Source organism: Kribbella sp. NPDC048915, from assembly GCF_040649595.1.
Taxonomy (GTDB): domain Bacteria; phylum Actinomycetota; class Actinomycetes; order Propionibacteriales; family Kribbellaceae; genus Kribbella.
This window is the reverse complement of record NZ_JBEZFT010000035.1, coordinates 1-56,904: the sequence shown is the minus strand read 5'-3', so window position 1 is coordinate 56,904 and position 56,904 is coordinate 1. Positions and strand designations below refer to the sequence as shown.

Below are 56,904 nucleotides of genomic sequence, written 5' to 3'. Positions count from 1 at the left end.
GAGCGGACTGCACACCCTGTTCGAGCAGCAGGTCGCGCGCACTCCGGACGCAATCGCTGTGATTCAAGGCGATCGCGAGCTCACCTACGCCGAACTCGACCGCCGGTCCAACGCTGTCGCCTGGCAGTTGGTCGACCTCGGTGTGAAGTCCGGGGAACTGGTCGCGGTACGTGTTGCCCGCGGCACCGAAATGGTCGTTGCGGTCCTCGCTGTTCTGAAGTCCGGTGCGGCGTACCTCCCGCTGGATCCCGGCGTACCCGAGTCCCGCTGGGCGTTCATGGTCCAGGATGCGCAGGCAGTCGCGCTGGTCGGCGACGACGCCGCGCTGGCCGACCGGCTCGGTCTGCGGTTGGTGCCGGTCGGCGGCGGCGACGGCGACATCCGGGCGCGGCAGGCGCCACCGGTACGGTCCGCGGCCGACGACATTGCCTACTGCATCTACACGTCCGGATCGACCGGCATCCCGAAGGGTGTCGTCGTACCGCACCGCGGCCCGGTGAACCTGGTCCGTCACTACCTGCGCACGCGGCGGCCGCTGCGGACACTGCAGTGGACCTCGTTCGGCTTCGACGTTCATGTGCAGGAGATGTTCACCACGCTGGCCTCCGGCGCCGCGCTCGTGCTGATCGGCGAGGACGACCGGTACGACCCCGACGCGGTGGTCGCGGCGCTGCGCGATCACGACGTACAGCGGTTGTTCATGGCGTTCAGCCCGCTGACCGCACTGCTCGCGACGATGCGCCGGCTGCCGGAGCTGCCCGCGTTGCGGGAGATCGTCGCGGGCGGCGAGGCGATGGTGCTGACGCACAAGGTGTGGGACTTCCTCGACGCGCATCCGGACTGCCGGCTGTTCAACGAGTACGGGCCGGTCGAGGCGTCGATCGTGACCACGATCCACGAGGTCGACCCGGCCGAGGACCGCCCCTCGATCGGGCGGCCGATCGACGGGGTCGCGGTACGACTCCTGGACGCCGCGCTGCGACCGCTGCCGGTGGGCGCGGTCGGCGAGATCCACCTCGGCGGCGCGGCGGTGGCGCGCGGCTACATCGGGCGCCCGGAGGAGACCGAGCGGGCGTTCGTCGCGGACCCGGGGCACCCCGGCGCGCGGCTGTACCGGAGCCGCGACCTGGGTCGGTGGCGCCCGGACGGCACGCTGGAGTACCTGGGGCGCGCCGACGATCAGGTGAAGATCCGCGGCCACCGGGTCGAGCCCGGCGAGACCGAGCATGTCCTGGCCGACCAGCCCGGCGTCGTCGACGCGGTCGTGGTCGCGTGCTCCGATCCGGGCGGCGACACCTGCCTGATCGGGTACGTCGTCCTCGAGGACAGCGACCCGGCCGTACTGGCGCGGCTGATGCTCGACCTGACCAAGGAACTGCCGATCTATCTCGTGCCGGCGGACCTCATCCCGATCGAGGAACTGCCGCTGGACGACAACGGCCGCCTGGACCGCGACCGCCTGCCGGCCCCGGAGTGGCTCAAGCCGTAGCGGATCTCCGGGCGCGATCAGCCGGAACCTGGACGAGTGCGGACCGATGAAGTTCTGCACCGTGGACGGGAGGTCTGTTCGGTAGTGACCCTCCCAGCGACCACCGCCCGCCGTTCACGGTGCAGAACCCGCGTTCGATCCCCATCCCTCCGCGGGATCGAACGTGTTGATCGGTCGGACGGTGCCGGCGGCCTCGTGGTTCCCGATCCGTGGTTCACACGGTCGCGGCGGGGAGTTGCCTCACCCGCCGCGCTCGTGTCCGGTTGATCCAAGGCCCCCCTCGATCTCCCGTTCGCCGGCCGGTCCGGGCCCCCCTGCTGACCGGCCGTGGATGACGGTGCCCCCACCCCATCCATCCGTTGCATCGCGTGGCGTAGGGCCGCCGTTACAGGGTTTGGCGAGTTTCGTAAAAATTGCGCAAAGGTGCGCAGACAAGGCCTTACCGCGCGACCCAGAATGTGCAGTTCAACCGGGCGGCGGTTCAGGCCAGTGCGGACCAGGCCTGGTGGGCGGCGCCGAGAAGGCCGGCGTTGTCGAGCTGTGCGGGTTCCACGGTGATGTCGGTGACGAACGGCAGTTGCGCCAGCCGCTTCACCCACGCCTGCACAGGGTCGAACAGCACCGAGCCTGCCTTCGCGACCCCGCCACCGATCACGACCGTGGTCAGGTCGACCGTGACAGCCGTCGCGACGATCCCGGCCGCCAGTGCCTGTGCCCCGTCGTCGAACGCGGCCAGTGCGAGCTCGTCCCCGGCCGCGGCATCGGCAGCGAGTACGGCGGCGTCCACGCGCTCGTCGCTCCGCCAGCCGCTGCGCTGCGCACGAGCGACCATTCGTGGACCGCTCGCGTACGCCTCCACGCAACCGAACGAACCGCACGCGCACGCCTCGCCGTCCTGATCGACGACCACGTGACCGATGTGCGCCGCGTTGCCGGACTGTCCGAGCAGCGGCTTGCCCTTGACGACCAGACCGCCGCCGACACCGGTCGACACAACGATCCCGAGCAATGTCTCGGCCTCCCGGCCGGCCCCGCTCCAGAACTCACCGAGCGCGAAGCAGTGCCCGTCGAGGCCGAGCGTCACGGGTACGCCGCCGGTCGCCGCGCGGACCCGATCGACGATCGGGAAGTTGCGCCAGCCGGGGATGTTCACGGGGGACACCAGCCCGAGTTGCTGGTCGATCGGGCCGGCGGATCCGATGCCGACGGCCAGGGGAGTGGAATCGCCGCGGACGCGGTCGATCAGTTCACCGAGCGCGGCGAACACCTGATCGGCGTCGCCGGGCGGAGTGGCGATCCGATCGCCGGTGAGAATCGTGCCGTCGGGGGACACCAAAGCGGCGGCCATCTTCGTGCCGCCGATGTCGATTCCCAGCACGGTTCCCCGCGCCATCGCTGCGTCGTCGCTCATCGTCCCCCCGGTCAGGGCGGTCAGGTCGGGAGACAACGTTATCTGTAGTTGGCCCGAACAGACAGAGGTGATCCGAGGTAATCACGGAAAACCCGCAGGAAGACGGCAACAAACTGCCATGACAACCCCTGACAACGATGCCCCTGAACGCGTCACCAGCCTCGAATTTCCTAGCTCTCCGTAACCCCTCCGCGACGCTCCACACCCAGCTCCAACCCCAGCCCACCACTCTCCGTCGCCACACCGGCCGACAGGCGGGGACGTCCCGCGGCGGCCTGCGGACGAGCTGAGATTCGCCGGACAACGGCAGGTGGGCCGCGGCTGCGGTGGGCCACACCGGAAGGACGAGGCCGGCTGCGGGGCCGACGAGTACTGCGGTGGACGAGCGGGGCGGCGGTAGGTCATCGGCGGAGAGTTGGTGGGTCGGGTGGCGGTGCGCGGGGATGGGAGGAGAGGGTTGGGGGATGAGTGATCAACTGGAGCGGGATGCTGCCGGGGCGTTGGTTGTGGGATTCAGTGGAACATCGGCGCCGGACGGGCTGCGGCGGGCGGTGGCGGACGGGCTCGGGGCAGTCATCCTGTTCACCCGGAACGTGGCCGACGCCGACCAGGTCGCCGCGCTGACGGCTGAGCTGCGGGCGGAGCGTTCGGACCTGATCGTGGCGATCGACCACGAGGGTGGCGAGTTCAGCCATCTGGCGCCGGCCAACCCGTGGCCGCTCGCTTCGCCGCGCCTGCTGGGCGACCTGGATGATCCCGACCTGACCCGGGCCGCGGCGCGCGACGCTGCCGCGACGCTCGCCGCACTGGGGATCGACCTGATGCTCGCGCCGTCCGTCGACGTGAACAGCAACCCGGCCAACCCGATCATCTCGACCCGCTCGTTCGGCCGGACGGCGGATATCGTCGCGCGGCACGGCGTCGCGTTCGTCGAAGGCGTCCACGAGGCGGGTATCGCCGCCTGCCCGAAACACTTCCCGGGCCACGGCGACGTCGCCGTCGACTCGCACACCGATCTCCCGCGCGTCGACCGGTCGATCGACGAGGTCAGCGCGGTCGAGCTCGAACCCTTCCGCGCCACGATCGCGGCCGGCGCCGACGTCGTGATGAGCGCGCACATCGTGTTCTCGGCGTACGACGACCAGCCGGCCACCCTGTCGCGCCGCATCCTCACCGGACTCCTGCGCGACGAACTCGGCTTCGAAGGCGTCATCACCACGGACGCGCTCGAGATGCAGGCGATCACCAAGAACCGTTCGATCGAGGACGCCGCCGTCGCGTCGATCACCGCAGGCGCCGACCTGGCGATGATCGCGGTCGGTACGGCCGACCCACAGGCGCTGACCGCCCGCGTCGTCGAAGCGGTCCGCGAAGGAACGCTCCCTGCCGAGCGGGTCGCCGACGCCGCGGCCCGAGTACGGGCGCTCGCCGCGTCACTCGTCCGGCGCACGCGTCTGCCGGGCCTCGACGGCGCACCGATCCGCGAGGTCGCGGCGCGGTTGGTGGCCGGCCAGACGTTCCCGGCGTTCGGCGCGGCGCCGTACGTGGTCGACCTGACGCAGGGCCTGCACCCGGCGTGGAACCCGTACTTCTCCGGGTTGCCCGAGATCTTCACCAGGGTGTCGCCGAGCGCCGAGGGTGTGGTGCTGCGCGGTGAACACCACCTCACCGACAATGGTGAACCCCAGGACGACGCGATCGCCAACGCAGCCAAGGCTGCCCAGGGCCGTCCGCTGGTGATCGCGGTCCAGGACGCGGGCCGGACACCGTGGATGCGCGCCGCCCTCGACTACCTGATCCAGGCGCACCCGGAGAACGTCTTCGTCCTCTGCACCGGCATCCCTGAGGACCAGCAGCTGGTACCGCAAGGCATCCCCTCGGCCACTACCTCCGGCCGCAACGTCATCGTCCTGGAAGCCATCGCCAAGCAGCTGACCCGCTAGATGATTGATGCGCGGCCCGAAGGTGTGCACGCTCGACAGCTAGTGTGGTGCGGGGCGGGTGTGTTCGGCGCCTGGTACACGCTCAGCTGTGACCCCTGGCACGGGACACGTCCTGTCGACCTGACACACGCCACTCACGCCCACATGCCCGAGCGTCCCCGGCTCCATCACCACGACCACCGAATCCAGACCAGGCCGTGCATCAATCATCTAGGCGTGTCACCTCGACAGGAGGTCTCCGACCACGACGGGGGCTCAGGCCCCGTCGTGAGCGGGCGGCAAGGGGCAACGCGACGACACGTCCTGTCGGGTTGACACACCGAGCGGCGAATCACCAAGCCCAACCGTCGCAGGAAGTTGGCCTGGCGGTGCGGTCTGGGATGTGGGGCAGTCTGAGATGTGGGGTGGTCTGTGGGTGGGGCGGTCTGGGGGGGGCGGCGGTCCTGGGGGGTGCGGCGGTCGTGGGGTGGGGCGGTCGTGGGGGTGGGGCGGTCTGCGATGTGGGGAGGATTGCGGGTGGGCCGGTCGGGGGTGGGTGGTCCGGTCTGGGGTGGTGGGCCGGTCTGGGGTGGGTGGTCCGGTCTGGTGGTCCGGTCTGGGACGCGGTGAGGCTGGCGTGGTGTCCTGATGGGTTTGGCCGGCGCCGGAAGTGGGGGCTGTGTCCGCGCGGCGGGGGGTGTGAACAGGAAATAACCGGTCCTAGCCCTCCAGTTCCTGTTCAAGGCCCCCACTTGTGTCCGCGCCGCGCCCCACCCCTGCGGCCCACAGCAGCCCACTCCGGCGTCCCACTCCGCGCGGCCCGCGCCGGCGACCCCACTCCGGCGTCCCGCTCTGTGCGGCCCCGCGCCGGCGTCCCGCTCTGTGCGGCCGCGCCGGCGACCCACAGCGGCGACCCACAGCGGCGACCCACAGCGGCGACCCACAGCGGCGACCCACAGCGGCGACCTGCGGCGGCGACCCCACTCCGGCGACCTGCGGCGGTGGTCCGCGGCGGTGGTCCGCGGCGGTGGTCCGCGCCGGTGGGTGGGTTAGGGCTGGCGGCAGGTTAGTTCTAGGTCCAAAGCGTGGTCTTCGACGTAGTTGAGGGCGTGGCGTACTGCGCCTACGGAGACGATGGCGTCGCCGAGGGAGGAGACGGCGACGCGTGGGGGTGTGCTGGTGTAGCGGGCCAGGCGGGACTCCAGGTCGGGGAGGAGGGCCGCTGCGGCTTCGGCGACGGCGCCGCCGAGGACGACCAGTTCGGGGTTGAACAGGGTGCCGAGCGTGGCGACCACGCGCGCGGTTCGGTCGGCGATCTCGTGCAGGATCTCTTCGGCGACCTTGTCGCCGTCCGCGGCCGCACGAAACACCTGCTCGGCGGTCACCTCGCTGTCGCCGACGAGCTCCCGCAGAGATGTCTCGACGCCCTCGTCCGCGATCGCCGCAGCGCCCTTCTCGCGGGCGAAGCGCGCGATCCCGTGCGTGTCGCCGACACCCTCGACCAGTTTGAGGAACACCATCTCGCCGGCGCCGCCGCGCGAACCGTGCAGCAACCGCCCCGAGTCCATCAGCCCGGACCCGAACCGCTCGCCGGCGAGCAGGACCACCAGATCGTCGACGTTGCGAGCGTCCCCGCGCCAGTGCTCGCCCAGGGTGGCGAGGTTGGCGTCGTTCTCCAGCAGGACCGGCCAACCGTGCAGCTCGGTCAGCCGCGTGGACAGCCCGGTGTCGAAGCGCCGCCAGAACTCGTCGTCCACCAGGATGTTGCCGTCCCGGTCGACCGGCGCCGCGACCCCTGCGCCGGCGGCGAGCACCTGCGCGTCCGACACTCCCGCGGACGCCAGCGCATCGACCGCCGCCTGGTGCACGATCTCGGTCCGCTCGGCCGGTGTCGTCACCCCGGCCGTCGACCGGACGGCCTTGGCCAGTGTCTCGCCGCGCAGGTCGGACACCAGCACGGTCGTCTTCGCCGCGCCGATGTCGATACCGAGCACGTACCCCGCGCGGCTGTTGAACTCGAACCGCCGCGACGGCCGCCCGACCGACGTCCGGCCGGGGTCGAGCTCGATCACCCAGCCCATCGAGATCAGGTCGTTGCAGACCGCGTGCACGGTGGCGCGGGTGAGTCCGGTGGCTTCGATCAGGCCGGTCCCCGTCATCACCCGGGCACGGGTGAGTACGCCGAGTACCTTGCCCGCGTTCACCCGCCGCAACATCGTCGGGGTGGCCGTCGGCGGGGTAGCCGGTGGTTTCGCCATGAAAGCCCCTTGACCTCGTCGTCGTACAGTCGCAGAATACATGCAGATTCTAAATTTAGAGCCTATATATAAACGCCGGGTGACCGACAGATTTCCCCTGTGAGGCAATCAGTGAGTACTCCGCAGTCCACCGACCCCGACTGGTGGCGGCAGGCCGTCGTCTACCAGATCTATCCGCGCAGCTTCGCCGACTCCAACGGCGACGGTGTCGGCGATCTGCCCGGCATCATCAGTCGAGTCCCGTACCTGGTGGCGCTGGGCATCGACGCGGTGTGGCTGAGCCCGTTCTATCCGTCCGCGCTGGCCGACGGCGGGTACGACGTCGACGACTACCGCAATGTGGACCCGCGACTGGGGACGCTGCAGGACTTCGACCAGCTCGTCGACGCGTTGCACGCGGAGAACATCAAGCTGATCGTCGACATCGTCCCGAACCACACCTCGAACCGGCACGAGTGGTTCGTCGAGGCGCTCGAGGCCGCGAAGGGCCACCCGGCCCGGGATCGGTACATCTTCCGCGACGGTCAGGGCGACCAGCCGCCGTCGGACTGGGACTCGGTGTTCGGCGGTTCCGCGTGGGCGCAGACCGAGGACGGCCAGTGGTACCTGCACCTGTTCGCGGCCGAGCAGCCCGACCTGAACTGGCAGCACCCCGAGGTCCGGGCGGACTTCCTGGAGACGCTGAAGTTCTGGTCCGACCGCGGTGTCGACGGCTTCCGGGTGGACGTCGCGCACGCGCTGGTGAAGGACCTGACCGAGCCGTTCCCGTCCAAGACCACGCTGCCGCGGCAGTCGGAGTCCAACGGCAAGCACCCGCTCTGGGACCAGGACGGCGTGCATGAGATCTACCGGGACTGGCGCAAGCTGCTGAACACCTACGACCCGCCGCGGTCCGCGGTCGCCGAGGCGTTCGTCCCGGCCCATCGGCGCGCGCAGTACGCGAGTGCCGACGGCCTCGGCCAGGCGTTCAACTTCGATCTGCTGCAGGCCGACTTCGAGTACCAGAAGTTCCGCGAGGTGATCGAGCAGAATCTGGCGCTCGCGGCCGAGAACGGCTCTTCCTCGACGTGGGTGTTCTCGAACCACGACGTCGTCCGGCACGCGACCCGGTACGGCCTGCCGAAGAACCCGAAGGGCGGCTGGCAGGACGGCAAGGACTGGCTGCTCAGCAACGGCACCGAGCCGACAGTGGACGTCGCGCTCGGCCTGCGCCGCGCCCGCGCCGCGACGCTGCTGATGCTGGCGCTGCCGGGATCGGCCTACCTGTACCAGGGTGAGGAGCTCGGTCTGCAGGAGGTCGGCGAGCTGCCGGCCGCGAACCTCCAGGACCCGGCGTACTTCCGCTCGAAGGGTGCTGAGAAGGGCCGCGACGGCTGCCGTGTCCCGCTGCCGTGGACGATCAACGGGCTGTCGTTCGGCTTCGGTCCGGGCGGATCGCATCTGCTGCAGCCGAAGTGGTTCGGCGCGTACTCCGTCGAGGCGCAGGAGCACGATCCGGAATCGACGCTGAGCATGTACCGCAAGGCTCTCGCCGTACGTCGTGGTCTGCGCACTGACAGCTCGCTGACCTGGATCGACAACCAGGACGAGGTGCTGCACTTCGTCCGCTCCGGCGGCTGGCAGTGCGTGACGAACTTCGGCGCGGCGCCGATCGAACTGCCCGACGCGGCGGTCGTCCTGTCCAGCGGTCCGCTCGAGGGCGACAAGCTCCCCAGCGCCACCACCGCCTGGCTGATCTGACCGACACACAAGCCAGCACTACACAGGCCAGCACTACCCAAAGCCCGTCCCGGCCAAGCCGTCCCTGTACGGCCCTCCCCCTGTGGCCGGGGCGTCCGGTCGTGGTGGGGGCACCGGGGCGGTTGCCCCCGCCACGATCCTTGTCCGCGCGACCGCACGCCGCTCACCATCAGCACGCCCCGCGCGCCGCTCACCATCAGCACGCCCCGCGCGCCGCTCACCATCAAGGCCCGCACGTCGCACACCATCAGCAGGGCCCTGCGCGCCGTACACCACCAGGAGGCCCCGCGCGCCGGGAGCTCGGAGGGTGTCAGGATAGGCGGCGTGACGACGCTTGCGGACGTGATCACGGTTCTCGACCGGCTCTACGACCCGGCCTGGGCGGAGTCCTGGGACGCGGTCGGTCTGGTGACCGGAGACCCGGAGCAGGAGGTACGGCGGATCCTGTTCGCCGTCGATCCGATGCGGGCCGTGGTCGACGAGGCGATCGAGGGCGGCTTCGATCTGCTCGTCACCCATCACCCGCTGCTGCTGCGCGGGGTGAACAGCGTGGCCGCGACGACCCCTAAGGGCAGCGTGATCCACGACCTGATCCGCGCCGGCGTCGCGCTGCACGTCTGCCACACGAACGCCGACAACGCGAACCCGGGCGTGAGCGACGCGCTCGCCGCAGCGATCGGTCTGCGCGACACCCGTCCTTTGAAGGCGATGCCCGACGAGCCGATGGACAAGGTGGTCGTGTTCGTCCCGGTCGACGAGACGCAGGCGATGATCGACGCGCTGGCCAAGGCCGGCGCCGGGCAGATCGGCGACTACGAGCGCGCGGCCTGGAGCGGTACCGGTGAGGGCACGTTCCGGCCGCTGCAAGGTGCGAACCCGACGATCGGGTCGGTCGGCGACATCGAGGTCGTCCCGGAGCGCCGGGTCGAGATGCTGCTGCCGCGCCGCAAGCGCCGCGCGGTCGTCGAGGCCCTGGTCGCGGCGCATTCGTACGAGGAACCGGCGTACGACATCTACGAGCTGGCCGCGCTGCCGAGTGATCGCGGCGGCGGCCGGATCGGCGTCCTCGAGGTGCCGCTACCGCTGTCGGCGTTCGCGCGGCTGGTCGCGGAAAGTCTGCCGCGCACCGAGCACGGCGTCCGGGTCTCCGGCGATCCGGACCGCACGATCGAGACCGTCGCGGTGGTCGGGGGAGCGGGCGACTCGGAGTTCGATCGGGTCCGCGCAGCCGGCGTGGATGCGTACCTGACCGCCGACCTGCGGCACCACCCCGCGACCGAGGCCCGGGCGTACGGCGATCCGGCGCTGGTCGACGTTGCGCACTGGGCCAGCGAGTGGCCGTGGCTCGCGGACGCCGAACGGCTCCTGGTCGAAGAGCTGGCGGCGCGAGGAAGTACCGTAGACACTCACATCTCGACGCTCTGCACGGATGCATGGACCCTGCGGATCTGAGCGCCCCGGACCTCACCTAAGGAGCCGATTCTGAACGCCGAGCCCGCCGTCCAACGCCGATTGCTGGACCTGCAGGACCTCGACCTGCAGCTGGATCAGGTCGCGCACAAGCGCGCGTCGTTGCCCGAACACCAGGCGCTCAAGGAGCTGACCGCCGAGAAGGCGGTCGTCGACCGCGACCTGGTCACCGCGGACACCGAGGTCAGCGACCTGCAACGGGAGCAGAAGAAGGCCGATTCCGACGTCGAGCAGGTCAAGCAGCGGCGGGCCCGCAACCAGCAGCGGATCGACTCCGGTCAGGTCACCTCGCCGCGCGACCTGGAGAACCTGCAGCACGAGATCGGTTCGCTGGAACGGCGGATCGCCGACCTGGAGGACGCCGAGCTCGAGGTGATGGAGAAGCTCGAGGCCGCCGAGGCGGTGCAGGCCGAGCTGCGGACCCGCGCCGAGGCGTTCGCCGGCCGTCAGGCCGAGCTGGAGACCAGCCGCGACGCGGCGATCAAGGAGCTGGACGAGCAGCGCGCGCAGCTCGGCGACCAGCGCGCCGTGGTCGCGGCCGAGCTGCCCGAGGACCTCCTCGCGCTGTACCACCGGCTGCGCGAACACAGCGGCGGGATCGGCGCCGCGCCGCTGGTCGGCAAGCGCTGCATGGGCTGCCGGATGGAGCTCGCTCCGTCGGACCTGAACGCGATCAAGGTGGCCGCGCCGGACGCCGTACTGCGCTGTGAGGAGTGCGGCCGCATCCTGGTGCGGACGTCGGAGAGCGCGGTATGAGCGACTACTCCCACGTCATCGTCGAGGCTGACGGTGGATCGCGCGGTAATCCCGGCCCGGCGGCGTACGGCGCCCTCGTGCGCGACCCGCAGACCGGGAAGGTGATCGCGCAGCAGGGCCGGACGCTCGGGATCGCGACCAACAACGTCGCGGAGTACTCCGGTCTGATCGCCGGACTCGAACTCGCCCGGGAGTACGCGCCGAACGCCTCGATCGAGGTGCGGATGGACTCCAAGCTGGTCATCGAGCAGATGGCCGGTCGCTGGAAGATCAAGCACCCGGATCTGCAGCCGCTGGCGATCAAGGCGCAGGGGCTGGCTCCGTTCGGCACCGAGTGGACGTGGGTGCCGCGCGCGCAGAACGCGGCCGCGGACGCGCTCGCGAACAACGCGCTCGACGGCGTCGACATCCCGTTGACACCGGCGCCGGCCGGTACGGCGGCCGCGCTCGAGAAGGAGCCGTCCGACCTGCAGAAGGCCTTGCAGGGCTGGGGTCCGCAGACTGCGCCGCCGACGCGGCTGATCTTCCTGCGGCACGGCGAGACCCCGCATACCGCGGAGAAGCGGTTCTCGGGATCCGGCGGTGACAACCCGGGGCTGAGCGAGACCGGTCGCGCGCAGGCCGCGGCCGCGGCGGAGTACCTGACGCGGGTCGGCGAGATCGACGCCTTGGTGGTGTCGCCGATGCGCCGGACGCGGGAGACCGCCGAGGCGGTCGCGGGCAAGCTCGGGCTGGAGCCGGTCGTGGACGAGGGCTGGCGGGAGGTTTCGTTCGGCGACTGGGACGGCCACACGTTCGCGGAGATCCAGCAGAAATGGCCGGATGCGATGAACGCCTGGCTGGACTCGACCGCGGTCGCACCACCCGGCGGCGAGTCGTTCGACACCTGTGCGCGGCGCGCCCGCTCGGCGCGGGACGGTCTGCTCGCGCGGTACCCGGGCCGGACGGTCGTCGTGGTCACCCACGTGACACCGATCAAGCTGATGGTCCGGTCGGTGCTGCAAGCCCCGATGTCCGCTCTGTTCCGGATGGAACTGCGCCCGGCAACCCTGACCGAGATCCACTGGTACGCCGACGGGCTGCCCTCGTTGCGGTCCTTCAACGTGGAGCCGACGCTACTCTGAGCCCATGCCGCTGCAGAGGGTCAGGTTCGTCGAAGGGGTTCCGGAGGTTTTCCGGGCGTCGTTGCAGGACATTCGCCGGGAGCTGGAGGTGCCGGCGGAGTTCCCGCCGGAGGTGACGGCCGCGGCGCTCGAGGCGGCGAAGCATCCGCGGCTGCCGGAGCTCGACCGGACCGCGATCGAGTTCGTGACGATCGACCCGCCGGACTCGATGGATCTCGATCAGGCGTTGCACATCGAGCGGGCGGGCGACGGCTACACGGTGCACTACGCGATCGCGGACGTGGCCGCGTTCGTCCAGGCCGGCGACCCGATCGACCAGGAGGCCCGGCGCCGCGGCGAGACGCTGTACGCGCCGGACAAGCGCACCCCGCTGCATCCGCCCGAGCTGTCCGAGGCGGCGGCGTCGCTGCTGCCCGACCAGGTGCGGCCGACGGTGCTGTGGACGATCACGGTCGACGCCGCCGGCGAGGGCACGGACGTGCGCTGCGAGCGCGCGCTGGTGAAGTCGCGGGCCAAGCTGAACTACGCGGCGGTCCAGAAGGACCTCGATGCCGGTACGGCGCCGGAGTCGCTGCAACTGCTCCGCGAGGTCGGCAAGCTCCGCGAACAGCGCGAACTCGACCGCGGCGGCGTCAACCTCCCGATCCCGGACCAGGAGGTCGTCACCTCCAACCACGGCTGGGGGCTGGAGTTCCGCGCGCCGCTGCCGGTCGAGGGCTGGAACGCGCAGATCTCGCTGCTCACCGGTATGGCGGCCGCGAGCCTGATGACGCAGGGTGGCATCGGCGTGCTGCGCACACTGCCCGAGTCGCACGACGACCTGCGGCGCAAGCTCGGCAGCACCGCGAAAGCGCTCGGCATCGACTGGCCCGAGGACGCGACGTACGCCGAGTTCATCCACGGTCTCGACCCGAAGGTGCCGGCCCACGCGGCGATGCTCGCGGCGTGCACGGTGCTGTTCCGCGGCGCCGGGTACACGGCCTTCGACGGCAGCGTCCCGGACCAGCCGGAGCATGCGGCGATGAAGTCGACGTACGCGCATGTCACCGCGCCGCTGCGGCGGCTGGTGGACCGCTGGGCGTCCGAGATCTGCGTCGCGTTGTCCGCGGGCGCCGAGGTGCCGGCATGGGTACGCGAGTCGATGGACGAGATCCCCAAGATCATGGACGAGGCGGGCCGGCGCGCGAACGCGTACGAGCGCTCGATCGTCAGCATGGTCGAGGCCGGCCTGGTCGCCGATCAGGTCGGCGCCGAGTTCGACGGCGTGATCACCGACGTCGACCAGAAGGACACCGGCCGCGGCATCGTCGTGCTGACCAAACACGCGATCGAGGGCCGCGTCACCGGCCAGTCGCTACCCCTCGGCCAGCAGGTCCGCGTCAAACTCGTCGAAGCCGACATCGCCAAGCGCACCGTCGCCTTCGAGCTGAGCTGACAGGGGATGGGATGGATTACGACGAGTTCTTCGCGCAGTACAAGAGCGCTCACGACCTCTGGGCCTTCGGCAGGCTGGACCTGGAGGCCGCGACCGCCGAAGTGAGGCGCCTGCGGGCGCTCGGGCCGTCGATCGAGCCGGCCGACGAGCGTCGCACCGCCGAGTACCTGCTGGACCAGTAGGTGAACGAAACCTCGCCCCAGGCCGAGGACCGGGTCGCTCGGGCAACTGCAGCCCTGAACCGCGCCACCGCCGACGTCACTGCCGGTGCCGGGACCACGGCGGAGCGGCGGGCCCGCGCCGAAGCAGGCATCGTGGAGATCTCCGGTATCGCCGACGAGACAGCTGACGTCGCGGAACGGTACGCGATCGTCGCCCTGAACGAGTCCCTCGCCAAGCTGATCGACACACTCGAACGCGGCGAATCGCAAGGACGACGGTGACGACTGGGGGGACGGCGACGGGCGGCGAGCCGCCTTCCGGCCGTCGGCGGGGTGTCCGGACCTTCGACGAGCTCATGGACCGACAGGCCGAGGCGGCCGTCGCCTTGTCCGGCGCCCATCATTCGTCGTGGCGGCGCGGCCGGCTGGGGCACACCCGCACGGTCGAGCGCGGCATCGTCCTCGGTACGGCGGACTGGGACGGCACCCTGCGCTACCACCACGGTGATTTCGTCGCGCCGCTGCAGGAGATGTTCGCCCGGCAGGGGCAGGGGATCGCCCCTCAGGACCTCGTGCGGTACCGAAGTGCGCTGCTCGTGGTATTGCACGAGAACGCGCACATGCTGGCGCCGCAGGGGCGGGACAACGGCGACGAGCGGGACACGCCGCTGAGCCCGGACCGCAAGGCCCTCGAGGAAGGCGCCACCGAGGCGTGGGCGATGCGCAACCTCGACCGTTACATCGACGAGCTCGGACTGGCCGAGATCTGCCCGGGCCTCAAGCGCGTCACGGAGATCTCGAGGTACCAGCAGTACATGCCGGCCGTCGACGTTCTCGCGGAGCGGGTCGGCGAGGGCGCCGGTCTCGGCCGGGCGGGTGCTCCGCCCGCGGCCGGCCGGGACGAGGTCGTGCGGCGGATGAACTGCGCGCTGTCCGACGGCAAGTGGCCGGTGCTCGTCGACCTCATGTACGAGAGCTCGGAGCTGCGCACGCTCGCGCCTGAGCACGAGCGCCAGGTGAAGCGCCGAATCGACCGGGCGATGCGGGCTCCGTTCCGCGCGCTGGCCGACCTGGAGACTTCCGCGGTAGTTACGACAGTGCCTTGAGGTATTCCTCGACCGCTGCGGTGGTTCGTTGCCGGTCGTCGGTGGCGAGGAGGTCGAGCAGGGCGCCGCGGAGGATGGCGAGAACCGCGGTACGGCGGGACTCGGACTGGCCGGGGTCGCTCGTGCGGAGCAGTTCGAGCCAGTCGTCGACCGTGGAGCGGGCGAAATCCGCCCACGGGCCGTCGGGGGCGATGAGGGAACGCCCGTACGCCTCGACCCAGAACGTCAGCAGCGGGCGGTGTTCGGCCGCGGACAGCCAGGTCCACAACTCGCGGGCGACCACGGTCAGGCCGGGCGGCTCGTCGTACTGCTCGCCGATCCGGCGCAGCAGCTCCAGCTGATCGGAGCGGGCGCGGGCGAGCAGGGCGCGGATCAGGCCGTCCTTGCTGCCGAACAGGAACAGCAGGACGCGCGGACTGGACCCGATCGCGGTCGCGAGCGGGCGCAGCGACAGGTCGGCCAGGCCGTGGGTCAGCGAATACGCGTACGCGCGCTCGAGCAGTTCCTGCTGCCGCGCGGACGGGGCTTCCTTCGTGGTCGGCACGCAGCTAGTATCGCCTACTGAAACAGTCGTGTCAGTAGGGGTAGGTATGACGAAGCTGATCAGGAAACTGGGGCAGCCGGGGGATCTCGGCTGGGTGGTGCAGGCGCACGCCGAGATCTACGCGGCGGAGTACGGCTGGGGACCGGCGTACGAGACACTGATCGCGCAGATCGTGACGGCGTACGCGACCGACCACGACGACGAGCGCGAGGCCGCGTGGATCGCCGAGGTGGACGGCGAACGCGCCGGCAGCATCTTCTGTGTGCAAGGACCCGACGAGACGACGGCGCAGCTGCGATTGCTGCTGGTGACGCCGGCCGCGCGCGGGCTGAAGCTGGGTGCGGCGTTGGTCGACACGTGTATGGCGTTCGCGCGGGCGGCCGGCTACAAGCGCATGGTGCTGTGGACGAACGATCCGCTGGTCGCGGCGCGGCACATCTACCTGGCGCGTGGCTTCCGTCTGACGAGTTCCGAAGTACACGAGCAGTGGGGCGACCGGCTGCTCGGTCAGACGTACGAGGTGGATCTCTAGGACTTGCAGGCCGGTGCGCCGGGTGCGGCGGTCTGGTAGATCGCGTGCGAGAGGAACGTGCTGACGTAACCGTTCGCGACCGTCAGTGCGTGCCGCGCGTCGGTGTCGCCGAGCGGGAGGTAGCGACGCAGCGGGTACGCGAGGTAGTAGACGCCGTAGTCGGTGAAGTTGAAGTGCCGCGCGCCCGGGATCGTCGCACACCACGCCGTTCCGGTGCTTGCCTTGAGCAACGAGAGGGCGCGGTCGCGGCCCTGGTCGGTGTGCGCGTCCGGGCCGCAGACGCTGGTGATGCAGGAGTCGTCGGCACCCAGCAGCAGGATCGGCGCCCGCACTCCCTTCTGGACCACCTCGCCGTACTGGATCCCGTCCAGGTCGACCGCGGCGGCGCACCGCGAGTCCAGGCGGCACGCCTCGAGCGACGCGGCGCCGCCGAACGAGTGCCCGACGTACGACGGACCGACGGCCGACTCGACCGAGTTCGGCAGCTCCTTCGCGACCATCCCGGCCGCGAACCGCGCGTCGGCCGCCCAAAGACCGACCAGGTGATCGCCGACCTGCTCCGCGCCCTCGGTGCTTTCGCCGAGGTTCGACGGGCTCGCCTCCGGCTTGCTCTCGATCGTCTGCCCGCCGAGGACGGTGAGGTTGGCGCTGTACGTCGGCGTGACGCCGGCGACCAGGTACCCGTGACTGGCGAGATCTTCCGCGAGGGCAGCGTACATCGGCGCGGACAGGCCCATCCCGGGCATCAGGACGACGACCGGGAACCGGCCGGGCGCGACCGCGACCCGGTCGAGCGCGCGGTCCTGCAGCGTGTCGAACGGTCCCTGGAACACCGAGACCGGGGGCTCGAGGTGCAGTCCGCTCCACTCGCCCGGCGCGTACTGGACGCGGCGGCCGGTGGTCTCCTTCGCCACCGGGTACCACAGCCAGACGGACAGGCGGCGCGGACCGTCGACGTACGGGTCGCGGCGTGGCGTGTCGGTCCACTCGAACGTCCGCCGTCCGACCTGGAAGTTCCCGCTCGGCTCCGGCAGCGCGACCGGCTCCGACCGCTGCACCAGCACCCACCCGACGTACCCGGCGCCGCCGAGCAGCACGAGCAGGAGCACGATCACGAATCCGGTCCGCAGCCGCCGCTTCATCCCCGTCGCCTCATCCCCGTCGCCTCATACCTCAAGCCTCTCATCGAGCCCCCGTCACCGGCGGCACTTCTCAACCGCTTTGTGACCTGGAAACGTGCTGAGGCCGGGGGACGGGCCGGCGGATGAGGTGGGAACGGGCCGGTCGTGTAAGCCGGATTCTGTCGGGGGCGATCATCCATCTAGGGTGACCGTTGCCGGCCACCTCCAGCGGCCTACCCGCGAGCTCGGGCGGGCAGCCCTCGAACGCTCGCGCGGACAGTGGTTGCCCACCGCCCTTCTTGGCCTTGCTCCGCGTGGGGTTTACCGAGCCTCCGCAGTCACCTGCGGAGCTGGTGGTCTCTTACACCACCGTTTCACCCTCACCCGCACTCCGGTGAACCACGGGGTTCATCGGAGCCGCTGGCGGTCTGTTCTCTGTGGCACTGTCCCGCGGGTTACCCCGGGTGGGCGTTACCCACCACGCTGCCCTGTGGAGTCCGGACTTTCCTCGGCGCCCTCGCCCGGCGGTGCCGGAGGAGGACGACGCGATCGCCTGACCGACCCGTTCCTGCCTTCAGGATACGGCCTCGAGGGCTACCTCCGGCCACAGCCCGTCCGCACCGCGGTGATAGCGACGGACGTCGGCCACGGCATCGAGGTTCAGCGGCCCATAGATGTGCGGGAAACTCAGGCCGGTCCCGTCCAGGTCCTCGTCGCACAGCGCGGACACCAGCTGGGTGGTGTCGATCACCAGCAGGCACAGTGGCTCGGTCACGTCGTCGTACGCGAAGTTCGCCACCATCGCGACCTGCTCGGGCCGCGACGCGTGGATGAATGTCGCCCCGTCGTCGAGGCTCTTCCCGCGCGTCGACCACCGGTAGCACCCGGCCCGCACCGCCGCCTCCCAGTGCTCCACGAACGCGATGTGCACAATCGTCGCCATACGTCCAAAGCTAGTGCTTCCAGCGGTGGATTAAGGTGCTCGACATGGCCAACGAGGAACGCGCCGAGAACAACGGGACCGAGTCCGCCGGTACGAGCAAGCCGGTCAAGCCGGTGGACGACCTGGTGACGACACAGCACACCCTCTCGCTGGACGGCGAGGAGCTGCGGTACACCGCGACCACCGGGCGGATCGTGCTGCGCGAAGAGGTGGTCAAGGACGGCACCTTCGACGGGTTGAAGCCGAAGGCCGAGGTGTTCCTCACGGCGTACACGCTGGACGACGCGGACGCCGCGGACCGCCCGGTGACGTTCGCGTTCAACGGTGGTCCGGGCTCGTCGAGCATCTGGTTGCACCTCGGTCTGCTCGGCCCGCGGCGCGTGGTGTCTGGTGATGTCGGTGAGCTGGCGCCCCCGCCGTACTCGATGGCCGACAATGCGGAGACGTTGCTGAAGTACAGCGACGTGGTGTTCATCGACCCGGTGTCGACCGGGTTCTCGCGCGCGGCGGAGGGGGAGAAGCCGGGGGACTACCACGGGTTCACGCGTGATCTGGAGTCGGTCGGTGAGGTGATCCGGCTGTGGACATCGCGCAACGGGCGGTGGATGTCGCCGAAGTTCCTGGCCGGCGAGTCGTACGGTACGACGCGCGCGGCGGGGCTCGCGGCGCATCTGCAGCAGCGGTACGGGATGTACCTCAACGGCGTGATGCTGATCTCGGCGGTGCTGGAGTTCGGCACGCTCGACTTCACACCGGGCAACGACCTGCCGTACACGCTGTTCCTGCCCTCGTACGCCGCGATCGCGCACTACCACGGGTTGGTCCCGGACCGGACGCTCGAAGAGGTGCTCGCCGACGCGGAACGGTTCGCGGCCGGGCGGTACCCGAATGCGCTTGCCCAGGGCAACCGGATCCCCGCGGACTACCGGGCCGAGGTGGTCGCGCGGCTGGCCGCGTTGACCGGGTTGAGCGAGGACTACATCGACCGGGTGAACCTGCGGATCGAGCACATGCGCTTCTTCGGCGAGCTGCTGCGCGCGCAACGCCGTACGGTCGGACGGCTGGACGGCCGGTTCACCGGATGGAACCCGGACTACGGCGCGGAGACGCCGGACAAGGATCCGTCGATGAACGCGATCACCGGTCCGTACTCGGCGGCGCTGAACCACTACCTCCGGGTCGAGCTCGAGTACCACAACGACCTGCCGTACGAGATCATCAATGTGGACGCGGCGAAGAACTGGTCGTTCAAGGAGTTCGAGGGCCAGCAGATCACGGTCGCCGACAAGCTCGCCGAGGCGATGCGCGTCAACCCGCACCTCAAGATCTACGTCGGCTCCGGCCACTACGACGGCGCGACGCCGTACTTCGCCACCGAACACACCCTCGCCCGCCTGCAGATCCCCGAAGAACTGACGGCGAACATCGAAACGAAGTACTACCCGGCCGGCCACATGATGTACGTCCACGACGAATCCCGCATCCGGCAAGCCGCCGACCTCGGCACCTTCATCACCAACGCCGCCAACCGATGACGGCGGACGCCGGCGCTTCCTCGGTTCGACGATGGCACCGGCGGACGGGCGAGCGTCACGGAAGGGTGAGGACCTCGGCGCCGGTGTCGGTGACGACGAGGGTGTGTTCGAACTGGGCGGTGCGGGACTTGTCCTTGGTGGTGGCGGTCCAGCCGTCGTCCCAGAGGTCGTAGTCGTGGGTGCCGAGCGTCAGCATCGGCTCGATGGTGAACGTCATGCCGGGCTCGATCAGGTCGTCGAAGCGCTCGTCGTCGTAGTGCGGGATGATCAGCCCGGAGTGGAACGCGGTCGAGATCCCGTGGCCGGTGAAGTCGCGGACCACGCCGTAACCGAACCGCTTCGCGTACGACTCGATCACGCGGCCGATGATACTCACCCGGCGGCCGGGCTTGACCGCCTTGATGCCGCGGTTCAGCGCCTCGCGGGTGCGCTCGACCAGCAGCCGGCTCTCCTCGTCGACGTCGCCGACCAGGAACGTCGCGTTGGTGTCACCGTGCACCCCGTCGAGGTACGCCGTGATGTCGACGTTCAGGATGTCGCCGTCCTCGAGCGGGCGGTCGTCGGGGATGCCGTGGCAGATCACCTCGTTGACCGACGTACACAACGACTTCGGATAACCGCGGTACCCGAGCGTCGACGGGTACGCGCCGCGTTCGACCAGATACTCGTGGCCGATCGCGTCCAGCTCGTCGGTGGTCACGCCGGGCTTGGCCGCCGCACCGACCGCCTGCAACGCCTGCGCGGCGAGTTTGCTCGCGACGCGCATCTTCTCGACCAGTTCGGGGGACGTCACATAAGAACCGTCGAACGGCGCCGGTGCCGGCTTGTCGACGTATTCCGGGCGCGGAATGGAAGCTGGTACGTCGCGGCGCGGCGAGATGACGCCAGGAGTGAGGACAGACATGGTGAGATCATTCTAGTGAGCGGCACCAACACCTCAGGAGGTGGCTATCGGCGATGAGTGACGATCACAGCAACGAGTGGTACTACAACACCAAGACCGGCAAGGTCGAGCCGTACCAGGGTGCGAAGTCCGCCGACCGGCTCGGTCCGTACAGCTCGCCGGAGGAGGCCGCCCGCGCGCTGGAGAAGGTCCAGGAACGCAACGAGGCCTGGGACAACGACCCGAAGTGGGACGACGAGGACTGATCCCACTGCCCACGCCGAGGGGCCTACCGGAAGCATCCGGTAGGCCCCTCGATCATCGGTGTGCTGACGCGGCACCGCGTGGGTGCCGGCGCAGAATCAGCGGGCGACCCGCTTGGCCGCGGTCTTGCGGGCCGGTGCCTTGCGGGCCGGCGCCTTTTTCGCGGCGGTCTTCACCGCGGACTTCTTCGCGGCTCGCGCCGGCGCCTTCTTCGCGGCGACGCGCTTGGCCGGGGCCTTCTTCGCAGCGGCCTTCCGGACCGGTGCCTTCTTGGCCGCGGTCTTCTTCGCCGGGGCCTTCTTGGCAACGGTCTTCTTCGCGGCCGTCGTCTTCTTCGCCACGGTCTTCTTCGCGGCGCCGGTCTTCTTGGCGACGGCCTTCTTCGCCGTCGTCTTCTTCGCAGCCGTGGTCTTCTTCGCGGCTGCGGTCGTGCGCTTGGCCGGCGCCTTCTTCGCGGCGGTCTTCCGCGCGGCCGTGACCTTCTTCGCCGGCGCCTTCTTGGCCGCGGTCTTCTTCGCCGTGACCTTCTTGGCAGCGGTCTTGGTGGCGGCGGTCTTCTTGGCTGTGGCCTTCTTGGCTGCGGTCTTCTTGGCCGGCGCCTTCTTCGCCACCGTCTTCCGGGCGGCGGTCTTCGTGGCCGCACTCACCTTCTTCGTCGCTGTCTTCTTTGCTGCGCCGACCTTGCGCGCGGTCGTCGTCTTCGCGGCGCTGGTCTTCTTCGCGACAGTCTTCTTGGCGGGAGAAGCCTTTTTGGCTGTCGCCTTCCCTGCGGCTGCCTTCTTGGCTGGCACTCTGCCTCCTTGGTGCGGCTGAGGAAAACCACGGTGGATTCCTCGACGTCATGATGATGACAACACTTGTGCGCTACGTAAAGCACCGGAAACGTCCGCAGGTTAAGGAGAACTGGCGGCGTCGAAGCGGTCAAATGCCGAGAATCCTTGTAGCGAAGGGATTTCGCCGCGCCCTGAGCATGCCGGACGGCACCGAGAATTTCTTGGCGACACGCGCACGAATCGGGCCGGAAACTGCCCGATCGGCAGGTGTTGTCGTCGGCAACCTCTTGTCGCGGTGCGGTACAACGGAGGTGTGCAGACCGCGTACGACGATCTCGGCAACGTTGTCGAACTGCCCGACGAAGTGCGTCGGGTGGTGAGCGTCGTGCCGTCGTTGACGGAGTCGATCGCGGCCACCGCGACGGACCTGATCGTTGGTGCGACCGACTGGTGTACGCATCCCGCGGACCTCGATGTCGTGCGCTGCGGCGGTACGAAGAATGTGAACCTCGAACGCATCAGCGAACTCGCACCGGATGTTGTCGTCGCGAACGCGGAAGAGAATCGTGCCGTCGATCTCGACGCCTTGCGTGCCGACGGAATCGCCGTCTGGGTCACCGCGCCGACGACCGTACCGCAAGCACTCGATGCACTCGGCCGAATGTTGTCCGTACTCATCGGCGACGAGCCGGCATGGCTGCACGAAGCACGCGACGTGTGGAGTGCGCCGTACGGCGGAATGCGCCGGTGTGCGGTGATACCGATCTGGCGGCGGCCGTGGATGGCGTTGGGACGGGACACGTTCGCGGGCGATCTGCTGGCGCGACTCGGTGTCGACAACGTGCTGCGCGAATCCGGCGAACGCTATCCACGGATCGATCTGGATGCCTTACCGGAGTACGACCTCGTGGTGTTGCCGGACGAGCCTTATGCGTTTTCTCCCGATGACGGACCGGAGGCGTTCGCGAAACCCGCGCGCTGTGTATCGGGGCGGCATCTCACCTGGTACGGGCCGTCACTCGTCGAGGCCCGTGCCGTCTTGACGCAGCAACTCGGCTGACGATCAGGACGCGCGGCGCAAGGTGATTTCGTCGGCGGCCTGACGGACCAGGGCGGGAATGGTGACGTGCGCGGCCTGACCGGTCGCCTCGAGGTCGTCGCCGTACCACCAGCCGTGCTTGCTGATGGTCTGGAGCTCGAGCTCCTCCTGGTTCGCGAAGGTCACGTCGAGGCGGTCCACGGCGACCGCGAAGAACGTCTGGTGCTGAACGATCCGGCACCCGCCCCACTCGAACTCGATCGTGTTCGTCGCCATCGGTGCGCCGAGCGCGTCCGCGGGCAGCACGATGCCGACCTCTTCGCGCAACTCGCGGCCGGCCGCGTCCGCGACCGTCTCACCGGCCTCGACGCCGCCGCCGATCGTGAACCAGTACGGCGTCTGCGGCTTCAGCGGATCCCACCCGTGCAGCAACAACACCTTCCCGTCCGGTCGCACCGGCAGCACGCGCGCCGTCGTACGATGCCGGACCGTCCCGGGCGGTGGCAGGCGAAAGTCACTCACACCACAAAACGCTACGTGACCCGGTCAACGCGCGCCCGTCAAGCGGCGCGTCCTGGTTTGGTTGCCGACGACACCATGCCGACCCTCCGAGGCGTGCCTACGATCGGAGACATGGCAAGCATCGGTCTCGGACTGGCGGCGCTCGGACGCCCCGGGTACATCAATCTCGGTCACGACGAGGACCTCCCACCGCGGCGTGCGGTCGAGGACCTGCGCGCGCGGACGCACGAGTTGCTCGAGCTCGCGTGGCAGGCGGGTGTTCGCTACTTCGACGCCGCGCGTTCGTACGGTCTCGCCGAGCAGTTCCTCGGTGAGTGGTTGAGACCGGAACGCCGAGCCGAGCTGACGATCGGCTCCAAGTGGGGGTACACGTACGTCGCCGACTGGCGATCCGACGCGGACGTGCACGAGGTGAAGGACCACAGTCTCGCGACATTCGAGCGGCAGTGGCCCGAGACGCTGCAGGCGCTGGGCGGGCCGCCGGACATCTACCTGGTGCACAGCCTGACGTCGGACAGCCCGGCCCTCGCGGACAAGCGATTGATGGACCGGCTACGTGAGGTCGCGGACTCGGGTGTGCGCGTCGGGTTGTCCACCAGCGGCCCGCGGCAGGGCGAGACGATCCGCCGGGCGTTGGCGTCCGGTACGCCGTTCAGCGTCGTCCAGGCGACGTGGAACGTACTGGAGACCTCAGCCGGCGACGCACTCGCCGAGGCGCACGACGCCGGATGGTTCGTCGTGATCAAGGAGGCAGTCGCCAACGGACGGCTGACCGAGCGCGCGGGGGATACGCCGTTCACCGTCTTCGCGCGGCAGCACGGCGTCGCACCGGATGCGCTGGCGGTCGGCGCCGCCGTTGCGCAGCCGTGGGCCGACGTGGTGCTCAGCGGCGCCACCACGGCGGCCCAGCTCGCGAGCAACCTCGCCTACCGCACGGACGGACCGCTCACCGAGTTCGTCCAGCGACCCGAGGAGTACTGGACCGAGCGCTCCGCCCTACCTTGGCACTAGATCTCTAGAACGTGTGCTCCTCGCCCGGGAAGGCGCCGTTGGCGACCTCGGCGGCGTAGGTGCTCGCGGCGTTCAGCAGGACGCCACGCAGGTCGGCGTACTGCTTGACGAACCGCGGCATCGTGCCGGACCGCAGCCCGGCCATGTCCTGCCAGACCAGCACCTGCGCGTCGGTGTCGCGGCCGGCGCCGATGCCGATGGTGGGGATCGGGATCCGCTTGGTGATCTCACCGGCCACGTCGCCCGGCACCATCTCCAGCACCAGTGAGAACGCACCGGCCTCGGCGAGCGCAACCGCGTCGTCGATCAGACCGGCCGCCTGATCACCGCGCCCCTGGACGCGGTACCCGCCGATGCTGTGCTCGCTCTGCGGCGTGAACCCGATGTGCGCCATCACCGGAATCCCCGACTGGGTGAGCTTCTCGACCATCGGTACGACGGTCCGCCCGCCCTCGAGCTTCACGGCGTGCACGCCGGCTTCCTTCATGAACCGTACGGCGGTGTGGAACGCCTGCTCCGGCGACGCCTGGTACGAACCGAACGGCAGGTCCGCGACCACCAGCGCCCGCTCGACCGCACCGGCGACCGCGCGCGCCAACGGGATCAACTCGTCGACCGTCACACGCAGCGTGGTCTCGTAGCCGAACACGTTGTTCGCAGCGGAGTCGCCGACCAGCAGCACCGGAATACCTGCCTGGTCGAAGATCTCGGCCGTGTACTGGTCGTACGCCGTGAGCATCGCCCACTTCTCGCCGCGGCTCTTGAAGTCGCGCAGGTGATGCACGCGGTACCGGCGCGGACGCTTCGGACCGTCGGCCGTCGGCGTCGCTGCTGCGGACTGCCCTGACTGTCCCGTCTGGCCGGACTGTGCATTCTCGCCGGACCGCTTGACCGACCCGCTGCCGTACGGCGCTACTTCCGTCTCGCCGCCGCTCGCGGCGGAACCCTGAACTGCCTCAGCCGAACCTACGAGCGCGGTCGTACCCGGATCCGCGGTTGCGCCCGGGTCTGCTGCCGGTGCTGCTGGGGTGGTGGTCGCAGGCGTCGAGGTCGGGCCGGTTGGCGCTTGGGTCGGGACCGGGTGTGCGCGGCGGGCGCGGTGTGAACTGACCTGGTCCGCCGGTACCTGACTTGGTGCGTCCTGCTGTACGTCGGCGCGCCGCCGTGCACCCACCGGACGGACCGGCGTGGGTGCAGGTGTAGGCGCCGTCTGTGGCTCGGCAACCGATGCGCCGGGTATTTCGTCACTCACCGGGGCGTTGCCTTCGTACTCGGCACTCGGGTCCGACAAGTACCCGTTGTCCCGCACCCGCGGAGGCACGCCGTGCGGCTGCCCACCACCTCGAAGCCGGATCTCCTGCGGACGGGTTTCCTCGGGCTCGTGCTGCACCGGCTCGACCCGCCGAACCTCGTCCCGCGACTCCACCGGATCGGCCGCGCGCACTCCTTCCCGCGCCGGCTCGTGCACCGGCTCATGCACGGGTTCATGCACTGGTTCATGCACTGGTTCCTGCACTGGTTCATGGATGGGTTCATGCACTGGTTCATGCGCCGACTCGCGGTGCGGCTCATGAACGGACTCATGGCTCCAGACCGGTTCGGGGCCGGGACCCGGCTCGTAGCGCCGCGCCGGCTGGCTCGACTCGTAGCTCAGTCCGTTGGCGGAACCGTTGCTGTACCCGTGGCCCGAGCCGTGACTCAGCCCGTTGCCGGCACCGTTGCTCGAACCATTGCTGCTTCCATGACCCGACGGCTGCCCACCCGACGATGGGCCACCCGGCGTCGCCCCGGTTCCGTTCGGTCCGAACGGGCTCGGCGCGGGGCTGCCCCAGTTCGTGCTCCCGTTCGACGCCGGGCGCGACGCCGTACCGTTCCCGCCCTGCCCCTGCCCCTGCGCCTGCCCCGGACCCTGTGCCCGACCTGGGCCCTGACCCGGAACCTGGCCCTGTGGCCGCGGCGCCGGCTGACCACCGCCGTTGCTGCCACCCGACCCCGGCCCGAACGGACTCGGCCGCCCCTGCGCCGGCGGCGGGGCAGGCGTTTGGGCAGGTGATTGGGCAGGTGATTGGGCAGGTGATTGGGAAGGCGATTGGGCAGGCGGCACCTGTGGAGGCCGCCCCGGGCGCGGACCCTGCTGCGGTGGCGGCGGTGCGCTCGGCAGGTACGGCGGTTTCGGCACGTACGGCTGCTGCGGGACGGGCCCGCGGTCGTACAGCCGCGGGGCGTTCGGCAGCGACGGCGCGGGGTCCAGGGTGGGCCGGTCGCGCCAGGGGTCGTTGTCGTAGTCCGAGCGGCGGTGCTCTTCGGTTGGCCGGTTCTTCGGTCCGGTCCCGTACGGCGAGGGCAACTCCTCGTCGTCGCCCTGGGTACCGGCCGACAGATAGTTGTCAACCATGGCCTCATCGTCCCACCGTCGCGGAGGGTGAGCGCTACCGCCTGTGGGTGAGCGATCGCTCACATCGTGTCGAGGCAGGCCGGAACGATCGTGGAGCTCGTCGGGGGAGGTCCACGGGGTGTCTGTGGATGGGCGGTACCGCCAGGAGTCGCTCAGTGCTCGGCTGCCTTTCGTGCGTCCTCACGCCATGCGTTCGTGATCGGCAACCGGCGGTCCCGACCGAAGGCCTTGTGGGTGAGCTTCGGGCCCGGAGGGAACTGCCGGCGCTTGTACTCGGCCTTGTCGACGAGCTGGATCACCTTGGTGACCAGTTCCGGGTCGAACCCGGCGGCGACGAGTTCGGCGCTGCCGCGGTCCTGCTCGACGTAGTCGTCCAGCATGTCGTCGAGCAGGTCGTACGGCGGCAGCGAGTCGGTGTCCTGCTGTCCCGGGCGCAGCTCGGCCGACGGCGGCTTGCTGATCGCGTTCGCCGGGATCGGCGGCTGCTGGCCCTTCGCCTTCGCGTCCTCGTTGCGCCACTTCGCGAGCCGCCAGACCGCGGTCTTCGGCAGGTCCTTCAGCGGCGCGTACCCGCCGACCGCGTCGCCGTAGATCGTCGAGTACCCGACGGACAGCTCGGACTTGTTGCCGCAGGCAAGTACCAGGTGGCCGTCGGCGTTCGACAGGCCCATCCAGATCACCGCGCGGACCCGGGCCTGCAGGTTCTCCTCGGCCAGCCCGGTCAGTCCGAGCGTGTCGAGGAAGGGCTGCACCATCGGCTGGATCGGGATCACCCGGTAGTTGAGGCCGGTGCGCGCCGCGAGCTCGGCGGCGTCGTCCTTGGAGTGCTCGGTCGAGTACACGCTCGGGTTCGAAATGCCGAACACGTTCTCCGCGCCGATCGCGTCGCAGGCGACCGCCGCGACCAGCGACGAGTCGATGCCGCCGGACAGGCCGAGCAGCACCGACTTGAAGCCGTTCTTCTGCACGTAGTCCCGCAGACCGGTCACGATCGCGCCGTACATCTCGGCTTCGTCGGACAGCCGCGGCGCGACGTTCGCGGCGATCGGCTCGTACGGCGGGAGCGCGTCGTCGTGGAGCACCGTGTGGACGATCTCGATGCCCTCGTGCGTACCCTGCGGAGTGCCTGATGCGGCCGGCAGTTCGAGGTCGACAACCATGCTGCCCTGCTCGAACTGCGGCGCGCGGGCGAAGATCTCGCCGTCCGGATCGGCGATCAGCGAGTCGCCGTCGAAGACCAGCTCGTCCTGCCCGCCGACGAGGTTCACGTAGGCGAGCGCGCAGCCGGCCTCGCGGGCGCGCCGGCGGACCAGGTCGCCGCGGACGTCGTCCTTGTTCGCTTCGTATGGCGAAGAGTTGACGACCAGCAGCAGCCCCGCACCGGCCGCGCGGGTGACCGCGACCGGACCGCCGTCCTGCCACAGGTCCTCACAAATCACCAGTGCGACGTCGACGCCGTGGATGCGGACGACCTGCAGGGTGTGGCCAGGAACGAAGTGCCGGAACTCGTCGAAGACGCCGTAGTTCGGCAGGTGGTGCTTGACCGCGCTGGTCACCACGCGGCCCCGGTGGATGACTGCGGCCGAGTTCGTCGGGGAGCCTTTCGGGCGGCCGAGGCGGTCGATGCCCATCGCCGTACCGCTCGCCCGGTCGAGGTACCCGCAGACCACCACGATGTCACCGAGCCCCTCGTCGGCGAGGCGCTGAGCGAGCTTGCTGATCCCTGCCTGGGAAGCATCCACGAACGACGCGCGCAGCGCCATGTCCTCCACCGGGTACCCGGTCAGCGCGAGCTCGGGGAACGCCACCACGTGCGCACCACGCTCGACCGCGTTGCGGGTCCACGTGACGATCTTGTCCGCGTTCCCGGCAATGTCACCCACGGTCACATTGAGCTGAGCAAGAGCAACCCGAAGCTGAGGCACGAGAGCACATTACTGGTTCCCCGGTCCCGCCCCCACGCCCGTCACCAACCTCTTACGAACCCCTCAGGTACGCCCGCACTCGGCCGAGGTTGTGCTGCACCGATTCGACGGCATCCACCACCAGCCGTTCACCCGTCAACCGGGGGTACTCACCCAGTGACCACGACGATCTGCTTCATCCTCCCGACGCTACCGAGGTCCGCGCGACCAGGAGGGGAGTGAGGGTGGTCCAGCCGAGGGTGGTGTAGAGGGGGTGGCCTTGGGGGGAGGCGGCCAGGTAGGCGGTGGGGGAACGCGGCGCGGCGGCCGTGGCGAGGGCCGTCATGACGGCCCGGGCCAGACCGCGGCGGCGGTGGGCCGGATCGGTCACGATCATGTCGGCGACGGCGCCGGTGGGCAGCATCGCCATTCGGCCGCTTGCCGCGAGTTCGCCGTACCCGTAGATCGTTGCCTCCGCGAGCGATGCACCGACGTGCCGCCGCGGCCGCGTGCTCCGCGGTCGCGATGTATTCGACCCGGCGTTCCGGTTCACCGACCCGGACCACGGTGACCTGGTCGACGGATTGCACGTCGGTCCAACCCCGGGAAACCGACCATCCGCGTTGCCATCGCGAGAGTGCTTCCTCGTGCATCGCGTCATCGAACAACGACAAAGGTTCACGGGAGAGGGACTTTGGATGGATGATGCTGGCCTGTGCCGGCGATTGACTGGGGTGTCATGAGCATTCGGAGCGGACCGACCGGACTGGCGGACCGGGCGTTGGGGCCGGATCTGGCGCGCGGGTTCATGCTGCTGTTCATCGCTTTGGCCAATTCCCACTACTTCCTGGTCGGCAGCGGCTACTTCAGCGGCTTCCCGATCGACGGGTCCGTGGTGGACCGGGCCGTCGGGTTCCTGATCGCGACGTTCGTTGACGGGCGGGCGTTCCCGTTGTTCGGTCTGCTCTTCGGGTACGGCGTCGCGCAGATCGTCCGCCGGCAACGCGAAGCGGGCTCCGGTTGGTGGTCGATCCGGTTCCTGTTGTGGCGCCGCAGTCTCGTTCTGATCGTGCTCGGTTTCGCGCACGCGATGCTGCTCTACATCGGTGACATCCTTGCGGCGTACGGCGTCCTGCTGTTCGTCGGCGTCTGGGCGCTGAGCTGGACGGACCGATGGCTGTTCATCGTGGCCGCGCTCGTGCTGGTGCTGATCGCGCAGCCCAGTGGCGACACCCTCGCCGGCTCCGACGACGCACCTGATGCCGCGATGTTGCCGCCGGCCTTCCTCGGTCAGTTCGAGGACCGGATCGCCGTCCAGCCGTACATCGCCGGCCTCGGCTGGATCGGCTTCCTGACGCCGTTCCTGATCGGACTGTGGGCCGGTCGTCGCCGGATCCTCGAGCGACCGGCCGAGCATCTCCCGCTGTTGCGCGCGACCGCCGTCCTCGGCATCGCGATCGCCGTCGTGGGTGCGCTCCCGATCTCACTCGCCGTCGGCGGGTTCATTCCGCGTCCGACTGCCGACGAGGTCATGGACCTCGGACCGCTGCACGACGCGGCCGGTGTCTTCGGCGGGTTCGGGTACGCTGCACTCTTCGCGCTGATCGCCCACCGCATCAGCGGCCGGCGCAGCATCAGCGGACAGGGCGGCATCGACGGACAGGGCGGCATCGACGGCCAGGGCGGCGATCGCCCGATGGTGCGGGCGATCGCCGCCGTCGGACAACGATCGTTGACGTGTTACCTCGCCCAGTCGGTCGTCTGGGCGGTCGTGTTCACGCCGTACCTGCTGGACCTGTCGGACACCCTCACCACGACCACGACCGCACTCCTCGCGCTGGCGACCTGGCTGGCGACCGTGTGGCTCGCCGAACGGATGCGCCGGGTCGACCATCGCGGTCCGTTCGAGGTCCTGATCCGGTGGTTCAGCTATCAGCCGAGCAGGACGGCCGCGACCCGATCGCGCAACTCCGGCAGCCGTGCGTAGAAGACGTCACCCGGGCACTGGGTTGCGTTGTAGTCCCGGTGCCCGACGATCGCGACGTACGGATCGAGGTTGTACTTCGTGCACAGCCACGCACAGGTCAGCACCGACATGTCGAACAGCGCGACCGGTACGTCCTCGCTGACGTAGATGCCTTCGTGCTCGATGCCGATCGTGTGGCTGTTGTGGTTGGCGGTCTGCGCACCGAGGACGTTCTGGCCGTTGGTGATTGCCGGCAGCGACTTGTCGCGACCTTCCATCAGGTGGCCGCCGCGGCTGATCGTGAGCTGGTTGCCCATGTCGATCCAGCCGTTGGTGTCCATGTGCAGGTCCTGGATCCAGTGCTGCACCCGGTACGCGGCGGCCAGCGAGTAGTCGGTCACGTTCGGGCTGGCGGTGTGGTGGATGACGATGTGGTCGGGCTTGCCGATCACCTGCGTCGCGGACTTCGGCGGCCGCGCCGACCAGTTGGCTCTGGTGTAGCAGTGCGGCGCCGGGGCGGCGTGGGCCGCGGTCGGCAGAGTCGCGGCGGTGATGCCACCGAGCAGTACACCGCCGGCGCTCGCGCCGAGGATCGTACGCCGGGACACCCGGGCTCGTTGAAATCTTTCTGGGGCGGTCATGTTGTAGAAAATTCCCTACCGGCCGGGTGGTGAAACCGGAATGATCTAATGACGAGGTGACACTGAGTCAGGAGCCGGAGGTCGTTCGGGCGGGGCGCCTCGGGAAAGCGGTACGGGTGCTCGTCGCGGTGGCCGGCATCGGTCTGCTGATCAACGGATCGGTCCGGGCCACGGACGACGCGTGGCCGTTCGGGCCGATGTCGCAGTACGCCATGTCGGTGCCCGACGACGCGAAGATCGACTACACCCGGATCAGCGCGGTCACCGACGCCGGCAGGACGGTCGACGTACCGCTGAACATCGAAGGCGCCGGCGTTGCGCGGGCCGAGATCGAGGCGCGTACCGGCGAGATCGTGAAGGACCCGTCACTGCTCCAGCAGGTCGCTGACGGGTGGGCGCGCAAGCACCCCGACCAGCCGAAGTACGTGAAACTCGAACTGATCCGGGACACCACGCAACTCGTCGACGGCCGGGTCGACGGTCCGCCGACCTCGCAGGTGCTGGCGACCTGGGAGGTACGCCGATGACGCGCGTCGCCAACTGGTTCACGCCGGCGATCGCGCTCGGGCGGATCGCCTGGCTGCGGACGATCCTGTACCTGTTCGTCATCCTGGACATGCACGCCTTCGTCCGCGACACCCGCGACAAGGGCGAACACCCGGGGCTGTACCAACCGTTGCTCTTGGCCCGGCTGCTCGACCTGCCGAAGCCCTCGGTCGCAAACACCACCGCGCTCTACATCGTGCTGATTGTCGCGTGTCTGATCGGTGCGACCAACTACTTCCCACGGATCGCGGGCTGGATCGTCGCGCCCGCGTTCACCTGGTGGGTGCTGATCGGGATGAGCGACGGCAAGGTCGACCACGACCACCTCGCGCTGGTGGTCGCGTTGTGGGTGTTGCCGACCGTCGGCCGCGCGCGGTACGGCGACCAGACCCGGTCCGAGGCGGCCGGCTGGGCGATCCGCTGCATCCAGATCAGCGTGATCGCGACGTACTTCCTGTCCGCGATCGCGAAACTGCGCAGTGCCGGATGGGCGCTCACATGGCCCGGGAGCGCGATCCTCACCTGGGCGATCGTGCGCCGGCCGCACCCGGTCGGGGAGTGGCTGCTGAACCATCCGTGGGTGCTGCACGTGATGCAGTGGGTCGGCATCGTCGCGGAGTTCCTGTCGCCGGTGATCCTGTGGCTGCGCGGACGGTGGCAGCTGTTCGGCGCGCTGTTCTTCATCGGGTTCCATGCCGCGAACACGGCGATCCTGCTGATCCACTTCCTGCCGACGGTGGTCTGCTGGCTCGCGTTCGCTCCGCTCGAACGCGTCGTACCGTGGTTCCGGGCGTGGCGTACCGCCTCGGCCGGGGGTGCGACGTCAGACCGCGACGCCGGACAGGCCGAAGACCAGGCCGAACAGGGCCGGCAGGCCGAGCAGCAGGCCGGCGCGTAACTTGAACCGGCGCCCGCCCGGGCCTGGGGTACGGACCACGCGGGAGAGCACGGCACCGGCGTACCCGAAGACCAGCGCGGCGAACAGGATCTCCCGGGTCGGGAGGTTCGTCGCGTCGTCATGGGTGAGACCGAGCGTGACCAGGCCCGGGCAGCAGAACGCGCACATCCCGAACCCCAGCTCCGGCACCGGCAGCCAGCGGCGGCCGAGGACGTCCCGCTCGGCGGGTCGCTGCTGCCGCAGCGACTGCACGAACCGGGCGGTGCTGACGATCAGGTCGCTGAGGCACAGGATCGCCGCCGCGACCAGGGCCACCTGGTACCCGGTCCCGAAGATCGTCTGCACAAAGGGACACGCTAGGCCCTGAACGTCGCACTGTGGGCCTTCCCGCGTAACGTCTGCTTAACAAGCGCGGGGCACACTGTGAGAGACCCGCGAGAGACCCCGAGAGCTGTCGCTGAGAGGTGGCCTGATGGACAAGCAGCAGGAGTTCGTGCTGCGCGCGCTGGAAGAGCGCGACGTACGCTTCGTGCGGCTCTGGTTCACCGACGTACTCGGGTTCCTCAAATCGGTCGCGGTGGCGCCGGCGGAGCTGGAGAGCGCGTTCGCCGAGGGACTCGGGTTCGACGGGTCGGCGATCGAGGGCTTCGCCCGGGTGACCGAGGCCGACATGCTGGCCAAGCCGGATCCGTCGACGTTCCAGATCCTGCCCTGGCGCGGCGAGACCATGGGCACCGCGCGGATGTTCTGCGACATCAACATGCCGGACGGCTCGGCGTCCTTCGCCGACCCGCGGCACGTGCTGAAGCGGACGCTGTCGAAGGCCGCCGACCTCGGGTTCACGTTCTACACGCACCCGGAGATCGAGTTCTACCTGTTCAAGTCGCTTGTCGGCGAGCCCGGGTCGACCCCGGAGCCGGTCGACTCCTCCGGGTACTTCGACCACACCCCGCAGGGCATCGGCAACGACTTCCGCCGCGAGGCGATCACGATGCTCGAGTCGATGGGCATCTCGGTCGAGTTCAGCCATCACGAGGGCGGTCCCGGCCAGCAGGAGATCGACCTGCGGTACGCCGACGCGCTGTCGACCGCCGACAACATCATGACGTTCCGCGTCGTGGTGAAGGAGGTGGCGCTGTCGCAAGGCATCTACGCGTCGTTCATGCCGAAGCCGCTGTCGGATCAGCCGGGGTCCGGGATGCACACCCATATGTCGCTGTTCGAGGGTGACCGCAACGCGTTCTTCGAGGGCGGGGCGCAGTACCAGCTCTCCAAGACGGGTCGGGCGTTCATCGCCGGGCTGCTGCGGCACGCGTCCGAGATCACCGCGGTGACGAACCAGTGGGTGAACTCGTACAAGCGGCTGGCCGTCGGTGACGAGGCGCCGTCGTTCATCTCGTGGGGTCACAACAACCGGTCCGCTCTGGTGCGGGTGCCGATGTACAAGCCGCACAAGGGCCAGTCGTCCCGCGTCGAGTTTCGCTCGCTGGACTCGGCCGCCAATCCCTATCTGGCGTTTGCCCTGATGCTGGCGGCCGGCCTCAAGGGGATCGAGGAGGGCTACGAGCTTCCCGCGGAGATCGAGGAAGACATCTGGTCCCTCACTCCGCGCGAACGCAAGGCCCTCGGCATCAAACCCCTCCCCAGCAGCCTGGCCGAAGCCATCAGCGCCATGGAAGACAGCGAGCTCGTCGCCGAAACCCTCGGCGAACACGTCTTCGACTTCTTCCTCCGCAACAAGCGCGCCGAATGGCAGGACTACCGCAAACAGGTAACCCCCTTCGAACTCAACAAACTGCTCCCCGTCCTCTGACCCCACCCCCGCACCTTCTCCGGGCGTGTGCCTGCGCAGCCTGGTGACCGGGTCGCGCTGCGGTCGACCGCTGCCCTTCAGGCGGACCGCCACCACTCAGTAAGTGGGCAGACCGCGGCTTCCGCACGCTCAGCAAGGCGTGCAGGTCGTCTGCACGGGCCGGTTGGTGGGTGATGGGGGTCCGCCCGCGTAGTACGCGGCGGCCTGGCGGCGCACGATCCGCTTCGTCATGTCATAAACCCGCGGCCCGGATCCTTCGGCAGCGCCTGAGCAGAATTACTCGATTACCGGGCGGGGGAGATCTCGCCGACGAGCCAGACCGACCCGCCGGTCGCGCACTGCAGTCCGGTCCAGTTGTCGCGGAGGCCGCCGCCACCGCCGCCGATGTTGAGCAGTACGCCGGAGCGGGCGACAACGTTGTTCGCGCCGTCGAGGATTTCGAAGGACTTGGCGTCGCCGCGGACCGTGTAGGTCCGTGGCCAGACGAGTGTCACCTGCCCGCTTGCTTGCACACAGCCGCGAGCATCGACGGTCAGCCGAGTCTGGAACGCAGCCTCCATACCGCTGGGGCCGTCGGCATCGGACCGAACGAGGTGAAGCCCTACGCCGTCGGCCACGGGCGGTTTCTCAGCGGAGGGAAGGATCGTCCACGCGCCGCCACCGACCACCACTGCGGTGGCGAGTGCTGCGGCGACGAGGGTGCGGCGGCGGTTGCGGGTTCGGCGGTGGCGGATGCGGTCGACCACCACGTCCGGGGCCAGGTCGACGGCGTCGCTGCCTTCGGCCGCCGTGGTGTGGAGGAGCTCGCGGAGATCGGTCATGGGGTGCTCTCCTCGGTGATGGTGAGCTGGGTGGCGAGCTTGGCGCGAGCATCGGCCAGATGGCGCTTCACGGTGCCTTCCGCGCAGTCGAGTTCGGCGGCGATCTCGGGGACGGTCAGGTCTTCGTAGTAGCGCAGTACGACGCAGGCCCGCTGTCGCGGCGACAGCGTTGCGAGTGCACGCCGTACCGAGTCCGCGACCACGAACTGGTCTCGTCGTGGACGGCCGGCTCGACGAGCAGATGTCGACGGGCGTTCCACCGGGCGAGCCGGCGCCGGCCGTCGACGTACTGGTTCAGCATCGCGCGCCGGACGTAAGCCTCGAGTTCGCCGACGTCTGCACTGATCCGCCGCCGCGCGAACACCCGCGTCAGCGCTTCCTGCACCAGATCACCCGCGGTCGAGGCGTCACCGGTCAGCAGATAGGCGTAGCTGCGCAGCGCCGTACCGCGTGTTGCCACCAGCATGCGGAACGTCTGCTCCCAGTTCGCCACGTCACCACCGTCCCTTCACTGGTCATGACGAACAACCGGCGGGGAACGTTGGGGTCAGACGCCGGCGGGTTCCGAGGGGGAGTCGTCGGAGGCATGCTGGGAGGTCCAGCGGGCGGCGGCGGTGGAATGGCGGTACGGCGGTTCCATCGACGACGGCACCTGATCCGAAACGGTCGCGGCCGACGGAGCAACGGTCAGGGGCGCAACAGTCGGGGCAGCGACGGCCGGGGCCGGGGGAGGGATCGGGGTGCCGTCGGGAGCGAGGACCTCGACCTCTTCGACGGTGAGGAAGCCGACCGGGCGGACGCCTTCGGTGATCACGACGAGGCAGCCGGGGACGACCTGCTGGGCGCGGTTGCCGTGCGGCGGGACGAGGATGCCTTCGGCGGGGGTCCGCCAGGCGCCGGGGACGAAGCGGCGCAGGGCGAGGCCGGCCTGGCCGTCGTCGGCGGTGCGGGGCGGGAGGTACGCGGTCGCCGTGTAGTCGTAGTCGTAATCGTGCTCCGGCGGGCCGGAGACGCGTCCGCCCTGCTGGGGTGTCAACCACACGACCGTGCCGCGCACAGCGAGTGACCCCGTCATCATCACCATGAACAAGCATCTTGCCCGACTACTCAGCGAATTCGCTACACGACACCGTGTATTGCTCGCAATCCGGCTGAGATGTTCGCCGCGCAGGCGGCCGGGTCGGGCAAACCAAGGTTGGATAACCTGCCGTAGTGGCTGAGGGGCGAAGAACGTCGTGGGAGGGCCGGTTGGTCCGGCTGGGGTTCGAGGACCCGCGGCGGGCAGCGGGCCTGCTCGAGGAGCTCGACACGCTGGACTCGCACAGCCCGCTGGCCACCGAGCAGCTGATCACCACGCTGTCGGAGTCGGCGGACCCCGATTTGGCGCTGCGCAGTCTGTGCGACATGGCCGAGGCGCTGCATCGCAACGGGCACGACCTGGGCGCGTTCGCGCGCACGCTGGAGATGGACGCCGACTTCCGCCGCCGCCTGGTGTTCGTGCTCGGCGCGAGTGAGGCGCTCGGCCGCCACCTCGCCGTCCATCCGCGGCACTGGTACGACCTGGCGGACCCGGCCCTGGCCGGGGCCAAGCCGTCGGTGGACGACGTCGCGGCGAAGCTCGCGGCCGCCGTCGACGCGGACAATCCGGTCGATGCGTTGCGGGTCGAGTACCGTCGGCTGCTGCTCCGCCTGGCCGCGCGCGATCTCGCCGAAGGGCTGCTCGTCGACGAAGTCGCGGCCATCCTCGCGGATCTCGCCGGCGGTGCGCTGGAGACCGCGCTGCACATTGCGCGCAACGAGTACTTCGCGGCGCATCCGGGCGCCGCCGACTGCCGGCTGGCGATCATTGCCATGGGCAAGTGTGGCGGCCGGGAACTCAACTATGTCAGCGATGTCGACGTGCTGTTCGTCGCCGAGCCGCTCGACGGCGAGCCGGAGCAGCCCGCGCTGAAGACCGCGACCCAGTTGGCCGCGGCGGCGATGCGGATCTGCTCCGCGCACACCGGTGAGGGCACCCTCTGGCCGGTCGACGCCGCGCTCCGCCCGGAAGGCAAGTCGGGCCCGCTCGTCCGCACCCTGGACAGCCACCTCGCGTACTACCAGCGCTGGGCGAAGACCTGGGAGTTCCAGGCGCTGCTCAAGGCCCGCCCGGTCGCGGGCGACCGCGAGCTCGGGCGGCAGTACGCCGAGCAGATCGGCGAGCTCACCTGGTCGGCCGCGGACCGCGAGGGCTTCGTCGACGACGTCCAGGCGATGCGCCGGCGCGTCATCGACCACATTCCGGCCGCCGACGTGGAGCGTCAGCTGAAGCTCGGTCCGGGCGGACTGCGGGACGTCGAATTCGCCGTACAACTCCTGCAGCTCGTCCACGGCCGCAGCGACGAATCGGTGCGCAGCGGTACGACGCTGGTCGCGCTGGAGGCCTTGACCAGCAACGGGTACGTCGGCCGTACGGACGGCGCGGTCCTCGCGGATGCGTACCGCTTCCTGCGGTTGATGGAGCACCGCATCCAGCTGTACCGCCTGCGCCGTACCCACCACGTACCCGAGGACGAGGCCGACCTGCGCAGGCTCGGCCGCTCGCTCGGCTTCACCAAGAACCCGGTCCGGGACCTCACTGCGGCTTGGAAGAAGCACGCGCTCGAGGTCCGGCGCCTGCACGAGAAGCTGTTCTACCGCCCACTGCTCGCGGCCGTCGCGCGGATCCCGGGCGACGAGGTGCGGCTGACACCCGAGGCGGCGAAGCAGCGGCTGACGGCGCTCGGGTACGCCGATCCCGCGTCGGCACTGCGCCACATCGAGGCCCTGTCCGAGGGGGTGTCGCGGCGCTCGTCGATCCAGAAGGCGCTGCTGCCCGCGATGCTCGGCTGGTTCGCGGAGTCGCCCGACCCGGACGCCGGTCTGCTCGCGTTCCGCACGATCTCCGACGCCCTCGGGTCAACCCCGTGGTACCTGCGCCAGCTGCGCGACGAAGGCGCGTCCGCCGAGCGGCTCGCACACTTGCTGGCCAGCGGACGGTACGCCGTCGACCTGCTGCAACGGGCGCCCGAGGCGACCGCGATGCTCGCCGACGAACGCGAACTGACGCCGCGCCCGCTGGAGTCGTTGCGCACCGAGATGTCGGCGGCCGCACGCCGGCAGGATGCGCCCGAGGCAGCGGTTGCGGCGATCCGCGCCGTACGACGACGGGAACTGTTCCGTACCGCGGCCGCCGACCTGTCCGGACTGCTGGACGTCGAAACGGTCGGCGACGCGCTGACGAACATCGCGGTCGGCACGCTGACGACAGCGCTCGAGGTCGCCCGGAAGGCGGTCGCGAAGGGTGAGCCGGAGCCGACCCGGATGTCGATCGTGGCAATGGGCCGGTTCGGCGGTCACGAGCTCGGGTACGGCAGCGACGCCGACGTGATGTTCGTGCACGACCCGCTCCCCGGCGCCGACGAGAAGAAGGCGACCGACTTCGCGACCCAGGCGGCCGGCGAACTCCGCCGCCTGCTCGCGTTGCCCGGCGCGGACCCGGCCGTCGCGATCGACGCGGACCTGCGCCCCGAGGGCCGGCAAGGACCCTTGGTCCGGACGCTGGCCTCGTACGCCTCGTACTACGCGCGCTGGTCGGCGGTGTGGGAGGCGCAGGCGCTGCTGCGCGCGGATCCGTTGTGCGGGGACGCCGACCTGTGCACATCGTTCCGTGAGCTGATCGACCCGCTGCGTTATCCGGAGAAGGGCATCAGTGACCGCGATGTGATGGAGATCCGCCGGATCAAGGCCCGCGTCGACGCCGAGCGGCTGCCGCGCGGCGCCAACCGCAGTACCCACACCAAACTCGGCCGCGGTGGACTGGCCGACATCGAGTGGACCGTCCAGCTGCTCCAACTGCGTGCGGCGCATCGCGTGCCAGGGCTCCGGACGACGCGGACGCTGGCTGCGCTCCGGGCCGCGGTCGAGGCGGGCCTGGTCGACCCGTCCGAGGCACAGACGCTCAGCACCGCCTGGGAGTTGGCCACCCGGATCCGCAACGCGATCATGCTGGTTCGCGCCCGCCCGGGCGACTCCCTGCCGCAGGACCCGCGCGACCTGGCCGCCGTGGCCCAGATCTGCGGCTACCCGCCGGGGGAGTCGGGCCGCTTCTCCGACGACTACCTGCGCACCACCAGGCACGCCCACAACGCGGTCGCGCGCCTGTTCTGGGACGACTGACCCGGCGCCTGCGCACCTCCGGCGATCGGCCGTCTCCTAGAATCCACCTGGTGGGAGCAGCAGATCAGGTCAGGCAAGCCGGTGTCTTCAGCACCGTCCGCCGCAGCGTGCGGATGACGACGGGGCAGAAGCGCGTCTGGCAGTCCCACTGGCCGGCACTCGGTCGCACTCAGGAGGACCTCCCGCCCGGCATCGTGGACCTCGACGAGTGGTTCGGCCGGGAGGCGCCGACCGTCCTGGAGATCGGCTCCGGGATGGGCGAGGCGACCGCGCAGCTCGCCCTCGCGGCACCGGACGTCAACCACCTGGCCGCCGAGGTCTACCCGGCTGGTCTCGGTCAGCTGATGTTGTGGGTGGAGAAGTACGACCTCGACAACGTCCGCCTGCTGCAGGGTGACGCGCTGGACTTCCTGCGTGATCACGTCGCTCCCGGCACGCTGGCCGGTGTCCGGATCTACTTTCCGGACCCGTGGCCGAAGAAGCGGCACCACAAGCGCCGGCTCGTCACCCCGCCGTTCGTCGCGCTGATCGCAGACCGCCTGCAGCCCGGCGGGACGTTGCACTTGGCAACGGACTGGACGGACTACGCCGAGCGGATGCTCGAGGTGTGCGAGGCCGAACCGGCGCTGCAGAACGACTTCGACGGCTGGGCGCCACGTCCGGAGTGGCGGCCGGTGACGAAGTTCGAGTCGCGCGCCCGGGCCGAGGGCCGTGAGGTCCGCGACCTGATGTACCGCAAGGTCACGCCGACCGACTCGTGAAGGACCACGTCCCGGCGCCGACCGTGTAGCTGGTGTAACCGTCCGTGTGCGTGCCCTCCCCGGCCTGCGGTACGGCGGCGACGTCCGCTGCCTGCGCCGACGGCACCTGAACCTCGGCCGTCGTGCCGACCGGTACCTGAACTTCCAACTCCAGGGTCGACCCGGTCTGCTGCCACGACACCGCCACCGTGCCGCGGATCGTCTCGGTCCGGATGGTCGCCGAGTCGACCTCGGCGCGCGCATCCGGGCGGACGACGATCCGCTCGCTGCCGGCGTCGACGACGCGCAGCCCGGCAACGTTCTCGAAGATCCACTGCACGACCGTGCCCTGGAAGTAGTGGTTGCGCGAGCGCGAGTTTTCCTCCCACCACTCCCACATGGTGTCCGCGCCGAGATCGATCCAGTACCCCCAGCTCGGGTACGTGCGCTGCAGCGCGACCTTCGTTGCCACGTCGCCGTACCCGTAGGCGGTGAGCGTCGGGAGCAGGACGCCGACGCCCATCGCGCCGGTGTTGAGGTGGAAGCCGCGCGCCTCGACGTCCGCCGCCAGCCCGGCGGCGACCCGGTCCGCGAGTTCTTCGGGGACCATTCCGAACGCGAGCGGCAGCGCGTTCGACGTCTGCCGGTAGTCCGGGTCCTCGGCGGTGCGGTAGCGTCCCGCCTCGCGGTCGAGGAACGCGCGGTTCAGCCCGTCCGCGAGGTTGGCCGCGTCCTTCCGGTAATCGTTGGGTTGCCCAATGAGCTCGCCGATCTCCGCCGCGGCGACGAGCGCGCGGTAGAGGTACGCCGTACCGGTCAGTCGGTGGTCCTCGGGTGCGGGACCGTGCCAGTGACCCGGTGGCAGCCAGTCGCCGAGGACGCTCAACGACAGCCCGTCCTCGACGCGGCCGAGTTCCCAGGCCAGGTAGCGGGTCAGCGAGTCCCAGTGCTCACGGAGCAGCCGTTCGTCGCCGTACCAGCGGTACATCTCCCGCAGCAGGAACGGATAGACGGTCGGCCACTCCGTTGCCGGCGCGAGCTCCTCGAAGCCCCAGCCGCTGGTCGGCACGATCACCGGCAGCTGCCCGGACTCCGCCTGGCTGTCGCGGATGTCGCCGAGCCACTTGGTGAAGAACCGCGCCAGGTCGAGCGTCGCCAGCATCGTCGGCGTACCGACCTGCGCGTCACCGGTCCACCCGTTCTTCTCGTAGAACGGTGTGTCGGTCGGGATGCCGTGCAGGTTCGCGAGGACCGTACGGCGCATCATCCGCTCGAGCACCTCGTACGTCGCCTGCGTCGAGGAGAAATCGGTGACCGAGGCAACGTCGGAGTGCACGACCCGTAGCTGGATCTGCACCGCTGCGCCTTCGATCTGGACGTACCGGAAGCCCTTGTAGGAGAACCGCGACTCCCAGGTCTCGACGCCGGTCCCGGCGGCGATGTACTCGTCGCGCTGGATGCGCTCGCCGTCGACGTGGCCGTTCTGCGCGATCACGTTGATGTTCTCGGCCACCACGTTGCCGTCAGCGACCGTCTCGCCGTGGGTGAGCGTGACCGTGGTACCGGCCGGCGCGGTCAGCGTGATCCTGGTCCAGCCGGCGTCGGTCCGGCCGAAGTCGGCGATCCACACCCCTGGACGCACCTCGGTCACCTCGACCGGGTCGACGGTTTCGGTGACCCGGATCGGCTCGTGCGCCTGCCCGACGAGCCGGCCGCGCGGCGCCTCGACGACCTCGGCGTTCGCCCACGAGGAGTCGTCCAGCACGGTCGTGTCCCAGCCCGGCAGTGCGCGGCGCGCGTCGTACGTCTCACCCGTGTACAGCGAGTCCGACAGTGTCGGTCCGCCGGTGATCCGCCACGTCTGGTCGGTGACCACCTCGTCCGCCCGGCCGTCGTCGTACTCCACGACCAAGCGGGCGATCAGTCGCGGGTCAGCGGTCCACGGCGTGGCGTGCCACCGCCAGACGTTCACCGAGGCCATACCGAAGAAGCCGCGGCCCAGTTCGGCGCCGACCACGTTCGCGCCGGCCCGCAGCAGCTCGGTCACGTCGTGCGTGACATAGAGGACCGTCTTGTCGTAGGCGGTGAATCCGGGATCGAGGACCGCGTCGCCGACCGCCTGTCCGTTCAGGCGGAGGTTCGCGTAGCCGAGACCGCTCGCGTACAGGCGTGCCCGCCGGACCGAGCCGTTCACGGTGAAGCCGCGCCGGAGCAGGGGAGCACTGTCGGTCTCGCCGCCGATCCACTGCGCGCCGGCGAAGCCTTCGTCGAGTAGACCGGTCTCGAAGTACTCGCCGGCCGCCCAGTCGCCGGCCTGGTCGTCGCCGTCCCACAGCCGGACGGTCCAGTGGTAGCGCGTCCGCGGCGCGGCGGCACCGTCGTACTCGACGCCGAAGGTCCGCGCCGACGCGACCTTGCCCGAGTCCCACACGTCGGCGCTCTCCGGCGTCAGCAGCTCGGGCGTCGAGGCGACCAAAATCTGGTACGCCGTTTGCGTCGCGCCGTGCCCGGGCGCAGCGGCGACCCAGCTGAACCGGGGCCTGGTGACGTCGAGCCCGATCGGTCGTACGGCGTACTCGGTCCTGAGCGATCGCGGAGTCAGCACGCGGAGGACCGTAGGCAGGGCGTCACGCAGGGTGCAAGCGGATTGACCGTATCCGGTCGGTGATCGAATTTGATCGCTCGTCTCGATTCATGATTCGTCCGTCCAGATGCTGAAACCTCAGCATCTTGCTCGACTTTGTCCGCTTTCATAGACCCATGCAGCTGATCGCGAACGCGCCCGGAGCCGCCCTCACGCGGCGTCGGCACGTCGATCTGCTGCGCGTGAACTCCTCGGGTTGTCGGCCGACGGCGTAGCACCTCCGTCTCCGCCCGTCTCCTCCCGACCCGTAGGAGCACTCCTGTGCGTCGTCTCATCCTGATCGCCCTGCTCGGCTCGATCGCCCAGCTGGTCGACGGCACCCTCGGCATGGCGTACGGCGTCACCGCCAGCACCGCCCTGCTCGTCACCGGGATCACTCCGGCGATCGCGTCCGCGTCGGTGCACCTCGCCGAGGTCGGCACCACGCTGGCCTCCGGGTTGTCGCACTGGCGGTTCGGCAACGTCGACTGGCGCGTCGTCGCGCTGATCGGGGTTCCCGGTGCCGTTGGCGCGTTCGCCGGGGCGACGTTCCTGTCCAACCTGTCGACCGAGTCCGCCTCGGTGTGGGTGGCGGGACTGCTGCTCCTGCTCGGCGTCTACATCCTGGTCCGGTTCGGCACCGGGAAGGTCCGGGCCGTGATCGAAGGCCGTCCGGCGGGCAAGTTCCTCGGCCCGCTCGGCCTCGTCGCCGGGTTCATCGATGCCACCGGCGGTGGCGGGTGGGGACCGGTCGCGAACTCCGCGCTGCTGTCCAGCGGCAAGCTCGCGCCGCGCCGTTCGGTCGGCTCGGTGAACGCCGCCGAGTTCCTGGTGTCGGTCGCCGCGAGCATCGGGTTCCTGTTCGGCCTCGGCGGCCAGAACCTGCCGTTCGACATCGTCGCCGCGCTGCTGATCGGCGGTGTGCTCGCCGCACCGCTGGCCGCCTGGCTGGTGTCGCGGCTGGCGACCCGCTGGCTCGGCGTCGGCGTCGGCCTGGTGCTGATCCTGACCAACGCCCGCACGCTGATGAACGGCCTCGACGTCGCAACCGGTCCGCGCTACGCCGTCTACGCGGCGCTCGTGCTCGGCTGGGCCGCGATCCTCGCATACGGCGTCCGCGCACAGGCCCGCCGTACCGTCCGTGAGGCCGAGCGCCTCCTCGACGAGACCGAGCTCGAGCGCGCTTCCTCCTGAGCTGTCTTCCAGCTTTCTCTTCTCTCACACAGAACAAAGGTCTTCCTGTGAGCATCTCCGCCATCCGTCCGTTCCGCCTGCTCGCTGCCGCCCTCGCCCTGACCCTTGCTGCCGCGGGATGCTCCCGCGCCGACGCCGGGGACGACACGGCTGCCGCCGCCAACGACAAGGGGCCGGCCACCGAGCTGCGGCTCGGCTACTTCCCGAACGTCACCCACGCGGCCGCCCTGGTCGGCCTCGGCAACGGCCTGTTCGCCAAGGAACTCGGCGACACCAAGCTCGTGCCGACCCAGTTCAACGCCGGACCGGAGGCCGTCGGCGCCCTGCTCGGCGGCTCACTGGACGCGTCGTTCATCGGCTCCGGACCGGCCATCAATGCGTACGCGAAGTCCAACGGCGAGGCGGTCCGCCTGATCGCCGGCGCGACCTCCGGCGGTGCGCAGCTGGTCGTCCGGCCGACCATCACCAAGCCGGCCGACCTGGTCGGCAAGACCGTGGTCACGCCGCAGCTCGGCAACACCCAGGACGTGTCGCTGAAGAAGTGGCTCGCCGAGCAGAAGCTGACCGGCAAGGTCAAGGTCACCAACCTGGCGAACGCGCAGACGCTCGACGCCTTCAAGAACGGCGCGGTCGACGCGGCCTGGCTGCCCGAGCCGTGGTCGTCGCGCCTGGTCCTGGACGCCGGCGCGAAGGTCCTGCTCGACGAGGCGTCGCTGTGGCCGGACGGCAAGTTCCCGACCACGGTGCTGATCGTCCGGACGAAGTTCCTCCAGGAGCACCCGGAGACCGTGAAGGCGCTGCTCACCGGGCTGGTCGGCGCGATCGACTTCAGTACGACGAACACCGCCGAGGCGAAGACCGTGGTGAACGAGCAGCTGAAGGCCGGCACCGGTAAGGCCCTGCAGCAGGCCGTCATCGACCGCGCCTTCGAGAACATCCAGATCACCGCGGACCCGGTCGCCGCGACCTTCCCGCAGCTGGCCAAGGACCAGGTCACCGCGGGCATCGCCAAGGAGGCGCCGGCGGTCGCCGGATTCGCCGACCTCGGACCGCTGAACGAGGTCCTCGGCAAGGCCGGCAAGCCCGCGGTCGACGCCGCCGGCCTCGACACCAAGTAAGTAGCCCCAGCCACAGAGGGAGTCGTCATGACCGCGACCGTCGACGCACCGCCCGGCCAGCGCAGCACGGTGCGGTTTCACCAGGTAGGCAAGGCGTTCGGCAGCGGCCGGAGGTCCGTCGTCGCGCTGGAAGGTGTCGACCTCGAAGTCGGCGAGGGCGAGTTCGTCTGCCTGCTCGGCGCGTCCGGGTGTGGCAAGACCACGCTCCTCAACCTGGTCGCGGGCCTGGACCAGCCGACCAGCGGCCGGATCGAGTTGCATTCGTCGCGTCCGGCGGTCGTGTTCCAGGAGCCCGCGCTGATGCCATGGCTGACCGCGGCCGGCAACGTCGAGCTTCCGCTGCGGATGGCCGGCGTACCGAAGGCGCAACGGCGGGCCAAAGCCGCCGAACTGCTGGAGCTCGTGCGGCTGGCCGGTCTCGGCGACAAGCGGCCGCACGAGCTGTCCGGGGGGATGCGGCAACGAGTCGCGCTCGCGCGGGCGCTCGCTTCGACCACCGACAGCGCGGACGCGGGCAAACCGTCGCTGCTGCTGATGGACGAGCCGTTCTCGGCGCTCGACGCGATCACCCGCGACGTTCTCCAGGGTGAGCTGCTGCGCATCTGGCAGGCCACCGGTACGGCGATCCTCTTCGTCACGCACGACGTTCGCGAGGCCGTCCGGCTCGGGCAACGCGTCGTCCTGCTGTCGTCGCGGCCCGGGCGGGTCGTCCAGCACTGGGAGATCGACGGCAGGCCCGACGCCGTCGACGAGATCAACACGGCCCTTCGCAAGGTGATCAGCAGCCATGCCGCAGCTTGAGGTGAAGGACGAGGGCGCCGTCGAGGCCGGCCTCGACGCGCTCGACACTCCTGTCGTCAGACCGGAGGATTCGCGCGTCCGGCGCATCGCGGCGCGGGCCCTGCCGCCGATCGGGGCGATCGTCGTCCTGGTGGCGATCTGGCAGGTGTTGTGGGCGGCGGCGTTCTGGCCCGAGTACAAGCTGCCCGCGCCGGTCGACGTCTGGGCCCGGGTGTGGGAGCTCGTCACGAGCGGGCGGATCGCCGAGCTGTTCTGGGTGTCGGTGCACCGCGCTGTCATCGGGTTCGCGATCTCGTTGCTGATTGCCGTACCGCTGGGGCTCGCGATCGCCAACGTGCGGGTGGTTCGGCGCGGCATCGGTCCGCTGGTGACCGGACTGCAGAGCCTGCCGTCGGTCGCCTGGGTGCCGGCGGCGGTGCTCTGGTTCGGGCTGAACGACCGGGCGATCTACTGGGTCGTGCTGCTCGGTGCGGTGCCGTCGATTGCCAACGGGCTGGTGTCCGGTCTCGACCAGGTGCCGCCGATCCTGCCGCGGGTCGGTCAGGCGCTCGGCGCCGGAAGGCTCGGCAAGATCCGGTTCATCCTGCTGCCCGCCGCGCTGCCCGGGTTCCTCGGCGGACTCAAGCAGGGCTGGGCGTTCTCGTGGCGGTCGCTGATGGCCGCGGAGCTGATCGCGACCTCGCCGGACCTGGGCGAGGGACTCGGGCAGTACCTGCACAACGGCATGTCGCTGTCGGACATCTCGATGGTGTTCGCGGGCATCGGGCTGATCTTCGTGGTCGGCGTCGGGATCGAGCTGCTGGTGTTCCGGCCGCTGGAGAACAGCGTGCTGCGGGCGCGCGGGCTGACGGCGTCAGCACGCTGAAACCCGTGCCGTGACCCGTGGTGGACCGTCTGCCCGTACTGTTGGACCGTGGTCCGATTTCTGCCGTTCCTGATCAGCCTGGTGCTCACGGTGTACGCGCTGTTCTCGTGCATCCAGACACCCGACGAGGACGTGCCGCACCTGCCCAAGCTGCTGTGGATCGTCCTGATCGTGTTCGTCCCGTTCGCCGGGCCGATCGTCTGGCTGCTGATGTCGCGGGCGTACGGCAACCGTCAGCAGCAGGTCGTCCGCCGGCCCGCGACGCAGCCGCCTGCGCGACCGCTGGCGCCCGACGACGATCCGGACTTCCTCAAGTCACTGGACCGCTACCGGGACCCGCGCACCACCGCGAAGCCGGCCGAGCCCACGCCGGAGCCCGCCGACGAGCCCGAGAAACCCCGCGACAGCAAGGGTCCCGAGGACTCCCCGACCGAGACCGACGACGGCAAAGCCTGAGTTTCCCAGGCTCGGCCGCCGCCGGTTCGGGTGCCGCTAGGCGGACTTGCGGTGTTCGGGCAGGAGGGTGTTGTCGCGCTCGGACTCCGTGGTCCCGCCCCAGACGCCGTACGGCTCACCGACGGACAGGGCGTGCTGCCGGCATTCGGGCTGCACCGGGCAGGTCCCGCACAACGACTTGGCCACCATCTCGCGGGCACGCTTGCGAACGCCACGCTCCGATTCGGGCGAGAAGAAGAGCTCCGGGTTGACGTCCCGGCATGCGGCTTGCGACTGCCAGTCCCACAGATCCATGAGCGGGCGGGGCAGGCGAGGCATCCCTCTCGACATGGCAACCTCCTTGACTCACCGTGAGCGCGGACGGGCGCTCGGTGAAAACTATGCTCATCTCTTACACAGTTCAACCCTTGTCGTCTCGAAGTTCGGGCGGCGAAATCTCGCCACCAGGCCGTTGCGGGCCGTGATCGGCCGATTTCAGGCGTGACGGGTGTTCACGTCGCCAATCGGTGTGACATGAGTCACTTCATCGGTGCAAGTTCGTCTGCACGTGCAGATGCCTCAGGCACCGATTTCGGGGTCGAATCGGTAGTACTCGTGGGCACCGTGCGCGGTGTTCCGCTCGCCGGTGAGGGCTCGGATCACGGTCGCGTGGGTGACGGCGAGCAGCGGTCCGTCGGTGTTCGCCGCGTGCCGGGCGAGGGCGGCGTTCGCTCGCTCGCGGACCCGGGAGAGCGGCTCCCAGGGGCGCTGGATGCCGTCCGGCCACTCGCCGCCGTACGTCTCGAGCTCGGCCTGCGCGGCGCGGACGTCGGCGGGGCCGCGCCACCGGCCGGTGTCGTCCGGCAACCAGTCGCGCAGGTCGTGGTCGACCCGGACGCCGAGCGCGAGCCGGTGGCCGATGATCGCGGCGCTGTGCAGGGCCCGGGTGAACGGCGAGCTGACCAGATAGGTCGCGCCGATCCCGCCGAGCAGGTCCGCGAGCTCCTCGGCCTGCTTGCGGCCGAGCGCGGTGAGCGGGGCGGAGTCGGCGGCCATGCCCGGCCAGCCGCGGGAGTCGATCGGCACGTAGTCCGGCTCACCGTGCCGGACCAAGTAGATGTGTGTCACGGGCATGGGCGGCGCCTCGCAGCGATGTACGTGACTGGCATGTCCTACCTGAGATGTCTGGCCCCCGCCCATCCACGCGGGTGGCCGGACGGCGGCTGGAGCGGATCGGCGATCGCCGAGGGAGAGCGCAGCTGGTGCAGTTCCTCGAACAGATTGCCGGGTGACCGGGGGGAGTCGATCCAGCGGATCTCGGTCGCGCCCTGGTGGCCGTGCACCGCCAGGATGGACTCGACGTTCGGCCAGACGGCCGTCGCCGGGTTGTCGCCGCGCCAGCGCAGGGCCACCGAACCGTCGGTGAACTCACACCCTTCCGCCACCACGCCGGTCCCGGACACACCACTGGGATCCCGATACCGAACCAACTCGAAGGTCCGCGGCCTCACCACCTTGCTGCACTCCCCGAAGTCTCGTCCCGGTCTTGCAGCAGTCAACGAGGCCGTCCCCGGATGGTTACTGCCCGGCAAGCTTCCGGGTCATGAAGATCCGCTGCGCCGGATCGAGTCCGAACGCGGTCTCGGCGGCCAGGATCCCCGTCAGGCCAGGCGTGAGTTCGTCCCGCGGCAGCTCCACGAAGCCGAGCCGCGCGTAGTACGGCGCGTTCCACGGCACGCTCCGGAAGGTGCTCAACGTGAGCTTCCGCAGGCCCTGGCCGGCTGCCCAGGTGTCGACGTACGCGATCAGCGCTCGCCCGATGCCCTGCCGCTGGTGTGCCGGGTGCACGCTGAGCTGCTCGATGTGCACGCCGCCGTCGACGAGCTCCACGAACACGTATCCGGTCGGCCGGTCGGCGCTGTCGACCGACACCCACAGCCGGCCGGCCTCGTGCGCCGCCGCCAGGATCTCGAGCTTCGGCGGCGGATGTTCCGCGACGTCGCCCAGACCGACCTCGCGGAACTGCGCGCCGGCGGCAACCTCGAGGTCCTGCAGTCCGGGGAGCTCGTCGCGGTGCGCGGAACGAATGGTCATGGGTGGTATTGTGGTGGATGTGAAGCGCAGCTATTGGCGATTTTTTGAGTGGCCGGCCCTGGTGCCGGGCGACTCAGCCGATCGCTGACGCCCACCCGCAGACACCAGAGCCGGCGAAAAGGCAAGGACATCGTCCTTGCCTTTTCTCGTATCACCAGCCGGCTTGTCTGCGCCTTCGCGGCGGGCCGGCGGAAAGGTCCCCAGTCATGAACACCCTCCCCAAACCGAGCGAGCAGACCGCGGTCGTCGACCGACGGATCGAGAAGACCGTCCCGTTGGTCACGCCGCAGGCGCTGCACGACGAGTTCCCGCTCGGTGACGACCTGGCGCGCACGGTCGCCGACGGCCGCCAGGCGGTGACCGACGTACTCAACGGCGCCGACGACCGGCTGATGGTCGTCGTCGGTCCGTGCTCGGTCCACGACGCGGACGCCGCGTTGGAGTACGCACAGCGCCTTCGGCCGGTCGCCGAGCGGCTGTCCGACGGCCTGCTCGTGGTGATGCGGGTGTACTTCGAGAAGCCGCGCTCGACGCTCGGCTGGAAGGGCCTCATCAACGACCCCGGCCTGGACGGGTCCGGCGACGTGAACCGCGGCCTGCGGACCGCCCTGCGGCTGCTCACCCAGGTCACCGAGCTCGGGCTGCCGGTCGGCTGCGAGTTCCTCGACCCGATCACGCCGCAGTACATCTCGCACACGGTCAGCTGGGGCGCGATCGGCGCCCGCACCGTCGAGAGCCAGGTGCACCGTCAGCTGTCGTCCGGCCTGTCGATGCCGATCGGCATGAAGAACCGTCCGGACGGCTCGATCGGTACGGCGGTCGACGCGATCAAGGCCGCCGCCGTACCGCACGTCTTCACCGGTATCGACCACGACGGCGCGCCCGCGATCCTGCACACCCGCGGCAATCCCGACTGCCACCTGGTACTGCGTGGCTCGGACAGCGGGCCGAACTACGACGCGGAGTCCGTTGCCGGCGCGGTCGAGCTGTTGCGCAAGGCCGATCTGCCCGAGCGGGTCGTGGTCGACGCGAGCCACGGCAACAGCCGCAAGGACCACCGCCGCCAGCCGACGGTGGCCGCGGAGATCGGCGCACAGGTTGCGGCAGGCAACCAGGCGATCGTCGGAGTGATGCTGGAGTCGTTCCTGCAGGAGGGCCGCCAGGACCTCGACCCGACCCGGGAGCTGACCTACGGCCAGTCCATCACCGACGCCTGCCTGGGCTGGGACACGACGGAGGCGGTTCTGCAGGGCCTGCGCGACGCCGCGATCGCCCGCCGCGGGTAGTTCTGTTCACTCTCAGGTCTCGTGCCGGCTACGCGCCGCGCATACAGTGCCGCGCATGACTGAGATCTCCCGGCGCCTGGTGCTCGGGTCAGTGGTCGGCGGGACAGCGGCATCGCTGCTCCCGCCGTCACTGCACACCGCGATGGCGCACCCCGTGAGGCACGGCGGTCTGCACGCGATCGAGCACGTCATCGTGCTGATGCAGGAGAACCGCTCGTTCGACCACTACTTCGGCATGCTGCGCGGTGTCCGCGGGTACGGTGACCGCCGGCCGCTGCGGTTGCGCAACGGCCGGAGCATCTTCCATCAGCCGAAGGCGGGCGGTGGCGAGGTGCTGCCGTTCTCGCTGCGGAAGGCCGCGGCCGATGCGGGCCGCGACCCGGACGACATCCAGTACCTCGGTGCGCTTCCGCACGGGTACGGCGACGCCACGCAGGCCTGGGCCGACGGCTGGAACGACGACTGGGTGCAGGCCAAGACGGCCGCCGCGATGACGTACTACGACCGCCGCGACATCCCCCTGCAGTACGAACTCGCCGAGACGTTCACGATCTGCGACGCGTACCACTGCTCGGTGAACGGATCGACCAACCCGAACCGCAACTACCTGTGGTCCGGGACGACCGGCTACGAACCCGGTACGACACAGCGCGCGGTGACGAACGCGGCGTACTCGTACGACCACGCGGGCTACGAGTGGACGTCGTACCCGGAGCGGCTCGAAGCGGCCGGCGTGTCGTGGCAGATCTACCAGGAGTGGGACAACTTCACCGACAACGCGGTCGAGTACTTCAGGACGTTCAAGGACATCGGGCGGCGGATCCTCGAGCACGTGCCGGGCGGCTACCGGACGACCGAGGAGTTCTACGACAAGCTGTTCGGCTTGAGCGAGGACGAGCGGGCGGTCGCGCTGCAGCAGTTCGAGGCGGCGGTCGGGAAGCTCTCGGCTGCCGACCGGAAGCTGTTCGGCCGCGCGATGTTCCGCTCCGCGCCGGAGACGCTGGTGTCCCGCCTGCGCGCCGACATCACGGCCGGCACGCTGCCGCAGGTGAGCTGGCTGGTCCCGCCCGCGGCCGCCTCCGAACACCCCTCGTCGTCCACGCCGGTCGGCAGCGCCAATCTGATCTACGAGGTACTCGACGCGATCGCGTCCGACCCGGAGACCTGGTCGAAGACCGCGCTGTTCATCACCTTCGACGAGAACGACGGGTACTTCGACCACGTCCCGCCGCCGGTCGCGCCGCGGCCGGACTCCGGCGCCGGCGACGACTGGTACGACGGCCGGCCGATCGGCCTCGGGCCGCGCGTCCCGATGACCGTGGTGTCGCCGTGGACCGTCGGCGGTCATGTCAGCTCGCAGGTCTTCGACCACACGTCGATCCTGCGGTTCCTCGAGCGGTGGACAGGCGTTCGCGAGCCGAACATCAGCGCCTGGCGACGCACGGTCGCCGGTGACCTGACCTCGGCGTTCGACTTCGACCGAACCTACCGGCAGCCGGCGACGCGCCGGCCGGGTCCGATCCCGGCACCGATCAACCGCTGGCACCCTGCACCCCCGGCCGACCAGGCGCTGCCCGAGCAGGAATCCGGTCGCCGTCCGGCTCGCGCACTCCCTTACGGACCGTCGGTTTCCGGCTCGGTTGCTGGTGGCAAGCTCATGCTTGCCCTGAGCAATCACGGCAAGGCGCCGGTGCATTTCGCGATCTATCCGTACGGCAGCGAACTGGCCGCCCCGACCCACCTCGACGTACCGCGGTCGACCTCCGTGGTGATCCCGGTCGACGGCGGGTACGAGCTCGCGATCCAGGGCCCGAACCGCTTCTGGGTGGAGGTCGCGGGCCGGTCGGACGGCGCGGCGGCCGGCCTCGACGTACGGATCGAGAACCGGGCCGGGGCGCTCCAGGTGCACCTCGTCAACTCGTCGCGGCGGACGTTGACCGTCAAGCTGACTGCGCGCAACTACACCACCAAGACGACGACGGTCGAACTGCGCGGGAAGCAGTCGCGGCCGCTGTTCTGGCCGACCGACAGCGGGTGGTACGACCTCGAGGTCACGACGCCCGACGATCCGGCGTACCGGCGCCGGCTGATCGGCCATCTGGAGACCGGTAGGCCGAGTATCACGGGCTGATCGCTCGCTCCACCGGCAGGGGTCGTCTGTGCCATCGTTGTGCGGGTGAGCGCGCACACCGATGGCACAGGCGAGTTCCCGTATCCGGAGACGGACTATCAGGAGACGAACCGCGGTCAGTTCCACTTCAGTACCCGGGCCGGCTGGATGAACGACGTGAACGCGCCGCTGTACTACCGCGGCGTGTATCACCTCTATTACCAGCACGCACCGCACAGCCTGGTCTGGGACACGATGCATTGGGGGCACGCCACCAGCACCGACCTCGTGCACTGGGAGCAACGACCGATCGCCCTCGACCCGAAGATCCACCCAGGTGATCTGTGGTCGGGCGGCGGCGTCGTCGACACCGAGAACACGAGCGGACTGAAGGCCGGCGACCACGACCCGATCATCGTGTACTCCGGCACGAACGGCGTGACTGTCTTCTCCAGCCTCGACGGCGGCGACACGTTCACGCCGTACGACGGCGGGCGGAAGGTGGTGACGCCAGGCGGCACCAGCCGCGACCCGAAGGTGTTTCGCGACCGCGAGCGGTGGGGCATGGTCGTCTGGTCGGACGAGGGCGGCAACGGCGTCGACTTCTACACCTCGGCGAACCTCCTCGACTGGACGTTCGCGTCGCGCTTCCCGGCCGACTGGCTCTTCGAATGCCCGAACTTCGTCCGGATGCCGATCGACGACGGCCATCGCTGGGTCTTGCACGACGCCGGCGGTCAGTACCTCGCCGGCGACTGGGACGGTACGGCGTTCCGCACCGACTGGACCGCGCCGCAGAAGATCAACCAGACCAAGACCTTCGCGGGCGCGGGGTACTACGCCGCGCTCACCTTCGAGAACCCGCCCGACGACCGCGTCGTGTCGATGGCCTGGCAAGGCGAGAACCGCGGCTCGATCTGGACCGGCAACGCGTCTTTCCCGGTCGAACAACGTCTTCGCCACACTGCCGACGGCCTGCGCGTGACCAGCACCCCGATCCGCGAACTCGCCTTGCTGCATGAGCACTCACAGCAGTGGACCGGCCTGACGATTGCCAACGGCAAACAACGCTTCCCGGCCGGCCGCGCCTATGAGCTGCAGGCAACGATCGCCCTCGCGGACACTGCCGGCTTCACCATCCGGCTCCGCCCGGCCCCCGAGGGCGCGGCTCGCGAGATCGTCTACGACGGCGAAACCCTCGACGGCGCGCCCCTGTCGCCCGTCGACGGCAAGCTACGCCTGCAGCTCCTGATCGACCACGGCCAGCTCGACGTCTTCGCCAACGACGGCATCGTCTACCAGTCCTACAACGTCAACTTCGGCGACCACCCGGGCCCGACCGACGTCGAGCTGGAAACCACCGGCACCCTCGTGATCGAGTCGCTGACGATCAATCAGTTGGCCTCGATCTGGAAGCACTGATCAGCGGGCGATCGGTGCGGTGCGGCCCTTCGTGACGGTGAGGAGGTCGGCGGGGGAGAGGCCGATGTCGAGGCCGCGGCGGCCGCCGGAGACGTAGACGGTCTGGTGATCGGTGGCCGTGGTGTCCACGACCGTGGGGAGTGGCCGTTTCTGGCCGATCGGGCTGATGCCCCCGACGACGTACCCGGTACTGCGCTCGGCGGCGGCCGGGTCGGCCATGACGGCCTTCTTGCCGCCGGCCGCGGCCGCGATCGCCTTCAGATCGAGCTGCTTCTCGACCGGGACGACGCCGACCGTGAGCTTGCCGTCGACCTCGACGAGCAGCGTCTTGAACACCTGCTCCGCAGGCAGCCCGAGAGCCTCCGCGGCCTCCAGCCCGTACGACTTCGCGGCCGGGTCGTGATCGTAGGTGTGCGTCGTGAACTCGACCTTCGCCTTCGTCAGCGCCACCGTCGCCGGCGTACCTTGACTCTGCTTCTTCGCCACGGGGGCGAGCTTAACGAGCGCTGATCCGCACGCAGCAGTGACCGTCTCGCGGTGCGAGCTCGGCGCGCAACGGGGAGTCGAGGTTGCTCAGCAGCCCCGCGACGAGCTGCAGGTTCATGCCGCAGACCAGCCGCGGGTGGTCCTTTGCCAGCCGCCGGAACGGGCAGTTCGCGAGCGCGATGCCGTCGCTCTCCGGGCGTGGCTCGAACCCCGCGGCTTCGAGGACCCGCAGCAAGGCGTCCTGGTCGCGGGCGGTGCGGCCGAGCGCTTCGCCGTACTCGCGGGCCCGGCGGTTGACCGCCTCGCGGGGCGTGATGCCGGTGGATTCCGCGTCCTGGATGGCGGCAGCGAGGAGATGGCCGGCGACGGCGTACTGCCGCTCGGGGAGGCTGATCTCGATCTCGCGGTCGGACCGGTGGTACAGCTTGGCGGGCCGCCCGGCCCCCGGACCGGTCCGCCCGGTGCGGCGCTCGTAACAGGTGTCGAGCAGGCCCTCGTCGGTGAGCTTGTCGAGGTGGAACGCGGCCGTGGTGCGCGGGATACCGAGCGCGCTCGCGGCGTCGTCCCGGCTCACCGGCTCCGGCGCGCCCGCGACGTACTCGTAGAGCCGGCGGCGGGTCGGCTCCTCCAGTACGGCGACCGCCTGCATCGAGGCGCTCCGGGAGATGTCCACGGAATGATTCTATCGACAACTCTGGTTGGAGTAACAGTATGATGTGAGTTCGCTGAAACCTCAGGGAGTGTGCAGATGGCGATCTCGGCCGACCTCGAGTCCGTCCCCCTCCATATCGTCGCCCGCCGGGAGGAGATCGACCTTCCCGCCGCGCAGCGTGCCGTCGCGGACCTGCTGACCGCACTCGGGCGGGACCCGCACAGTGCGCATCTCGCGGACACCCCGCGCCGGGTCGCCAATGCGTACGCGGAGATGCTGACCCCGCGCGAGTTCGAGCTCACGACGTTCCCGAACGACGAGGGGTACGACGAGCTCGTGCTGGCCAAGGACATCCCGGTGCAGTCGCTGTGCGAGCACCACCTGCTGCCGTTCCAGGGCGTCGCCCACGTCGGGTACCTGCCCGGCGACCGGATCCTCGGGCTGTCGAAGCTAGCGCGCGTGGTGGAACTGTTCGCGCGGGACTTCCAGGTGCAGGAGCGGCTCACCAAGCAGGTCGCCGACTGGCTCCAGGACCACCTCGCCCCGAAGGGGGTCGGCGTGGTGATCGAGGCCGAGCACCAGTGCATGTCACTGCGTGGCGTCCGCGCCACCGGCTCGCGGACCGTCACCTCGTCCCTGCACGGCACCCTGCGCGAGAACCCGAGCTCCCGCGCCGAGTTCTTCGCCCTCACCGGCCTCACCCCCTGAGCTCCACCGGGACCCCGCTTACCCGGTGAAGTCGGGGGTGCCCACTCGAATTCGGATGAGCAACCCTCCACTCGAAGCGACGACCGGCTCTGGTGACCGCTGTGCGGGTGGGTCGAGCGTGCCGTCCCTCCAGGTGTCTGAGCTGTCCGGGACCGGGAGCCGGGGGAGTCGGGGGATCCGGGGGAGCGGGGGAGTCGGGGGGAGCGGGGGGAGCGGGGGGAGCGGGGGGATCCGGGGGGATCCGGGGGGATCCGGGGGATCCGGGGGATTTCCGACGTGCTCCTACGCCGTGGGATATCCGGCTCTTGTGACCGATCCGTGGACGGGTCTCGGTGACCAAGTCGGCGCCCGCGCTGTACCGGGCTGTGCCGCGCCGTACGACCGCGTTCGCGCCCACGCGATGGGTTCACCCACCGTGTTGTGGGTTCCTGACCCGTGTGAAGGGTGCGGAACCCACAACACGATGGGTGAACCCATCGTGTGGCGGAAAACCCGGAGGCCCCTACGACCACGCCGCACGGACCACGCCGCACGACCACGCCGCACGACCACGCCGCACGACCATGCCGCACGACCATGCCGCACGACCACGCCGCACGACCACGCCGCACGACCACGCCGCACGACCACGCCGCACGACCACGCCGCACGACCACGCCGCACCACCACGCCGCACCAGCACCCCACGCAACCACCCACGCCGTACTACCGCCCCACGTGACGGCACCACGCCGCGCCGTCACTGTGCCGCGCCGTCACCGCGAGTCGAACACCGCTGACCAGATCACCGCCCGCTGATCCACAGTTCCTCCGCGGAACGGCGTACGAGTGGATAACCCCGCACGAGCGCCCACGACGGCCGCGGTCGCCCAGGAGACGCCGACCAGCACGCGGTCGGCCTCCACCCGCGCCGAGCTACCAACCCGGCCAACCCGGCCAGTCCGGCCAGTCCGGCCAACCCGGCCAACCCGGCCAAACCGGCCAACCCGGCCAACCCGGCCGCCGCAGTTCGCCGGGTCCTTACCAGCCCTGCATCTCCTGCGCTGCTGACCCGCGAAAAGATGACATGCAATCGGCTCGCGCGCCAGCGGGCTCGGCGTGGTGAGTCTGGTTGAGGGAGACCTCCTCAGCTCAGACGCATCATCATCGG

At 69.7% G+C, this 56,904-nt stretch carries 55 protein-coding genes and 1 other RNA gene (1 of these 56 only partly in view); 31 read left to right on the top strand and 25 right to left on the bottom strand.

Annotated elements, in window-relative coordinates:
• Positions 1-1,489: the 3' end of an amino acid adenylation domain-containing protein gene (locus tag AB0B82_RS19460; RefSeq protein WP_360169918.1), read on the top strand. Its footprint begins 8,381 nt before the window's first position; only the last 1,489 of its 9,870 coding nucleotides appear in the window; its start codon lies off the left edge, out of view; it ends in the stop codon at positions 1,487-1,489.
• A 481-nt stretch (positions 1,490-1,970) separates the two neighbouring features.
• Here AB0B82_RS19460 and AB0B82_RS19455 read toward each other — a convergent pair whose 3' ends face one another.
• Positions 1,971-2,900 (bottom strand): ROK family protein, encoded by a 930-nt coding sequence (locus AB0B82_RS19455; protein ID WP_360169915.1) that lies wholly within the window; start codon positions 2,898-2,900, stop codon positions 1,971-1,973.
• Positions 2,901-3,364: 464 nt separating this feature from the next.
• Between AB0B82_RS19455 and nagZ the strand changes: the two genes are divergently transcribed.
• Positions 3,365-4,843, top strand: coding sequence for a beta-N-acetylhexosaminidase (gene nagZ / locus AB0B82_RS19450; protein ID WP_360169912.1), 1,479 nt, complete (start codon positions 3,365-3,367; stop codon positions 4,841-4,843).
• Between the two features lie 1,028 nt (positions 4,844-5,871).
• On the opposite strand, the gene AB0B82_RS19445 is transcribed toward nagZ, so the two are convergent.
• Complete coding sequence (locus AB0B82_RS19445; protein ID WP_360169909.1) at positions 5,872-7,080, bottom strand: ROK family protein; 1,209 nt, start codon at positions 7,078-7,080, stop codon at positions 5,872-5,874.
• 99 nt (positions 7,081-7,179) lie between these two features.
• Between AB0B82_RS19445 and AB0B82_RS19440 the strand changes: the two genes are divergently transcribed.
• From AB0B82_RS19440 to AB0B82_RS19405, 8 genes are all read left to right on the top strand, one after another.
• Positions 7,180-8,820 carry a glycoside hydrolase family 13 protein gene (locus AB0B82_RS19440; RefSeq protein WP_360169906.1) on the top strand — a complete coding sequence of 547 codons (1,641 nt, stop codon included), beginning with the start codon at positions 7,180-7,182 and terminating at the stop codon, positions 8,818-8,820.
• A 324-nt stretch (positions 8,821-9,144) separates the two neighbouring features.
• Positions 9,145-10,272 (top strand): Nif3-like dinuclear metal center hexameric protein, encoded by a 1,128-nt coding sequence (locus tag AB0B82_RS19435; protein ID WP_360169903.1) that lies wholly within the window; start codon positions 9,145-9,147, stop codon positions 10,270-10,272.
• 60 nt (positions 10,273-10,332) lie between these two features.
• Positions 10,333-11,046 (top strand): C4-type zinc ribbon domain-containing protein, encoded by a 714-nt coding sequence (locus AB0B82_RS19430; RefSeq protein ID WP_360169900.1) that lies wholly within the window; start codon positions 10,333-10,335, stop codon positions 11,044-11,046.
• Positions 11,043-12,170 (top strand): bifunctional RNase H/acid phosphatase, encoded by a 1,128-nt coding sequence (locus AB0B82_RS19425; protein ID WP_360169897.1) that lies wholly within the window; start codon positions 11,043-11,045, stop codon positions 12,168-12,170. The genes AB0B82_RS19430 and AB0B82_RS19425 overlap by 4 nt, the downstream gene beginning before the upstream one ends.
• 4 nt (positions 12,171-12,174) lie before the next feature.
• Complete coding sequence (locus tag AB0B82_RS19420) at positions 12,175-13,605, top strand: RNB domain-containing ribonuclease (RefSeq protein ID WP_360169894.1); 1,431 nt, start codon at positions 12,175-12,177, stop codon at positions 13,603-13,605.
• 11 nt (positions 13,606-13,616) lie between these two features.
• Entirely contained in the window at positions 13,617-13,787 is a 171-nt protein-coding gene (locus tag AB0B82_RS19415) for a hypothetical protein (RefSeq protein WP_360169891.1), read from the top strand.
• On the top strand, positions 13,788-14,048 hold the full coding sequence (locus tag AB0B82_RS19410; RefSeq protein WP_360169888.1) for a hypothetical protein: 261 nt from the start codon (positions 13,788-13,790) through the stop codon (positions 14,046-14,048).
• Positions 14,045-14,872, top strand: coding sequence for a hypothetical protein (locus AB0B82_RS19405; protein ID WP_360169885.1), 828 nt, complete (start codon positions 14,045-14,047; stop codon positions 14,870-14,872). The genes AB0B82_RS19410 and AB0B82_RS19405 overlap by 4 nt, the downstream gene beginning before the upstream one ends.
• Here AB0B82_RS19405 and AB0B82_RS19400 read toward each other — a convergent pair.
• Complete coding sequence (locus AB0B82_RS19400; RefSeq protein WP_360169882.1) at positions 14,856-15,416, bottom strand: TetR/AcrR family transcriptional regulator; 561 nt, start codon at positions 15,414-15,416, stop codon at positions 14,856-14,858. The two genes, AB0B82_RS19405 and AB0B82_RS19400, sit on opposite strands and share 17 nt — an antisense overlap.
• A gap of 46 nt (positions 15,417-15,462) precedes the next feature.
• Between AB0B82_RS19400 and AB0B82_RS19395 the strand changes: the two genes are divergently transcribed.
• On the top strand, positions 15,463-15,948 hold the full coding sequence (locus AB0B82_RS19395; RefSeq protein WP_360169879.1) for a GNAT family N-acetyltransferase: 486 nt from the start codon (positions 15,463-15,465) through the stop codon (positions 15,946-15,948).
• Here AB0B82_RS19395 and AB0B82_RS19390 read toward each other — a convergent pair.
• From AB0B82_RS19390 to AB0B82_RS19380, 3 genes are all read right to left on the bottom strand, one after another.
• A complete protein-coding gene (locus AB0B82_RS19390) occupies positions 15,945-17,090 on the bottom strand; it encodes a hypothetical protein (protein WP_360169876.1) in 1,146 nt (381 codons plus the stop codon). The genes AB0B82_RS19395 and AB0B82_RS19390 overlap by 4 nt on opposite strands.
• A 130-nt stretch (positions 17,091-17,220) precedes the next feature.
• Positions 17,221-17,634: RNase P RNA component class A (gene rnpB / locus AB0B82_RS19385), an RNA gene on the bottom strand.
• Positions 17,635-17,643: 9 nt separating this feature from the next.
• Entirely contained in the window at positions 17,644-18,012 is a 369-nt protein-coding gene (locus AB0B82_RS19380; protein ID WP_360169873.1) for a DUF952 domain-containing protein, read from the bottom strand.
• Positions 18,013-18,056: 44 nt separating this feature from the next.
• On the opposite strand from AB0B82_RS19380, the gene AB0B82_RS19375 reads away from it, so the two are divergent.
• A complete protein-coding gene (locus tag AB0B82_RS19375) occupies positions 18,057-19,547 on the top strand; it encodes a peptidase S10 (RefSeq protein ID WP_360169870.1) in 1,491 nt (496 codons plus the stop codon).
• Positions 19,548-19,602: 55 nt separating this feature from the next.
• Here the strand turns inward: AB0B82_RS19375 and map are convergent, their stop codons facing one another.
• A complete protein-coding gene (gene map, locus AB0B82_RS19370) occupies positions 19,603-20,451 on the bottom strand; it encodes a type I methionyl aminopeptidase (RefSeq protein WP_360169867.1) in 849 nt (282 codons plus the stop codon).
• A 53-nt stretch (positions 20,452-20,504) separates the two neighbouring features.
• Between map and AB0B82_RS19365 the strand changes: the two genes are divergently transcribed.
• Positions 20,505-20,696, top strand: coding sequence for a hypothetical protein (locus AB0B82_RS19365; RefSeq protein ID WP_360169864.1), 192 nt, complete (start codon positions 20,505-20,507; stop codon positions 20,694-20,696).
• Between the two features lie 96 nt (positions 20,697-20,792).
• Here the strand turns inward: AB0B82_RS19365 and AB0B82_RS19360 are convergent, their stop codons facing one another.
• Positions 20,793-21,485: a histone H1-like repetitive region-containing protein gene (locus tag AB0B82_RS19360; RefSeq protein ID WP_360169861.1), complete on the bottom strand. Its 693-nt coding sequence runs from the start codon at positions 21,483-21,485 to the stop codon at positions 20,793-20,795.
• A gap of 295 nt (positions 21,486-21,780) precedes the next feature.
• On the opposite strand from AB0B82_RS19360, the gene AB0B82_RS19355 reads away from it, so the two are divergent.
• Positions 21,781-22,527: a helical backbone metal receptor gene (locus tag AB0B82_RS19355; RefSeq protein ID WP_360169858.1), complete on the top strand. Its 747-nt coding sequence runs from the start codon at positions 21,781-21,783 to the stop codon at positions 22,525-22,527.
• A 3-nt stretch (positions 22,528-22,530) separates the two neighbouring features.
• Here the strand turns inward: AB0B82_RS19355 and AB0B82_RS19350 are convergent, their stop codons facing one another.
• Positions 22,531-23,028 (bottom strand): NUDIX domain-containing protein, encoded by a 498-nt coding sequence (locus AB0B82_RS19350; protein ID WP_360169855.1) that lies wholly within the window; start codon positions 23,026-23,028, stop codon positions 22,531-22,533.
• A gap of 111 nt (positions 23,029-23,139) precedes the next feature.
• Between AB0B82_RS19350 and AB0B82_RS19345 the strand changes: the two genes are divergently transcribed.
• Complete coding sequence (locus AB0B82_RS19345; RefSeq protein WP_360169852.1) at positions 23,140-24,039, top strand: aldo/keto reductase; 900 nt, start codon at positions 23,140-23,142, stop codon at positions 24,037-24,039.
• A gap of 4 nt (positions 24,040-24,043) precedes the next feature.
• Here AB0B82_RS19345 and panB read toward each other — a convergent pair whose 3' ends face one another.
• From panB to AB0B82_RS19330, 3 genes are all read right to left on the bottom strand, one after another.
• The gene (gene panB, locus AB0B82_RS19340; protein ID WP_360169930.1) at positions 24,044-24,823 is read right to left on the bottom strand and encodes a 3-methyl-2-oxobutanoate hydroxymethyltransferase; all 780 of its coding nucleotides are present in this window, start codon (positions 24,821-24,823) and stop codon (positions 24,044-24,046) included.
• A gap of 1,763 nt (positions 24,824-26,586) precedes the next feature.
• Positions 26,587-28,359, bottom strand: coding sequence for an NAD+ synthase (locus AB0B82_RS19335; RefSeq protein WP_360169849.1), 1,773 nt, complete (start codon positions 28,357-28,359; stop codon positions 26,587-26,589).
• A gap of 175 nt (positions 28,360-28,534) precedes the next feature.
• Complete coding sequence (locus AB0B82_RS19330) at positions 28,535-28,891, bottom strand: GNAT family N-acetyltransferase (RefSeq protein WP_360169846.1); 357 nt, start codon at positions 28,889-28,891, stop codon at positions 28,535-28,537.
• Between the two features lie 186 nt (positions 28,892-29,077).
• On the opposite strand from AB0B82_RS19330, the gene AB0B82_RS19325 reads away from it, so the two are divergent.
• Complete coding sequence (locus AB0B82_RS19325) at positions 29,078-30,325, top strand: DUF418 domain-containing protein (protein WP_360169843.1); 1,248 nt, start codon at positions 29,078-29,080, stop codon at positions 30,323-30,325.
• On the opposite strand, the gene AB0B82_RS19320 is transcribed toward AB0B82_RS19325, so the two are convergent.
• Positions 30,271-30,912, bottom strand: a complete 642-nt coding sequence (locus AB0B82_RS19320) for a peptidoglycan recognition family protein (protein WP_360169840.1) — start codon at positions 30,910-30,912, stop codon at positions 30,271-30,273. The two genes, AB0B82_RS19325 and AB0B82_RS19320, sit on opposite strands and share 55 nt — an antisense overlap.
• Before the next feature lie 89 nt (positions 30,913-31,001).
• Between AB0B82_RS19320 and AB0B82_RS19315 the strand changes: the two genes are divergently transcribed.
• Together AB0B82_RS19315 and AB0B82_RS19310 are read left to right on the top strand one after the other, a co-directional pair.
• Positions 31,002-31,472 (top strand): hypothetical protein, encoded by a 471-nt coding sequence (locus AB0B82_RS19315; protein WP_360169837.1) that lies wholly within the window; start codon positions 31,002-31,004, stop codon positions 31,470-31,472.
• A complete protein-coding gene (locus AB0B82_RS19310) occupies positions 31,469-32,389 on the top strand; it encodes an HTTM domain-containing protein (RefSeq protein ID WP_360169834.1) in 921 nt (306 codons plus the stop codon). The genes AB0B82_RS19315 and AB0B82_RS19310 overlap by 4 nt, the downstream gene beginning before the upstream one ends.
• Here AB0B82_RS19310 and AB0B82_RS19305 read toward each other — a convergent pair.
• The gene (locus tag AB0B82_RS19305; protein WP_360169831.1) at positions 32,315-32,734 is read right to left on the bottom strand and encodes a hypothetical protein; all 420 of its coding nucleotides are present in this window, start codon (positions 32,732-32,734) and stop codon (positions 32,315-32,317) included. The genes AB0B82_RS19310 and AB0B82_RS19305 overlap by 75 nt on opposite strands.
• Positions 32,735-32,861: 127 nt before the next feature.
• On the opposite strand from AB0B82_RS19305, the gene glnA reads away from it, so the two are divergent.
• Positions 32,862-34,202, top strand: a complete 1,341-nt coding sequence (gene glnA / locus AB0B82_RS19300) for a type I glutamate--ammonia ligase (RefSeq protein WP_360169828.1) — start codon at positions 32,862-32,864, stop codon at positions 34,200-34,202.
• A gap of 284 nt (positions 34,203-34,486) precedes the next feature.
• Here glnA and AB0B82_RS19295 read toward each other — a convergent pair whose 3' ends face one another.
• The 4 genes from AB0B82_RS19295 to AB0B82_RS19280 are packed head-to-tail and all read right to left on the bottom strand — an operon-like array spanning position 34,487 to position 36,107.
• Positions 34,487-35,023, bottom strand: coding sequence for a hypothetical protein (locus AB0B82_RS19295; protein WP_360169825.1), 537 nt, complete (start codon positions 35,021-35,023; stop codon positions 34,487-34,489).
• The gene (locus AB0B82_RS19290; protein WP_360169822.1) at positions 35,020-35,226 is read right to left on the bottom strand and encodes an RNA polymerase sigma factor; all 207 of its coding nucleotides are present in this window, start codon (positions 35,224-35,226) and stop codon (positions 35,020-35,022) included. The genes AB0B82_RS19295 and AB0B82_RS19290 overlap by 4 nt, the downstream gene beginning before the upstream one ends.
• On the bottom strand, positions 35,139-35,516 hold the full coding sequence (locus AB0B82_RS19285) for a sigma factor (protein WP_360169819.1): 378 nt from the start codon (positions 35,514-35,516) through the stop codon (positions 35,139-35,141). Before AB0B82_RS19285 ends, AB0B82_RS19290 begins: the two co-directional genes overlap by 88 nt.
• A gap of 54 nt (positions 35,517-35,570) precedes the next feature.
• A complete protein-coding gene (locus AB0B82_RS19280) occupies positions 35,571-36,107 on the bottom strand; it encodes a hypothetical protein (RefSeq protein WP_360169816.1) in 537 nt (178 codons plus the stop codon).
• Between the two features lie 128 nt (positions 36,108-36,235).
• Here AB0B82_RS19280 and AB0B82_RS19275 point away from each other — a divergent pair, with 128 nt between their 5' ends.
• Positions 36,236-39,220, top strand: a complete 2,985-nt coding sequence (locus AB0B82_RS19275) for a bifunctional [glutamine synthetase] adenylyltransferase/[glutamine synthetase]-adenylyl-L-tyrosine phosphorylase (protein WP_360169813.1) — start codon at positions 36,236-36,238, stop codon at positions 39,218-39,220.
• Between the two features lie 50 nt (positions 39,221-39,270).
• The gene (gene trmB, locus AB0B82_RS19270; RefSeq protein ID WP_360169810.1) at positions 39,271-39,981 is read left to right on the top strand and encodes a tRNA (guanosine(46)-N7)-methyltransferase TrmB; all 711 of its coding nucleotides are present in this window, start codon (positions 39,271-39,273) and stop codon (positions 39,979-39,981) included.
• Here the strand turns inward: trmB and AB0B82_RS19265 are convergent.
• Positions 39,962-42,565 (bottom strand): family 78 glycoside hydrolase catalytic domain, encoded by a 2,604-nt coding sequence (locus tag AB0B82_RS19265; protein ID WP_360169807.1) that lies wholly within the window; start codon positions 42,563-42,565, stop codon positions 39,962-39,964. The genes trmB and AB0B82_RS19265 overlap by 20 nt on opposite strands.
• Before the next feature lie 155 nt (positions 42,566-42,720).
• Here AB0B82_RS19265 and AB0B82_RS19260 point away from each other — a divergent pair, with 155 nt between their 5' ends.
• Genes AB0B82_RS19260 through AB0B82_RS19235 form a run of 6 tightly spaced genes read left to right on the top strand, consistent with a single transcriptional unit; the run spans position 42,721 to position 47,017 of the window.
• Positions 42,721-42,819, top strand: a complete 99-nt coding sequence (locus tag AB0B82_RS19260; protein ID WP_360169804.1) for a putative leader peptide — start codon at positions 42,721-42,723, stop codon at positions 42,817-42,819.
• Positions 42,820-42,865: 46 nt separating this feature from the next.
• The gene (locus AB0B82_RS19255) at positions 42,866-43,777 is read left to right on the top strand and encodes a sulfite exporter TauE/SafE family protein (RefSeq protein ID WP_360169801.1); all 912 of its coding nucleotides are present in this window, start codon (positions 42,866-42,868) and stop codon (positions 43,775-43,777) included.
• A gap of 47 nt (positions 43,778-43,824) precedes the next feature.
• Positions 43,825-44,895 carry an ABC transporter substrate-binding protein gene (locus AB0B82_RS19250; protein ID WP_360169798.1) on the top strand — a complete coding sequence of 357 codons (1,071 nt, stop codon included), beginning with the start codon at positions 43,825-43,827 and terminating at the stop codon, positions 44,893-44,895.
• A 27-nt stretch (positions 44,896-44,922) separates the two neighbouring features.
• Entirely contained in the window at positions 44,923-45,696 is a 774-nt protein-coding gene (locus tag AB0B82_RS19245; RefSeq protein ID WP_360169795.1) for an ABC transporter ATP-binding protein, read from the top strand.
• Complete coding sequence (locus AB0B82_RS19240; protein ID WP_360169792.1) at positions 45,683-46,561, top strand: ABC transporter permease; 879 nt, start codon at positions 45,683-45,685, stop codon at positions 46,559-46,561. Before AB0B82_RS19245 ends, AB0B82_RS19240 begins: the two co-directional genes overlap by 14 nt.
• 48 nt (positions 46,562-46,609) lie before the next feature.
• Positions 46,610-47,017, top strand: coding sequence for a PLD nuclease N-terminal domain-containing protein (locus AB0B82_RS19235; protein WP_360169789.1), 408 nt, complete (start codon positions 46,610-46,612; stop codon positions 47,015-47,017).
• 36 nt (positions 47,018-47,053) lie between these two features.
• Here the strand turns inward: AB0B82_RS19235 and AB0B82_RS19230 are convergent, their stop codons facing one another.
• The 4 genes from AB0B82_RS19230 to AB0B82_RS19215 all read right to left on the bottom strand — a co-directional run bounded on the left by AB0B82_RS19230 (position 47,054) and on the right by AB0B82_RS19215 (position 49,090).
• Entirely contained in the window at positions 47,054-47,347 is a 294-nt protein-coding gene (locus tag AB0B82_RS19230) for a WhiB family transcriptional regulator (RefSeq protein WP_131350551.1), read from the bottom strand.
• 228 nt (positions 47,348-47,575) lie between these two features.
• A complete protein-coding gene (locus AB0B82_RS19225) occupies positions 47,576-48,130 on the bottom strand; it encodes a histidine phosphatase family protein (protein ID WP_360169786.1) in 555 nt (184 codons plus the stop codon).
• A 38-nt stretch (positions 48,131-48,168) separates the two neighbouring features.
• Entirely contained in the window at positions 48,169-48,459 is a 291-nt protein-coding gene (locus AB0B82_RS19220; RefSeq protein WP_360169783.1) for a hypothetical protein, read from the bottom strand.
• Between the two features lie 115 nt (positions 48,460-48,574).
• On the bottom strand, positions 48,575-49,090 hold the full coding sequence (locus tag AB0B82_RS19215) for a GNAT family N-acetyltransferase (protein WP_360169780.1): 516 nt from the start codon (positions 49,088-49,090) through the stop codon (positions 48,575-48,577).
• Between the two features lie 206 nt (positions 49,091-49,296).
• On the opposite strand from AB0B82_RS19215, the gene AB0B82_RS19210 reads away from it, so the two are divergent.
• Genes AB0B82_RS19210 through AB0B82_RS19200 form a run of 3 tightly spaced genes read left to right on the top strand, consistent with a single transcriptional unit; the run spans position 49,297 to position 53,908 of the window.
• On the top strand, positions 49,297-50,376 hold the full coding sequence (locus tag AB0B82_RS19210) for a 3-deoxy-7-phosphoheptulonate synthase (protein WP_360169778.1): 1,080 nt from the start codon (positions 49,297-49,299) through the stop codon (positions 50,374-50,376).
• A gap of 55 nt (positions 50,377-50,431) precedes the next feature.
• Positions 50,432-52,507 carry a phosphocholine-specific phospholipase C gene (locus tag AB0B82_RS19205; protein ID WP_360169775.1) on the top strand — a complete coding sequence of 692 codons (2,076 nt, stop codon included), beginning with the start codon at positions 50,432-50,434 and terminating at the stop codon, positions 52,505-52,507.
• A gap of 45 nt (positions 52,508-52,552) precedes the next feature.
• Entirely contained in the window at positions 52,553-53,908 is a 1,356-nt protein-coding gene (locus AB0B82_RS19200; RefSeq protein ID WP_360169772.1) for a glycoside hydrolase family 32 protein, read from the top strand.
• On the opposite strand, the gene ybaK is transcribed toward AB0B82_RS19200, so the two are convergent.
• Positions 53,909-54,394, bottom strand: a complete 486-nt coding sequence (gene ybaK / locus AB0B82_RS19195) for a Cys-tRNA(Pro) deacylase (RefSeq protein WP_360169769.1) — start codon at positions 54,392-54,394, stop codon at positions 53,909-53,911.
• 10 nt (positions 54,395-54,404) lie between these two features.
• Positions 54,405-55,067: a helix-turn-helix domain-containing protein gene (locus AB0B82_RS19190; protein WP_360169766.1), complete on the bottom strand. Its 663-nt coding sequence runs from the start codon at positions 55,065-55,067 to the stop codon at positions 54,405-54,407.
• Positions 55,068-55,142: 75 nt separating this feature from the next.
• Between AB0B82_RS19190 and folE the strand changes: the two genes are divergently transcribed.
• Positions 55,143-55,754, top strand: coding sequence for a GTP cyclohydrolase I FolE (folE, locus tag AB0B82_RS19185; protein WP_360169763.1), 612 nt, complete (start codon positions 55,143-55,145; stop codon positions 55,752-55,754).
• The last annotated feature ends 1,150 nt before the right edge of the window (positions 55,755-56,904 follow it).

Bases quoted from the DNA above. Each gene is read 5' to 3' on its own strand.
- AB0B82_RS19455 (WP_360169915.1), bottom strand. From the start codon at position 2,900: ATGAGCGACGACGCAGCGATGGCGCGGGGAACCGTGCTGGGAATCGAC.
- nagZ (WP_360169912.1), top strand. From the start codon at position 3,365: ATGAGTGATCAACTGGAGCGGGATGCTGCCGGGGCGTTGGTTGTGGGA.
- AB0B82_RS19445 (WP_360169909.1), bottom strand. From the start codon at position 7,080: ATGGCGAAACCACCGGCTACCCCGCCGACGGCCACCCCGACGATGTTG.
- AB0B82_RS19425 (WP_360169897.1), top strand. From the start codon at position 11,043: ATGAGCGACTACTCCCACGTCATCGTCGAGGCTGACGGTGGATCGCGC.
- AB0B82_RS19420 (WP_360169894.1), top strand. From the start codon at position 12,175: ATGCCGCTGCAGAGGGTCAGGTTCGTCGAAGGGGTTCCGGAGGTTTTC.
- AB0B82_RS19415 (WP_360169891.1), top strand. From the start codon at position 13,617: ATGGATTACGACGAGTTCTTCGCGCAGTACAAGAGCGCTCACGACCTC.
- AB0B82_RS19395 (WP_360169879.1), top strand. From the start codon at position 15,463: ATGACGAAGCTGATCAGGAAACTGGGGCAGCCGGGGGATCTCGGCTGG.
- AB0B82_RS19390 (WP_360169876.1), bottom strand. From the start codon at position 17,090: ATGAAGCGGCGGCTGCGGACCGGATTCGTGATCGTGCTCCTGCTCGTG.
- AB0B82_RS19380 (WP_360169873.1), bottom strand. From the start codon at position 18,012: ATGGCGACGATTGTGCACATCGCGTTCGTGGAGCACTGGGAGGCGGCG.
- AB0B82_RS19375 (WP_360169870.1), top strand. From the start codon at position 18,057: ATGGCCAACGAGGAACGCGCCGAGAACAACGGGACCGAGTCCGCCGGT.
- map (WP_360169867.1), bottom strand. From the start codon at position 20,451: ATGTCTGTCCTCACTCCTGGCGTCATCTCGCCGCGCCGCGACGTACCA.
- AB0B82_RS19365 (WP_360169864.1), top strand. From the start codon at position 20,505: ATGAGTGACGATCACAGCAACGAGTGGTACTACAACACCAAGACCGGC.
- AB0B82_RS19345 (WP_360169852.1), top strand. From the start codon at position 23,140: ATGGCAAGCATCGGTCTCGGACTGGCGGCGCTCGGACGCCCCGGGTAC.
- AB0B82_RS19325 (WP_360169843.1), top strand. From the start codon at position 29,078: ATGAGCATTCGGAGCGGACCGACCGGACTGGCGGACCGGGCGTTGGGG.
- AB0B82_RS19310 (WP_360169834.1), top strand. From the start codon at position 31,469: ATGACGCGCGTCGCCAACTGGTTCACGCCGGCGATCGCGCTCGGGCGG.
- glnA (WP_360169828.1), top strand. From the start codon at position 32,862: ATGGACAAGCAGCAGGAGTTCGTGCTGCGCGCGCTGGAAGAGCGCGAC.
- AB0B82_RS19295 (WP_360169825.1), bottom strand. From the start codon at position 35,023: ATGACCGATCTCCGCGAGCTCCTCCACACCACGGCGGCCGAAGGCAGC.
- AB0B82_RS19280 (WP_360169816.1), bottom strand. From the start codon at position 36,107: ATGGTGATGATGACGGGGTCACTCGCTGTGCGCGGCACGGTCGTGTGG.
- AB0B82_RS19260 (WP_360169804.1), top strand. From the start codon at position 42,721: ATGCAGCTGATCGCGAACGCGCCCGGAGCCGCCCTCACGCGGCGTCGG.
- AB0B82_RS19245 (WP_360169795.1), top strand. From the start codon at position 44,923: ATGACCGCGACCGTCGACGCACCGCCCGGCCAGCGCAGCACGGTGCGG.
- AB0B82_RS19240 (WP_360169792.1), top strand. From the start codon at position 45,683: ATGCCGCAGCTTGAGGTGAAGGACGAGGGCGCCGTCGAGGCCGGCCTC.
- AB0B82_RS19230 (WP_131350551.1), bottom strand. From the start codon at position 47,347: ATGTCGAGAGGGATGCCTCGCCTGCCCCGCCCGCTCATGGATCTGTGG.
- AB0B82_RS19225 (WP_360169786.1), bottom strand. From the start codon at position 48,130: ATGCCCGTGACACACATCTACTTGGTCCGGCACGGTGAGCCGGACTAC.
- AB0B82_RS19215 (WP_360169780.1), bottom strand. From the start codon at position 49,090: ATGACCATTCGTTCCGCGCACCGCGACGAGCTCCCCGGACTGCAGGAC.
- AB0B82_RS19210 (WP_360169778.1), top strand. From the start codon at position 49,297: ATGAACACCCTCCCCAAACCGAGCGAGCAGACCGCGGTCGTCGACCGA.
- AB0B82_RS19205 (WP_360169775.1), top strand. From the start codon at position 50,432: ATGACTGAGATCTCCCGGCGCCTGGTGCTCGGGTCAGTGGTCGGCGGG.
- folE (WP_360169763.1), top strand. From the start codon at position 55,143: ATGGCGATCTCGGCCGACCTCGAGTCCGTCCCCCTCCATATCGTCGCC.